The 54159-nt window shown below is 62.7% G+C and carries 62 protein-coding genes and 1 pseudogene; 30 read left to right on the plus strand and 33 right to left on the minus strand.

The window, feature by feature from the left end; translation table 11 throughout:
- Both NKI97_RS08045 and NKI97_RS08050 read left to right on the plus strand, forming a co-directional pair.
- On the plus strand, nt 1-555 hold a 555-nt coding region (locus NKI97_RS08045; protein WP_352833467.1), incomplete at its 5' end, for a transposase.
- Between the two features lie 66 nt (nt 556-621).
- On the plus strand, nt 622-915 hold the full coding sequence (locus tag NKI97_RS08050; RefSeq protein WP_352833470.1) for a hypothetical protein: 294 nt from the start codon (nt 622-624) through the stop codon (nt 913-915).
- Between the two features lie 75 nt (nt 916-990).
- On the opposite strand, the gene NKI97_RS08055 is transcribed toward NKI97_RS08050, so the two are convergent.
- From NKI97_RS08055 to NKI97_RS08080, 6 genes are read right to left on the minus strand one after another with little or no spacing between them, the layout of a single operon-like run.
- The gene (locus NKI97_RS08055; protein WP_352452388.1) at nt 991-2250 is read right to left on the minus strand and encodes an ABC transporter substrate-binding protein; all 1260 of its coding nucleotides are present in this window, start codon (nt 2248-2250) and stop codon (nt 991-993) included.
- Nucleotides 2251-2298: 48 nt separating this feature from the next.
- Nucleotides 2299-2727, minus strand: coding sequence for a DUF4440 domain-containing protein (locus NKI97_RS08060; protein ID WP_352452387.1), 429 nt, complete (start codon nt 2725-2727; stop codon nt 2299-2301).
- An 8-nt stretch (nt 2728-2735) separates the two neighbouring features.
- Nucleotides 2736-3791 carry an aldo/keto reductase gene (locus tag NKI97_RS08065; RefSeq protein ID WP_352452386.1) on the minus strand — a complete coding sequence of 352 codons (1056 nt, stop codon included), beginning with the start codon at nt 3789-3791 and terminating at the stop codon, nt 2736-2738.
- Nucleotides 3788-4147 carry a TIGR04076 family protein gene (locus tag NKI97_RS08070; protein ID WP_352452385.1) on the minus strand — a complete coding sequence of 120 codons (360 nt, stop codon included), beginning with the start codon at nt 4145-4147 and terminating at the stop codon, nt 3788-3790. The genes NKI97_RS08065 and NKI97_RS08070 overlap by 4 nt, the downstream gene beginning before the upstream one ends.
- The gene (locus tag NKI97_RS08075) at nt 4148-4636 is read right to left on the minus strand and encodes a DUF3830 family protein (protein WP_031211593.1); all 489 of its coding nucleotides are present in this window, start codon (nt 4634-4636) and stop codon (nt 4148-4150) included.
- Nucleotides 4633-5370, minus strand: a complete 738-nt coding sequence (locus NKI97_RS08080; protein WP_352833473.1) for a GntR family transcriptional regulator — start codon at nt 5368-5370, stop codon at nt 4633-4635. The genes NKI97_RS08075 and NKI97_RS08080 overlap by 4 nt, the downstream gene beginning before the upstream one ends.
- A gap of 125 nt (nt 5371-5495) precedes the next feature.
- On the opposite strand from NKI97_RS08080, the gene NKI97_RS08085 reads away from it, so the two are divergent.
- From NKI97_RS08085 to NKI97_RS08110, 6 genes are all read left to right on the plus strand, one after another.
- Nucleotides 5496-6293, plus strand: a complete 798-nt coding sequence (locus tag NKI97_RS08085; protein WP_352452382.1) for an ABC transporter ATP-binding protein — start codon at nt 5496-5498, stop codon at nt 6291-6293.
- Nucleotides 6290-7039, plus strand: coding sequence for an ABC transporter ATP-binding protein (locus NKI97_RS08090; RefSeq protein WP_352452381.1), 750 nt, complete (start codon nt 6290-6292; stop codon nt 7037-7039). The genes NKI97_RS08085 and NKI97_RS08090 overlap by 4 nt, the downstream gene beginning before the upstream one ends.
- A complete protein-coding gene (locus NKI97_RS08095; RefSeq protein ID WP_023676066.1) occupies nt 7036-7944 on the plus strand; it encodes a branched-chain amino acid ABC transporter permease in 909 nt (302 codons plus the stop codon). The genes NKI97_RS08090 and NKI97_RS08095 overlap by 4 nt, the downstream gene beginning before the upstream one ends.
- Entirely contained in the window at nt 7941-8918 is a 978-nt protein-coding gene (locus NKI97_RS08100; RefSeq protein ID WP_023676067.1) for a branched-chain amino acid ABC transporter permease, read from the plus strand. The genes NKI97_RS08095 and NKI97_RS08100 overlap by 4 nt, the downstream gene beginning before the upstream one ends.
- Nucleotides 8915-10207, plus strand: a complete 1293-nt coding sequence (locus NKI97_RS08105) for an NAD(P)/FAD-dependent oxidoreductase (RefSeq protein ID WP_352743899.1) — start codon at nt 8915-8917, stop codon at nt 10205-10207. Before NKI97_RS08100 ends, NKI97_RS08105 begins: the two co-directional genes overlap by 4 nt.
- A 76-nt stretch (nt 10208-10283) precedes the next feature.
- Complete coding sequence (locus NKI97_RS08110; RefSeq protein ID WP_352452379.1) at nt 10284-10430, plus strand: hypothetical protein; 147 nt, start codon at nt 10284-10286, stop codon at nt 10428-10430.
- 51 nt (nt 10431-10481) lie between these two features.
- Here NKI97_RS08110 and NKI97_RS08115 read toward each other — a convergent pair whose 3' ends face one another.
- The 6 genes from NKI97_RS08115 to NKI97_RS08140 form a co-directional block, all read right to left on the minus strand.
- On the minus strand, nt 10482-11318 hold the full coding sequence (locus tag NKI97_RS08115; protein ID WP_352451585.1) for a GNAT family N-acetyltransferase: 837 nt from the start codon (nt 11316-11318) through the stop codon (nt 10482-10484).
- Nucleotides 11319-11323: 5 nt separating this feature from the next.
- On the minus strand, nt 11324-12064 hold the full coding sequence (locus tag NKI97_RS08120; RefSeq protein ID WP_352688645.1) for an aspartate/glutamate racemase family protein: 741 nt from the start codon (nt 12062-12064) through the stop codon (nt 11324-11326).
- A 2-nt stretch (nt 12065-12066) separates the two neighbouring features.
- Nucleotides 12067-12885, minus strand: a complete 819-nt coding sequence (locus NKI97_RS08125) for an ABC transporter permease (RefSeq protein ID WP_352451583.1) — start codon at nt 12883-12885, stop codon at nt 12067-12069.
- 4 nt (nt 12886-12889) lie between these two features.
- Nucleotides 12890-13798, minus strand: a complete 909-nt coding sequence (locus NKI97_RS08130; protein ID WP_352688642.1) for an ABC transporter permease — start codon at nt 13796-13798, stop codon at nt 12890-12892.
- Nucleotides 13799-14038: 240 nt separating this feature from the next.
- Nucleotides 14039-15328: an ABC transporter substrate-binding protein gene (locus NKI97_RS08135; protein WP_352451581.1), complete on the minus strand. Its 1290-nt coding sequence runs from the start codon at nt 15326-15328 to the stop codon at nt 14039-14041.
- A gap of 36 nt (nt 15329-15364) precedes the next feature.
- Entirely contained in the window at nt 15365-16453 is a 1089-nt protein-coding gene (locus tag NKI97_RS08140) for an ABC transporter ATP-binding protein (RefSeq protein ID WP_352451580.1), read from the minus strand.
- A gap of 258 nt (nt 16454-16711) precedes the next feature.
- On the opposite strand from NKI97_RS08140, the gene NKI97_RS08145 reads away from it, so the two are divergent.
- The gene (locus tag NKI97_RS08145; RefSeq protein ID WP_023676076.1) at nt 16712-17425 is read left to right on the plus strand and encodes a GntR family transcriptional regulator; all 714 of its coding nucleotides are present in this window, start codon (nt 16712-16714) and stop codon (nt 17423-17425) included.
- A 7-nt stretch (nt 17426-17432) separates the two neighbouring features.
- Here NKI97_RS08145 and NKI97_RS08150 read toward each other — a convergent pair whose 3' ends face one another.
- Nucleotides 17433-18530 carry a lactonase family protein gene (locus NKI97_RS08150; RefSeq protein ID WP_352750169.1) on the minus strand — a complete coding sequence of 366 codons (1098 nt, stop codon included), beginning with the start codon at nt 18528-18530 and terminating at the stop codon, nt 17433-17435.
- A 189-nt stretch (nt 18531-18719) separates the two neighbouring features.
- On the opposite strand from NKI97_RS08150, the gene NKI97_RS08155 reads away from it, so the two are divergent.
- From NKI97_RS08155 to NKI97_RS08190, 8 genes are read left to right on the plus strand one after another with little or no spacing between them, the layout of a single operon-like run.
- The gene (locus NKI97_RS08155; protein WP_352455282.1) at nt 18720-19271 is read left to right on the plus strand and encodes a MaoC family dehydratase; all 552 of its coding nucleotides are present in this window, start codon (nt 18720-18722) and stop codon (nt 19269-19271) included.
- 3 nt (nt 19272-19274) lie between these two features.
- Nucleotides 19275-20435 (plus strand): CaiB/BaiF CoA transferase family protein, encoded by a 1161-nt coding sequence (locus tag NKI97_RS08160; protein ID WP_352680380.1) that lies wholly within the window; start codon nt 19275-19277, stop codon nt 20433-20435.
- A gap of 20 nt (nt 20436-20455) precedes the next feature.
- Nucleotides 20456-21598: an extracellular solute-binding protein gene (locus NKI97_RS08165; protein WP_352680448.1), complete on the plus strand. Its 1143-nt coding sequence runs from the start codon at nt 20456-20458 to the stop codon at nt 21596-21598.
- A 21-nt stretch (nt 21599-21619) separates the two neighbouring features.
- Nucleotides 21620-22807 carry an ABC transporter substrate-binding protein gene (locus NKI97_RS08170; protein WP_352833477.1) on the plus strand — a complete coding sequence of 396 codons (1188 nt, stop codon included), beginning with the start codon at nt 21620-21622 and terminating at the stop codon, nt 22805-22807.
- Nucleotides 22808-22864: 57 nt separating this feature from the next.
- Nucleotides 22865-23602: an ATP-binding cassette domain-containing protein gene (locus NKI97_RS08175; RefSeq protein WP_352680378.1), complete on the plus strand. Its 738-nt coding sequence runs from the start codon at nt 22865-22867 to the stop codon at nt 23600-23602.
- A complete protein-coding gene (locus tag NKI97_RS08180; RefSeq protein ID WP_352750168.1) occupies nt 23595-24338 on the plus strand; it encodes an ATP-binding cassette domain-containing protein in 744 nt (247 codons plus the stop codon). Before NKI97_RS08175 ends, NKI97_RS08180 begins: the two co-directional genes overlap by 8 nt.
- Nucleotides 24335-25285 (plus strand): ABC transporter permease, encoded by a 951-nt coding sequence (locus tag NKI97_RS08185; RefSeq protein WP_352750167.1) that lies wholly within the window; start codon nt 24335-24337, stop codon nt 25283-25285. The genes NKI97_RS08180 and NKI97_RS08185 overlap by 4 nt, the downstream gene beginning before the upstream one ends.
- A 5-nt stretch (nt 25286-25290) precedes the next feature.
- Nucleotides 25291-26256: an ABC transporter permease gene (locus tag NKI97_RS08190; RefSeq protein WP_352833481.1), complete on the plus strand. Its 966-nt coding sequence runs from the start codon at nt 25291-25293 to the stop codon at nt 26254-26256.
- A 63-nt stretch (nt 26257-26319) separates the two neighbouring features.
- Here NKI97_RS08190 and NKI97_RS08195 read toward each other — a convergent pair whose 3' ends face one another.
- Together NKI97_RS08195 and NKI97_RS08200 are read right to left on the minus strand one after the other, a co-directional pair.
- On the minus strand, nt 26320-27156 hold the full coding sequence (locus NKI97_RS08195; protein ID WP_352833484.1) for an amidohydrolase family protein: 837 nt from the start codon (nt 27154-27156) through the stop codon (nt 26320-26322).
- A gap of 65 nt (nt 27157-27221) precedes the next feature.
- Entirely contained in the window at nt 27222-28010 is a 789-nt protein-coding gene (locus NKI97_RS08200; protein ID WP_352488516.1) for an IclR family transcriptional regulator, read from the minus strand.
- A 157-nt stretch (nt 28011-28167) separates the two neighbouring features.
- On the opposite strand from NKI97_RS08200, the gene NKI97_RS08205 reads away from it, so the two are divergent.
- The 8 genes from NKI97_RS08205 (at nt 28168) to NKI97_RS08240 (ending at nt 35473) form a co-directional block, all read left to right on the plus strand.
- The gene (locus NKI97_RS08205) at nt 28168-29487 is read left to right on the plus strand and encodes a type 2 periplasmic-binding domain-containing protein (protein WP_352833486.1); all 1320 of its coding nucleotides are present in this window, start codon (nt 28168-28170) and stop codon (nt 29485-29487) included.
- Between the two features lie 142 nt (nt 29488-29629).
- Entirely contained in the window at nt 29630-30526 is an 897-nt protein-coding gene (locus NKI97_RS08210; RefSeq protein ID WP_352743915.1) for a carbohydrate ABC transporter permease, read from the plus strand.
- A gap of 2 nt (nt 30527-30528) precedes the next feature.
- Nucleotides 30529-31395 carry a carbohydrate ABC transporter permease gene (locus tag NKI97_RS08215; protein ID WP_352451567.1) on the plus strand — a complete coding sequence of 289 codons (867 nt, stop codon included), beginning with the start codon at nt 30529-30531 and terminating at the stop codon, nt 31393-31395.
- 1 nt (nt 31396) lies between these two features.
- On the plus strand, nt 31397-32494 hold the full coding sequence (locus NKI97_RS08220) for an ABC transporter ATP-binding protein (RefSeq protein ID WP_352680370.1): 1098 nt from the start codon (nt 31397-31399) through the stop codon (nt 32492-32494).
- Between the two features lie 4 nt (nt 32495-32498).
- On the plus strand, nt 32499-33611 hold the full coding sequence (locus NKI97_RS08225; RefSeq protein ID WP_352833489.1) for a mandelate racemase/muconate lactonizing enzyme family protein: 1113 nt from the start codon (nt 32499-32501) through the stop codon (nt 33609-33611).
- A 9-nt stretch (nt 33612-33620) separates the two neighbouring features.
- Nucleotides 33621-33950 (plus strand): L-rhamnose mutarotase, encoded by a 330-nt coding sequence (locus NKI97_RS08230; RefSeq protein WP_023676093.1) that lies wholly within the window; start codon nt 33621-33623, stop codon nt 33948-33950.
- Nucleotides 33943-35019 (plus strand): Gfo/Idh/MocA family protein, encoded by a 1077-nt coding sequence (locus tag NKI97_RS08235; RefSeq protein ID WP_352833492.1) that lies wholly within the window; start codon nt 33943-33945, stop codon nt 35017-35019. Before NKI97_RS08230 ends, NKI97_RS08235 begins: the two co-directional genes overlap by 8 nt.
- Nucleotide 35020: 1 nt before the next feature.
- Entirely contained in the window at nt 35021-35473 is a 453-nt protein-coding gene (locus tag NKI97_RS08240) for a MaoC/PaaZ C-terminal domain-containing protein (protein WP_352833495.1), read from the plus strand.
- 240 nt (nt 35474-35713) lie between these two features.
- Here the strand turns inward: NKI97_RS08240 and NKI97_RS08245 are convergent, their stop codons facing one another.
- From NKI97_RS08245 to NKI97_RS08285, 9 genes are all read right to left on the minus strand, one after another.
- The gene (locus NKI97_RS08245) at nt 35714-36670 is read right to left on the minus strand and encodes a C-terminal binding protein (RefSeq protein WP_352833498.1); all 957 of its coding nucleotides are present in this window, start codon (nt 36668-36670) and stop codon (nt 35714-35716) included.
- Nucleotides 36671-36682: 12 nt separating this feature from the next.
- Nucleotides 36683-37441: an HpcH/HpaI aldolase family protein gene (locus NKI97_RS08250; RefSeq protein WP_352680365.1), complete on the minus strand. Its 759-nt coding sequence runs from the start codon at nt 37439-37441 to the stop codon at nt 36683-36685.
- A 42-nt stretch (nt 37442-37483) separates the two neighbouring features.
- Entirely contained in the window at nt 37484-38197 is a 714-nt protein-coding gene (locus tag NKI97_RS08255) for a hypothetical protein (protein ID WP_352833501.1), read from the minus strand.
- Between the two features lie 26 nt (nt 38198-38223).
- Complete coding sequence (locus NKI97_RS08260) at nt 38224-39534, minus strand: TRAP transporter large permease (RefSeq protein WP_023676099.1); 1311 nt, start codon at nt 39532-39534, stop codon at nt 38224-38226.
- Between the two features lie 3 nt (nt 39535-39537).
- Entirely contained in the window at nt 39538-40050 is a 513-nt protein-coding gene (locus NKI97_RS08265; RefSeq protein WP_352833503.1) for a TRAP transporter small permease, read from the minus strand.
- A gap of 77 nt (nt 40051-40127) precedes the next feature.
- A complete protein-coding gene (gene dctP, locus NKI97_RS08270) occupies nt 40128-41105 on the minus strand; it encodes a TRAP transporter substrate-binding protein DctP (RefSeq protein ID WP_352833504.1) in 978 nt (325 codons plus the stop codon).
- A 91-nt stretch (nt 41106-41196) separates the two neighbouring features.
- Nucleotides 41197-41742, minus strand: a complete 546-nt coding sequence (locus tag NKI97_RS08275; RefSeq protein WP_352833507.1) for a flavin reductase family protein — start codon at nt 41740-41742, stop codon at nt 41197-41199.
- Nucleotides 41742-42836, minus strand: coding sequence for an LLM class flavin-dependent oxidoreductase (locus NKI97_RS08280; RefSeq protein WP_352744048.1), 1095 nt, complete (start codon nt 42834-42836; stop codon nt 41742-41744). Before NKI97_RS08280 ends, NKI97_RS08275 begins: the two co-directional genes overlap by 1 nt.
- Nucleotides 42836-43552, minus strand: coding sequence for a GntR family transcriptional regulator (locus NKI97_RS08285; protein WP_352472897.1), 717 nt, complete (start codon nt 43550-43552; stop codon nt 42836-42838). The genes NKI97_RS08280 and NKI97_RS08285 overlap by 1 nt, the downstream gene beginning before the upstream one ends.
- 447 nt (nt 43553-43999) lie before the next feature.
- On the opposite strand from NKI97_RS08285, the gene NKI97_RS08290 reads away from it, so the two are divergent.
- Entirely contained in the window at nt 44000-44260 is a 261-nt protein-coding gene (locus NKI97_RS08290; RefSeq protein WP_352451554.1) for a hypothetical protein, read from the plus strand.
- Between the two features lie 43 nt (nt 44261-44303).
- On the opposite strand, the gene NKI97_RS08295 is transcribed toward NKI97_RS08290, so the two are convergent.
- From NKI97_RS08295 to NKI97_RS08315, 5 genes are all read right to left on the minus strand, one after another.
- Complete coding sequence (locus NKI97_RS08295; protein WP_023676106.1) at nt 44304-44522, minus strand: hypothetical protein; 219 nt, start codon at nt 44520-44522, stop codon at nt 44304-44306.
- A 3-nt stretch (nt 44523-44525) separates the two neighbouring features.
- The gene (locus NKI97_RS08300) at nt 44526-44705 is read right to left on the minus strand and encodes a hypothetical protein (protein ID WP_292657139.1); all 180 of its coding nucleotides are present in this window, start codon (nt 44703-44705) and stop codon (nt 44526-44528) included.
- A 127-nt stretch (nt 44706-44832) separates the two neighbouring features.
- Complete coding sequence (locus NKI97_RS08305; RefSeq protein ID WP_352451552.1) at nt 44833-45093, minus strand: hypothetical protein; 261 nt, start codon at nt 45091-45093, stop codon at nt 44833-44835.
- A 47-nt stretch (nt 45094-45140) separates the two neighbouring features.
- A complete protein-coding gene (locus NKI97_RS08310) occupies nt 45141-45599 on the minus strand; it encodes a GFA family protein (protein WP_352750153.1) in 459 nt (152 codons plus the stop codon).
- Nucleotides 45600-45612: 13 nt separating this feature from the next.
- Nucleotides 45613-45831, minus strand: a complete 219-nt coding sequence (locus NKI97_RS08315) for a hypothetical protein (RefSeq protein WP_352833511.1) — start codon at nt 45829-45831, stop codon at nt 45613-45615.
- Between the two features lie 147 nt (nt 45832-45978).
- Between NKI97_RS08315 and NKI97_RS08320 the strand changes: the two genes are divergently transcribed.
- Nucleotides 45979-48279, plus strand: coding sequence for an FdhF/YdeP family oxidoreductase (locus NKI97_RS08320; protein ID WP_352833514.1), 2301 nt, complete (start codon nt 45979-45981; stop codon nt 48277-48279).
- Between the two features lie 67 nt (nt 48280-48346).
- Here the strand turns inward: NKI97_RS08320 and NKI97_RS08325 are convergent, their stop codons facing one another.
- Nucleotides 48347-48694 (minus strand): response regulator, encoded by a 348-nt coding sequence (locus NKI97_RS08325; protein WP_352833518.1) that lies wholly within the window; start codon nt 48692-48694, stop codon nt 48347-48349.
- Between the two features lie 8 nt (nt 48695-48702).
- A complete protein-coding gene (locus NKI97_RS08330; RefSeq protein WP_023676113.1) occupies nt 48703-50484 on the minus strand; it encodes a chemotaxis protein CheB in 1782 nt (593 codons plus the stop codon).
- A gap of 251 nt (nt 50485-50735) precedes the next feature.
- Between NKI97_RS08330 and NKI97_RS08335 the strand changes: the two genes are divergently transcribed.
- The 3 genes and pseudogenes from NKI97_RS08335 to tnpC all read left to right on the plus strand — a co-directional run.
- Nucleotides 50736-50933, plus strand: a complete 198-nt coding sequence (locus NKI97_RS08335; protein ID WP_156937318.1) for a hypothetical protein — start codon at nt 50736-50738, stop codon at nt 50931-50933.
- 1 nt (nt 50934) lies between these two features.
- The gene (locus NKI97_RS08340; protein ID WP_352833521.1) at nt 50935-51531 is read left to right on the plus strand and encodes a response regulator; all 597 of its coding nucleotides are present in this window, start codon (nt 50935-50937) and stop codon (nt 51529-51531) included.
- Nucleotides 51532-51646: 115 nt separating this feature from the next.
- Nucleotides 51647-52354, plus strand: a pseudogene (gene tnpC, locus NKI97_RS08345) (IS66 family transposase); the annotation flags it as partial.
- Nucleotides 52355-52471: 117 nt separating this feature from the next.
- On the opposite strand, the gene NKI97_RS08350 reads toward tnpC, so the two are convergent.
- Nucleotides 52472-53305: an SDR family NAD(P)-dependent oxidoreductase gene (locus NKI97_RS08350; protein WP_352569259.1), complete on the minus strand. Its 834-nt coding sequence runs from the start codon at nt 53303-53305 to the stop codon at nt 52472-52474.
- Nucleotides 53306-53373: 68 nt separating this feature from the next.
- Nucleotides 53374-54096: an SDR family oxidoreductase gene (locus NKI97_RS08355; RefSeq protein ID WP_023676116.1), complete on the minus strand. Its 723-nt coding sequence runs from the start codon at nt 54094-54096 to the stop codon at nt 53374-53376.
- Nucleotides 54097-54159: the final 63 nt, after the last annotated feature.

A 54159-nucleotide genomic window follows, 5' to 3' on the forward strand; every position in this document is an offset into this window, starting at 1 on the left:
ATGGCGCGCGAGGCGCTGGTGAAGAACCGGACGGCGGCGAGGAACAGGGCCAAGGCGCTAACCCTTCCCATCCTCAAGCGCCACAATGCCCAGCAGCTCAGGCAGATCGAACGTCAAATGGCTGCTGTCGAAAAGGAGATCACGGCGCTCATCCAGTCCGATCCCGATCTCTCCCGTCGCTTCGCTATCCTCGTCTCGATCCCGGGCGTCTCGGCAATCACCGCCTTCGCGCTTCTCATCGAAATGCCCGAACTCGGCACGCTCGGTCAGGGTCAGGCTGCTTCCCTCGCAGGCCTCGCTCCCGTCGCACGACAGTCCGGCAACTGGATCGGCCGCGCCTTCATCCGCGGCGGGCGAGCCAATGTCCGACAGGCACTCTACATGCCCGCCCTCGTCGCCATGCGCTTCAATCCCGATCTAAAGGCAAAATACCACCAGCTCACGGCCGACGGCAAAGCCTCAAAACTCGCCATCACAGCCATCATGCGAAAGCTCATCATCCTCGCAAACGCACTACTCAGGGACAATCGGACCTGGACACCATCTCTCCCTTGACCAACACGGATACTCTGGCGCTATGTCGAACTGTTCAACCGCCGCGACTGGGATGGGGTTCGGGCGTTGACCAGCGCCGACGCACAATTGCGGGTCGCGGATTGCTTCAAGGGCAGGCTGTCGGAATCACCTTACTTCGTCGAATATGAAAGAGCCTCGACGGCCTGGAAAATGGCGATTGCCGAGATCGATGGCCAGGCGGTGCTGCTCGTGCTCCACCATGGCGAAAACGGTTGGAAGCCGGCCCATCCGGTTCGGATCGAAGCCGCCGGCGGGACCATAAATCGCATCGCCGACTACTATGCCTGCCTTTGGATCATGCCGGCGGCAGGTGCGGTGGTCGTTTCCAGGCCGGCCTGACCAGCAACAGGACATGCAAGTGTCCGGCATCAAGCTCAATGGAATGGGATCGATGCCGGACAAGACATAGGCGGCTTACTGAAGCTTCGCCTGCAGGGCGTTGACGTCATCCGTCGTCATTTCGCCGTCGGTCGTCACCTTGCCGTCGACGATCTTCCAGAGGCGGAACGGGCCGGTGATGTCGCCGTATTTGTCAAAGGCGACCGGGCCGATGACGCCTTCGTAGCGGATCGGCTTGCCATCCTTGATCAGGCCGAGCGCCTTGGCGAACTCGTCCTTGCCGGCATAGATCGGCGTGCCGGCCGGGTCGACCGCCTTGTACATCGCCTCCTTGATCTTGGCCGGATCCTCGGAGCCCGCAATGGCGATGGCCAGGCCGACGATGGCGCCGGCATCATACGACCGGTCGGCCGCCGGGTTCGACGGTTCGATGCCCGAAAATTCCTTGTAGTTCTTGGTGAAATACTCGGTCGATGCGGTCGGGCTGGTGCCGGAGGAAGTGCCGTACGCATCCTTCAGGTAATCCGCGCCAACGGATTCGATGAAGTCCGGGCTGTTCATGCCGTCATTGAGCAGGAATTTCTGGACACCGCCCTGCGAAATCCAGGTGCGGGCGATGGTTGCGCCGTCGACAGGCGTGCTGACGAGATAAAGCCCGTCGGGCTCGCCGGCCATCGCCACCGTCACTTCCGAGGCATAGCTCGACTGCTTTTCATTGTAGGGCGTGTCGGAGACGATGGTGCCGCCGAGTGCCTTATAGGCGCGCGAAAATTCCGCCACCATGTTGACGCCGAAATCGTTGTTGACGTGGATGACCGACAGCTTCTTGAAGCCTTTGTCGATGGCATATTTGGCGGCAGCGACGCCCTGCAGCGCATCAGATGTGATGGTGCGGAAGAAGATGCCGTTGGTCTTGCCGTCGCGCCCGAGCGCCGTCAGCGTCGGCGACGAGGAAGCAGGCGACACCTGGACTATCTTGGCCGGAGCGGTGACCGAGGTCAGGATCGGGATCGACACCGAGGAGATAATGCCGCCGATGATCACCGGCACCTTCTTGACCTGCACGAGCTGCGTCGCGGCGTCGACCGCAATGTTGCCCTGGCTTTGGCTGTCGCGCGTGTCGGTCGCGAGATCGCAGCCGCGGACGCCGCCCGCATCGTTGATGTCGCGGAAGGCCATCTCGACCGATTTGGCGCCGGCCTGGCCGTACTCGCCGGCCGGGCCTGTCAGTTCCATGACGAGGCCGACGGTGATCTTGCAATCGGCGGCTCGCGCTGCGCCGGCCGCTGTCAGCAGTGCGAGCGCGGTGGTGATCTGAAGTATGGTCTTTTTCATTGTTGTTCCCCTTTCGTTGCACGACTCTCATTGATGTCTTGAGCCTGTTCAGCCTTCCGGCATCTGCAGCCAGGTTTCATGCAGATGTCGCCATTCGACGCCGTTGGGCGCCGATGAACTTGTGGTGAAAACGGCACTCGAGCGGCGGCGGCTATGTTTGCCGGCGCGCTGCTGCGCTTCGATGTAGCTGACGACGATCGTGTCGCCTTGTTGCCAGCCGGCCCGGATTTCCTCGATCGAGATGGTGAAATCGCCGTCACAAGTGGCGCGGCTTGCCCTGACATGGTCGAGCACCGCGTCACGATCGAGGACCTGGCCATCCGGCACAACCATGCAGAAGCCTTCGCCAATGACGCGTTCGAAGCGCCTGAAATCTGCATTGTCCGCACTCGCCGCATTGAACCAGTCGACGAAGAAGCGGTGGAGATCGACCACCTCGGCGCTGGCGCGGGAAAGCAAGGAGGGCTTTTCGTCCATGGCCGCGTTCATTTCCTGCCTGCATTCAAATTGTAATGCATGATCGAGCCGTGGCGGCCGTGACGGTCGCGTTCCAATGTGTAGACGTCGCCCAGCGGTCCACGGCTTTGCGCGATCACGGCAGCGATCCTCGCCCGGTCGTCGGCATCGAGCGCGACGTCCATGATTCTGGCATTGGCAAGGGCGTGCGCCTGGTTGCGGGCGCCGACGATGACGGCCGCCACTTGCGGCTGCTCCAGCACCCAGGCGCTGGCGATGGTGGCGATATCGACGCCGTGGCGGTCGGCGACGGCCTTCAGTGTGCGAAGCAACTCCTGGAAAAGCTCCCAGCCACCAAAGTCGTCAATGATCAGCTTGTATTTGACCAGCGATCGGTTTTCGAGCGGCGTCTGCGGCTCGGCAGCGCCAAGCCATTTTTCGCTGAGGAAGCCGCCTGCCACCGAACCATAGCAGAGGAAACTGACGCCGTGCCGGCTGGCGAGCGCTGCAAGGCTGTTGGCTGGCCGCTGGTCGAGCACCGAGTATTGCAATTGCTGGCTGACCAGCGGCACACCGGCGGCCAGGATCTCGGCCAACCGCGGCGTGTCGAAGTTCGTGGTGCCGATGTTGCGCACCTTGCCTTCCCTGCGGATTTCGTTGAGCCAGCCCATCGCTTCGACGTAGCCGGGCAGCGCATAGTCCCACCAGTGGAACTGCACGAGATCGAGCCGCTCGGTCTTCAGCCGCCGCAGCGACTGCTCGACGATGCCTCTGATGTAGTCGCGGCTGATATTGGAAAGCCTTTCCAGGTCAGGCACCAGCTTGGTGTGCACCTTCATTTTGGTGGCAGCGTCGAGGCCACGCTCATTGGCAAGGCGCAGGCGCGCCGCGCCGATCAGCTCTTCGACACCGGTATAGATATCGGCGCAATCATAGGTCCTGATGCCGGCGTCGAAGGTGGCGATCAGGTCAGTTACCGCCTGTTGGCGGTCGATCGCGCCGTGCCCACCGGCAAGCTGCCAGCCGCCGCGGATAACGCGCGAGATCGTATAGCCGGGGCTGAGCTCGAAAGCCTTGGCGGTCATCTCCGGTCATTCTCCTTCGGCAGCGGCACCGCCGTCGTTTCGGCATGGCTGAACCGCCGCTTGCCGGTCCTGACGATCCGGAGCCGGCTGGCACAATTGGGATCCGGACAAGCGATCTCGGCGTCCGACGTCATCCAGTCGTTCCTGTGGGTCGGGCGCTGCTTTGCGGCCAGAAGCGGCAACACTGCCGCAATGGAATAGATCGAGAAACCTTGCCCCGCCGGCATCGACAGCATCTCGCCCTTCAATTCGAAATAGTCGCCGGGCTTGGCGCCGCAATAGATCGGCTTGCCCTCGGGGACAACCGCCTCGACGCGAAGGTCGAAGAGTTCGAAAGTGTCGTCGGTCTCAGCCATTCAGATCTCCACCCGGGTGAAGGTGATGTCGCAGGCACCGTTGCGGCGGATCACGCCACAAGCGGCTGCGAATTTATCGCGATCCTCAGGCACCACCTGCGCGACGACGCTTCCGGCAAGCCAGCCGATCGGGAACAGCAGGCGTGCACCCGCTCCGTAGAACAGGCCGACGTCAAAGATGGCATTCGGGTTGCCGCCCCACATGCGCGGCGGCACGTAGGACAACACGATGTCGCCCGGCTGCGGCGTCAGCGTTGCGTTTTCCGCCGGCAAGGGCCTGGCATAGGTTTGGCCCTCAAGTTCGGCTGATGGAACCGGGCAGGAGATTTCCGGCCCCGTCCACATCGCATGGATGCCGGCAACGACGCGCGGCTGCTCGAGATACGCCAGCAGGAAGGCAGCGTTGTCGGGCGCCTTTTCAGGCAACAGCAGCGCGGTCACGGAAAGCATCGAGTGTGGCTCGGTGATGTTGATGCCAGGCACCGTCATGCCCTCAATCCTTCCTTGCTTGTGGATTGGAGCTTGTCGCGCAGAAAGGCGAAGGGCCGGCTGATGTCGGCCACCAGCGCCTCGCGCGCCGCTTGCGCATCCTGCCTGGAAAGCGCTGCGACGATGCTGCGGTGGTAGTGGGCCGTATCGACCTCGCCGGCGTCGGAGAAGGCGTAAATGGCAACGCGGATGCAAGGCCCGGATTGCAACCACAGGCTCTCGATCATCGGGATCAGCACGGCGGAACCGCAGCAACGGTAGATCTCGAAGTGGAAGCTCTGGTTGAGCGTGGCCTCGCGGTCGATATCCTTCTTATGCTTCAGCGCCCGCATCTCGTCCCATTCGCCGAGCATGGCCTCGACCGAAGCAATCTGGCGCGGGTTCATGCGCGGGGCGGCCAGCGCGATCGCTTCGCCCTCGATCAGAGAGCGGGCGCGCAAGAGGTCGTCGATGCGCTCCAGCGTGATCGGCGGCACGCGCACCGAACGGTTGGGAAGCGCCTCCAGTGCCTTCTCGGTGATCAGCCGTCCGAGCGCCTCGCGCACCGGCATGGTGCTGGTGACCAGCGCGTCGGCGAGGCCGCGGATGGTCAGAACCTGGCTCGGCTCGAAAAGGCCGCCGATCAAGGCGCGGCGCAGCTCCGAATAGACGCGATCCTGCACGGTCTCGCGGCCGACCGGCGTAAGCTGGGCTGCGATCACCTCATTGTTCTTTTCGATGGCGGCCTTCTGCATGGGCAATCCCGGTATTGGCCGTTTTCGTCTTGCGGAAGAAATTAAAGCCGAATAGCGTGATCAAAGCAAGTGTGATCACAAATCAAATCATAGGCGGTGAAGATCGCTTTCGGCCTGAGGGATTCATGGGCGACACGACGGGACGGCAGGAGGAGATCCGCACGCCGGTTCTGACGGCCAGGAACGTCGTCAAGCGCTTCGGCGGCCTGCTCGCGGTCAACAATGTCTCGTTTGACGTCCGGCCGGGTGAAATACTCGGCCTCATCGGCCCGAACGGCGCCGGCAAGACCACGATGTTCGACCTGCTCGCCGGCAGCATTCTGCCGACCAGCGGCGAAATCCTCCTCAATGGCGTATCGGTGTCGGGGGAAGCAGCCCATCGCCGCATCGGCCGCGGCCTTGGCCGCACGTTCCAGATCCCCCGGCCCTTGCCTAACCTGACGCTGATCGAAAACGTCATGCTGGCCGCGCAAGGACAGACTGGAGAAAAACTGCTCGCCAATTTCCTGACGCCCCGGCGGGTCGCTGCCGAAGAAAGGGCTGCCGAGACAAGAGCCGTCGAACTGCTCGAGCTCGTCACGATCGCTCACCTCGCGCACGAACCTGCGCGCGTGCTTTCAGGCGGCCAGCGCAAGCTGCTCGAGTTGGCCCGCGTGATGATGGCCGACCCGGCGATCATCCTGCTCGACGAGCCGGCGGCCGGGGTCAACGCAACCCTGCTCGAGATCATTATCGATCGCATCCGCGACATCAATGCGCGCGGCATCACCTTCCTGCTGATCGAGCACAATATCGACATGGTGACGCGGCTTTGCCACCGCGTCCTGGTCATGGCGAGCGGCCAGCTTCTGTGCGAAGGCACTCCGGAGGAGGTGGCGCGCGACCCGCGCGTCATCGAGGCCTACCTCGGAGGCACGGCATGAGCCAAAAGGTACTCGATGTCCGCGATCTCGAAGCCGGCTACGAGCCTGGCGTTCCGATCGTGCGCGGCGCTTCGATCACCGTCGACCAGGGCGAGATCGTCGTCGTTCTCGGTCCCAACGGCGCCGGCAAGTCGAGCCTTATCAAGGCCATCGCCGGCCTTGTCCCGATCACCGGCGGCACGGTGCTGCTGGACGGCAAGGATATCACGGCGTCGCCCGCTCACATCATGGTCCGCCTTGGCCTTGCCTTCGTGCCACAGACAGAGAACATCTTCCCGCTGATGTCGGTCGAGGACAATCTCAGGGTCGCCTGCGGCATCCTGAGGCCGCGCGAGGTCCCAGCCCGCATCGAGGAAATGTATGCGGCCTTTCCCGATCTCGCCCGTCAGCGCAGAACGGCCGCGGGCAATCTGTCGGGTGGACAGCGGCAGATGCTGGCCGTCGCCCGGGCGTTGATCGTCCATCCCAAGGTGCTGGTGCTCGACGAGCCGTCGGCCGGCCTGTCGCCGAAATTCGTGGCGATGGTGTTCGAGATGCTGGCCGGCATCCGAAAGTCCGGCGTTACCATTCTGCTGGTCGAACAGAACGCCAAGGCAGCGCTTGCCATTGGAGACCGCGCCTATGTGCTGGTCGAGGGCAAGGAGCGGCACCAGGGCGTCGCCTCCGAGCTCTGGAACGACCCGGTCGTGGCTGAACTCTATCTTGGCCAGCGCCGCCTCGATCTTGGGCAAGGAAGCGCGGCATGAACCTGCAATTCGTCGTCGACGGACTGCTGGCAGGGTCGATGATCGGCCTCGGCGCCATCGGCGTGACACTCACCTATTCGATCCTGCGCTTCTCGAACTTCGCCCATGGCGACTTCATGGCCTGGGGCGCCTATGCGACGCTCGCCGTGGTTGGCGCCATTGGCGCGATTTTCGGCAAGATCGCGCCGATCGCGCCCCTCTCCTTCGGTTGGCCGCTGATCGTCGCGCTCATCATCGGCATGGCGGCCACCGGCCTGCTGGCGCTGGCGCTCGACATGGTGCTGTTCGCGCGGCTGCGGGCCAAGGGCCAGGCGATCATCGTGGTGATGGCCAGCTTCGGCGCCTCGATGGCGCTGAGAAGCCTGCTCGAATTCATCTTCACCTCGCGTCCGACCTATTTCAGCCGGGCGATCCAGATCGCCATGCCGATAGGTTTCGGCATCCGCATCACCCCGGACCAGATCGCGCTGCTGCTGCTGACCGCCGTGCTGGTGCTCGGCGTGCATCTCCTGATGACGCGGACCCAGACCGGCCGCTCGATGCAGGCATTGAGCCAGAACGCGGCACTTGCCCGCATCGTCGGCATCGACGTCGCCAGGGTGGTGCGCGTCACCTGGATCATCGGCGGCGCGCTGGCCTGCGTCGCCGGCGTCATGATCGGCATTCTCATCCAGATCCGCCCGTTCATGGGTTTCGAGATGCTGCTGCCGATGTTCGCGGCCGCCATCCTCGGCGGCATCGGCAGCGTGCCCGGCGCCGTTCTCGGCGGCCTGATCATCGGCATGGCCGAAGCGGCTGCCGTGCAATTGATCGGCGCCGAATGGCGGGCAGCCGTCTCGTTCATCATCCTGATGGCGGTGCTGTTCGTGCGGCCCATCGGCCTTTTCGGAGTTAGGGAACGCTGATGGATCTGCTCGGCTACGGCGCCTTCTTCCTGACCACCGCGCTGATCTTTTCGCTCATCACGCTCGGGCTCAATCTGCAATGGGGGCTGACCGGGCTTTTCAATGTCGGGGTCGCCGGCTTCGTTGCCATCGGCGCCTACACCTCGGCGCTGCTGACCACGCCCGACGATGCCGCGCGCCTGGGCGGCTTCGACCTGCCGATCCTTATCGGCTGGCTTGGCGCCATGCTGTTGGGCGGCGTCGCCGCCGCCATCACCGGCATTGCCACGCTACGTCTGAGATCGGACTATCTGGCGATCACTACTTTCGGCGTCGCCGTCGTCGTGCAACTGGTAGCGCTCAATGCCCAGAAGCTGACCGGCGGGCCGTTCGGCATCGGCTTCATTCCGCGTCCGTTCGGCGGTCTTGCCGAAACGCCGTTGCTGTTCAACCTTTCGAACCTTGCGATCGTCTCGGTAGTGACGCTGATCGTCTATCTCGCGCTGGAGCATCTGTCGCGCAGCCCGTGGGGGCGCGTGTTGAAGGCGCTTCGCGAGGATGAGCGGGCCGCGATATCCCTAGGCAAAAGCGCACGGTTCTACCGCGTCCAGGCCTTTGCCGTCGGTGGCGCCATCATGGCGCTTGCCGGTGCGCTGCAGGCGCATTTCACCGGCTTCATCGCCCCGGACAATTATTTGCCGGCGCTGACTTTCCAGGTCTGGGTGATGCTGATCGTCGGTGGCTCGGGCAGCAACATCGGCGCCGTCATCGGCAGCATCCTGGTCTGGGCGATATGGGCCGGATCGGGAGCCTTGACCAGTATGTTGTTCTCGCCGGAACAGCAGGCCCGCGCCGCTTCGCTGCAGATCGTCGCCATCGGCGTGATGCTGTGCGTCATCCTTCTGGTCAGGCCGAACGGCCTGTTTGGCGACAGGCCGCGGCGTCCAAGGTTCGGCAAGCGTGCACGCGTGGCCCCCAGCGAGAGCGGCTCATGAACGCTGTGACCCGGCCGCACGGCGTTTCCCTTTGGCATGCCGTCAGCCGCGGTCGCCGCGACCGGCCCACCCTCGAAGGCGCACTCGATGTCGATCTGGCAATTGTCGGCGGCGGGTTTTCAGGCCTTTCCACCGCGCTGCACAGTGTCGAGAAAGGCATCTCGGTTGCCGTCCTCGAGGCGGAAATCATCGCCTGGGGGGCAACCGGCAGGAATGCCGGCTTCGTCGTGCCGAATTTCGCGAAAAGAGACCCCGACGATATCATTGCCCAGCTCGGGCCCGAACGCGGCGAACGCCTTGTCGATTTCGCCGCCGGCAGCGCCGACCTCGTCTTCGACCTGATCAGGCGGCATGCCATCGAATGCGATGCCGTCCAGAGCGGCTGGATACAACCAGCCCATTCACCGGCCGCTTTGCAAAAGACCAGATCGCGCGCCGAACAATGGGCACCACGCGGAAGGCCGGCTGTTGCGCTGGATAGACAGGCGGTCGAAGGGCTGACCGGCGTTCGCGGTTATCTCGGCGGCTGGATCGACAGATCGGGTGGCGTCCTCAATCCGGTCGAATATGCGCGCGGATTGGCCGACGCGGCGGAAAAGGCCGGAGCGCGCATCTTCGAGCATTCGCGTGTCGCGTCGATCGATCACATAGGCGATGGTTGGGCTTTGAAGACGGCCTCCGGTTCGGTGCGTGCCGAAAAAGTGCTGGTCGCCACCAATGCCTATGGCGGGTCGCTGAACCGCACGCTTGAGCGAACCTACATCCCGCTGAAAATCTTCCAGATCGCGACGGCGCCGCTGCCGCGTGAAATACGCACTCGCCTGCTTCCTGGCGGGCAAGGCGTCGGCGACACAAGACGCAATCTCTTCACCTTCCGCTTCGATGGCGAAAACAGGCTGATCACCGGCGGCATGCATGTTTTTGGCCCCGGTGCCGACACGCGGGTGCCGCGGGCGATCTGGCGGCGGCTTGCCGGGCATCTCGATCTCCCGGACATCCCGCCGCTTGAATACAGCTGGTCGGGGATGGCTGCCGTCGAGCCCGACTTCCTGCCGCACCTCGTCGATCTCGGCCCCGGGCTGATCGCCGGCTTGGCGTGCAACGGACGCGGCATCGCCATGACCACTGCGATGGGCAAGGTGCTTGCGGATTGGGCTGATGGAACAAAGCCTCAGGATTTGCCGCTGCCGTTTGCGCCGCCGTCGCCGATCCCGTTCCATAGCCTGATGCGGCATGCACCAAACATGGTGCTCCCCTGGAGCATGCTGCGCGACCGGCTGGATGGCTGATCGACGTGCGTCTCCGGCCGCCGTCCTGATACCCGAACTGCTAGACTCGCCCACATCATATTGTTAACGACAGCGGATGAAGCAGAACTATCTTTATCTCATCATCGGCGCTTTGGCCGTCGCCGTTATTGCGTTGGGGATTTACGTTTATCGCGAGGAGACTAGGCCGAAAGGCGTGGAACTTCGCATCGACGATTCCGGCATTTCAGTTCAGGAAAAATAGACCGCGTAGTCCTGTTGCCCGGCTTTGCACTGGAAGTCGGCTTGTACCGCCTCACCCCAACTCCAACGTCGTTATCGCAAAAACTCCGGACTGCTTGAGCTGCGGCGCCTTTCCCTTGTACATCCGAGCCGTCTCGAAGCCCGGTTGAAGGCCTGCGGACGACAGCAAGTCTGCAAATTGCCGGCTGGTTTCGGGAACGTCGAGATGGACGTTTCCGGGACCGGACATGTGCGCGAGCGCGGCGAAGAGATGGCTTGCCGCGTCCAGGCTGTCGGCAAAGAGCGGGCCGATCTTGCAGCCGTCCCGGCATTGGCGCGCGACGCCGTATCCCGCAATGGCGCCGTGCTTGAGGATCGCAAGCGCCATATGCGGCGGGCGCAGCCAGTGTTCCAGGAAGGATCGCCTCGGGCCGGGAAAGAAGCGGCGATCATAGTCCAGTATGTCCGGCACGAGTTCCGGCCCTATGGCGCGAATGTCGTTGCCGACTGCTGCCGGGACATTCGGTGACCCCATGAACCGGATCGTCCGGTAGGCCGGTGCAAAACCCATGCTGCGGTAGTTGGCCTGCTGTTCGACGACACCGTCGAGGCCGATCGTGCGCTTGCCGAGCCGCGCCGTGCCGGCATCCCAAACGACCTTGCCATGGCCTTGGCCACGCTTGTCCGGCCGGCAGATGTAGAGGCCGATGAAGCCGAAACCGTCGCCATAGGCAACGGCCGAAATGCCGGCCGCCATCTCGCCATCGATAAAGGCGCCGATGAAGCCCTGCGGGTCGGCTGCCTGAAACAGCGCGGCATCGTTAAGGCCGGGATTCCAGCCTTCCGCCGCCGCCCAATCGACTAGGGTTTGCACTTCCTCACGTGCGAGCGTTCGGATCGTTCGGGGCATTGCGATCACTCGGCGGCGCCAGGCGCGAAGGATTTCAACGCGCCATGATAAGACTTTGCCAACGGGCTTGCATAGGCGCCGCGCTTGGATGTCGTCAGGCCAAGGGCGATCAATGCCTCGGCCTGTTTCACGGCAGCGCCCACGCCGTCGATGACCGGAAGCCCGAATTCCCGCTGCAGCGCCGCCGCCAGATCGGCCATGCCGGCGCAGCCGAGCACGATCGCCTCGGCGCGATCCTCGTCGATGGCGCGCGCAATCTCGTTGCGCAGCCTGAGCAGTGCGTCGGACGCCGGATCTTCGAGGGCAAGAACCGGGATGTCGGCGGCGCGCACACGCGCGCGCCCTGCCATGCCATAGCGCTGCACCAACCCTTCGACCGGCACGCGCGAACGTCCGGTGGTGGTGACGACGGTGAAGCGCTGGGCGATGAACGAGGCCGTGCTGAGCGATGCCTCGCAAATGCCGATGACCGGAATGTTGGCCATGGCGCGCGCGGCATCGAGGCCGGTGTCGTCGAAACAGGCAATGATCGCGGCTTGCGCGCCCGAGCGTTCGCCGGCGGCGATCTCGACCAGCAGGCCGGGCACGGCAAGTGCTTCATCGTAATAGCCTTCGATCGATACAGGTCCCATCGACGAGGTGACGGCAACGATCTTCGTCGATTGGGCAGCGACCGATCGGGCTGCCGCCGCGATAGTGTCGGTCATGCTGGCGGTGGTGTTTGGATTGACGACGAGGATCTGCACTGTCAGGCACGCTCGCGGCGGCGGCCGACATAGACGATTGCGCCGAGCGTCAGCAGGATCACTAGGAAGGAAAACACGGTCGTCACGGTGCCCAGCGCATAGAGCACCGGCGTCGTGACATTGGTCGTCATGCCGTAGATTTCGAGCGGCAAGGTGTTGAACGTGCCCGAGGTCATCAGCGTGCGGGCGAACTCGTCATATGACAGAGTGAAGCCGAACAGGCCGACGCCGATCAGGCTGGGCGCGATCATCGGCAGCACGACATGTGCGAAGGTCTGCCACGACGATGCTCCGAGATCGCGCGCGGCTTCCTCATAGGCTGGCGAGAACCGGTTGAAGACAGCAAACATAATCAGCACGCCGAAAGGCAAGGTCCAGGTCAGATGGGCGCCGAAAGCGGAGGTGTACCAGGCGGGGCGGAAGCCGATCTGCTGGAAGACGACGCCGATGCCGAGACTGATGATGATCGACGGCACGACCAGGCTGGCGACGGCCAGATAGAACAGTGCGGTTGCGCCGCGAAATTTCTGCCGGAAGGCCAGGCCGGCGAGCAGCGACACGGCGACAGTGACGACCATCACCATCAGGCCAAGGACGAGCGAGCGTTTGAAGCTGCCGCCGAAGTCGCCGACCGCCTGGCGCTCGAACAAATTGGCGAACCAGTGCAGCGACACGCCGTTCAGCGGAAATGTCAGACCGCCGTTCTCGCCCTGGAAAGAGAGGATCAGGATCGCCGAAAGCGGGCCGTAGAGGAACAACACGAAAAGACCGAAGAACGCCGCCAACACATAGAATTCGAGGGTGCGCTTGTCCTGGCTCATCGCCTCACAGCTCCTTGCGGATGTCGACGATGCGCAGGATGCCCGCGACCATCAGCAGCACCAGCACCAAGAGCACGACGGCGTTGGCGGCGGCTGCCGGATATTGCAGCAGCGACATCTGGTTCTTCATCATCAGCGCGACGGAGGCGCTCTGCCCGCCGGACATCACCTGCACCGTCGAGAAATCGGCCATCACCAGGGTGACGACGAAAATGGTGCCGATCGCCATGCCGGGCTTGGCGAGCGGAATGACGACGTTCCACAGAACCTGCCAGCCGGAAGCGCCGGCGTCGCGCGCGGCTTCTATCAACGACTTGTCGATGCGCATCAGCGTGTTGAAGATCGGCGTCACCATGAACAGCGTATAGAGATGCACCATGGCCAGCACCACGGCGAATTCGGAATAGAGCAGCCATTCGATCGGCTTCGGGATCAGCCCCATTTGCACCAGCGTCGAGTTGACCAGGCCATTGCGGCCAAGCACCGGAATCCACGAGATCATGCGGATGATGTTGGAGGTCAGGAACGGCACCGTGCAGACAAGGAACAGCACCATCTGCATGGCCGTGGTCCTGATATGGAAGGCAAGGAAATAGGCGACCCAGAAACCGATGAACAGCGTCAGCGCCCAGACGATGGCGGCGTATTTCAGCGTATTCAGGTAGGTTTTCCAGGTGACCCAGGAGCCGAGCGTGTCGGAATAATTGGTGGTCAGGAAATCCGGATACATCGCCGCGAAATCGTAATCCCAGAATGAGACCACGGCGATCATCAGGATCGGCAGCAGGAGGAACGCGCCGAGGATCAGGGCAAGTGGTGTTGCCTGGAGATAGGGTGCGATGGCGGCAAAGGAGCGCCTACGTCTGGCAGGCTTTGTGGCAATGGTTGCGGGCTGATCGAGTGCCACTGTCATCTGGAACAGCCTCGGTGGTATTTTGCCGGGCTGTGATCCTTCGCGCCCCCCTCTGTCCTGCCGGACATCTCCCCCACAAGGGGGGAGATTGGCTTGCATGCCGACCCACGCCAATGATCGCCGTATGACGAAGAGCGCTGAAGAGAGCCACAGCCGATCTCCCCCCTTGTGGGGGAGATGTCCGGCAGGACAGAGGGGGGCGCGAAGGAATGCAACATCTCAGTTATCGCCTGCCTTGCATCAAGCAGCGATGAACTCGTTCCAGCGCTTCACCATGTAGCGGTCCTCGTCCATGACCGAGTTCCAGCAGGCGACCTTGCCCATGCGCTCTTCGAACGAGCCGCCGTCACGCACGGCGCCAGCCTTTTCCATGACCTTGCCGTCCGGCGACAGGATATCGCCCTTTGCCGGCTTGCCTTCGATCCAGTAGCCCCACTCGTCCTCGGACATGAACTTCTTGGCCGACACCATGTTGGCCGAGTAATAGCCCTGGCGGTTGAGATAGCCGCCAACCCAGCCGGACGTGTACCAGTTGATGTATTCATAGGCGGCATCGAGTTCGGCGCCGGAGAGATGGGCTGCCAGGCCAAGCCCGCCACCCCAGGACCGGTAGCCTTCCTTGAGCGGCTGGAACCGGCACGCGATGCCCTTGGAGCGGACCGCGGCCACGGCCGGCGACCACATCGACTGGATTACGACTTCGCCTGAAGCCATCAGGTTGACGCTCTCGTCGAAGGATTTCCAGAAGGCGCGGAACTGGCCGGCTTGCTTGGCCTTGATCAGGAAGTCGATCGTCTTGTCGATCTCCTCCTTGGTCATGTTGCCCTTGTCGGCGTATTTGATGTTGCCCGTTGCCTCCATGATCATCGCCGCATCCATGATGCCGATTGACGGGATGTTGAGGATGGCGGTCTTGCCCTTGAAGGCCGGATCCATGATGTCGGCCCAGGTGGTGATATCGCGGCCGACGAGGTCGGGGCGGATGCCAAGCGTATCGGCATTGTAGATCGTCGGCACCATGGTGAACCAGTTGGTCGGCGCCTTGGCGAAGACCTTGCTGTCCTGCGCCTCGACGTAACCGACGGTATGCGGCGCGGTGCCCTGGGCAATGACGCTGTCCGGCGTCAGCTTGCCGGTTTTGAACAGCGGCACCAGCTCGTCGTAATATTTCAGCTTGGTGACATCCATCGGCTGCAGGACGCCTGTCGGGAACACCTTCTTGCAGATCCAGTATTCGATGTCGGCGATGTCGTAGCTGTCGGGCTGCGTCACGGCGCGCTGCGCGGCGGCGTCGGAATCGGTTGCTGTCATCTCCAGCGTGATGCCGAGGTCGGCCTTGCACTTGTCGGCGATGGCATTGAGGTTGGATACGCCGGTGCCGAACTGGCGCAGCGTGATGTTCGATTGCGCCCAGATGGTCGGAAAGCCTGATATGGCGCCGGAACCGGCGGCGAAACCGACGGCGGCGGCACCTGTCTTGAGCAGCGAACGTCGCGATATTCCAGTCTTCTTGTCGGTGGTGTTGGTCATGTTCAGTTCCCCTGTTTTGGTTGGTTATGCTGGATTTCAGGAATCGAGACGGCCAAGGACGATCGCGTCCTCGGCGTCCCAGGCGATCGGCACTGCGTCGCCGACGGCAACCGGCCTGGCGAAGAAGCTGGTGTCGTCGACGATTACCGTGAAATCCTCGATGCCGGCGCCATTGACCGAGAGCTTCACGGTCGAACCGCGGTACTCGACGTTTGAAACGATGCCGGTGAAGCCGAGCCCGGCTGCCGGCGGCTCGCCGATGCGCACGTGGTCGGTGCGAATGGCGATGTCGATGGGCTCCCCAGTCTCCCTGCCCTGCCCGCTGGCGGCGAGCGTGACGCCGCCGGGCACATCGAAAACGACCATGCCGTCGCGACTACCGGTGACACGGCCGGAGATGACATTGTGGTCGCCCATGAAACGAGCGACGAAGGCCGTGGCCGGCCGCTCGAACACCGTGCGAGGGTGCGCCGCCTGCTCGATACGGCCGTCGTTCATCACCACGATCAGGTCGGCCAGCGCCATCGCCTCTTCCTGGCTGTGGGTGACGTGGACGAAAGTGATGCCGAGCGACGTCTGCAGCTTCTTCAGTTCGGCTCGCATGCGGATCTTCAGGAAAGGATCGAGCGCCGAAAGCGGTTCGTCGAGCAACAGCGCCTCGGGGTCGGTGATCAATGCGCGCGCAAGAGCAACGCGCTGCTGCTGCCCGCCGGAAAGCTGCGCCGGGCGGCGGCTGGCATAGGCCTCCATCTGCATCAGCTTCAGCATGTCGAGTGCCTTGGCGCGGCGCTCCTCCTTGCCGACGCCTTTCATCTTCAGGCTGAAGGCGACATTGTCGATCAGGTCGAGATGCGGAAACAGTGCGTAGGACTGGAACATCATGGCAGTGCCGCGCCTGGCCGGCGGCAGGTCGGTGACCACTGTGTTGCCGAGACGCACGTCGCCACTCGATATGCTCTCGTGCCCGGCGATCATGCGCAACGTCGAGGTCTTGCCACAGCCCGACGGACCGAGCAGGCAGCAATAGGTTCCCGCAGGGATTTTCAGGCTGATGCCTTCGACGGCAGTCGTCGCGCCATAGACTTTCGAAACGGACACAATGTCGATTTCGGCGGCTTTGGACATCCAGCTTCCCCTTTGGTCGGATTAGCCAAAGCATCATGCGTGCCAGTTGCGCGCCGCCGCACCAACCGACTGAATCCTCGAAGAAATCAGGGCCGCCTCTATATAGCTGCCGATACGTCGCCCTTGTGCAATGCACAAATTATAGGCGATTGCCGCCGATCTTCGCAAAGATCGTATGCAATCTTTTTCATCTCTGTATTCACTTTGTCTCTCGTCCAAGCGATGCGATTCAGGGTAGAAGAACGCAGGACCACTGCCATGAACATTGCCGACCAGACCTTCCCTGCTATCGAGGCCGCCAACGAGGATCGCGCGCAGGCGATCCGCGACCAGTTGCGCGACGCGATCGTCGATCGCCGGCTGGCGCCGGGAACAAAGCTTTCCGAAGGCGAAGTCGGCACGCTGTTCGATGTCAGCCGCACCGTGGCGCGTGCGGCACTGCAGATGCTTTCCTTCGAGGGATTGGTGCGCACCGAGCGCAATCGCGGCGCCTTCGTCGCCAACCCGTCGCCGGAGGAAGCGCGGCAGGTTTTTGCTTCGCGCCGGCTCATCGAACCAGGCATCGCGATTGCCGCCGCCGGACGGATGACGCCGGCGCATGTCGCCGCGTTCAAGGCCCAGCTCGACGAAGAAGGCCGTTTCATCGCCGAACGCGGACCGAACGCAAGGCGATCGGAGATCAAGGCGTCGGGGGATTTTCACCTGCTTCTGGCGTCGGTCGCGGGAAACGTCATCCTGCAGCGCTTCATGGAGGAATTGGTCGCTCGTTCATCGCTGGTGATCGCACTCTATGGCCGCTCGGGCATCTCGAGCTGCGGCCACAACGAACACACGCAGATCCTCGAGGCGCTGGAAAATGGCAATGCCGAACGCGCCAGCGCGCTGATGCTGCACCACATCGACCATATCGAGGCCGACCTCGATTTGCGCGTCAGGAGCGGCCCGGCACTCAGGCAGGCGCTCGAGTTCTGAGATCGCGTCAACGCACGATCCTCACGCACATCGGCGTGCCAATTTCGATGGATCGGCCGGTGTCGGTCAGCCGGCCGGTTGCGGCATCACGGGCGAAAATCGAGATGCGGTCGGCATTCTGGTTGGCCGAGAACAGATGGCCGCCCGAGGGCGTCAGTGCCAGATTGCGCGGCGTGGCACCGCCGCAAGGCGTATAGTCGACAAGGGCAATCCTGCCGGTTTGCTGGTCGATCGAAAACACCACGATGCTGTCATGACCGCGGTTGGAGCCGTAGAGAAAGCGGCCGTCAGGCGAGATCTGGATGTCGGCGCAGTGATTGCCGTCGCGCGCCTCGGGCGGCACGGCCGGCTTGCTGTCGATCACCGTAAGCTTGCCTGATGCTTCGTCCAGCGCCAGCGAGACAACCGTCGAATCCAGCTCGTTCATGACGAACACGAAGCGACCGCCCGGATGCAGTGCGAGATGGCGCGGACCCGCGCCTGGCGCAAGCGCCGACTCGGCGAGCTTCGTCAGGCTGCCGTCTGAGCCGATGCGATAGGACACCAGCCGGTCGATGCCGAGGTCAGCGACGATCGCCATGCCGCCGGCAACCGTCTCGGTTACGCTATGGGCATGCGGCCGCTCCTGGCGGGCAGGATCTGGTCCGGTCCCGCTATGGGCAACGCTCGACAACGGCGCTGTCAGGCCGCCATTCTCACCCAACCCATAGACCACGACCGAGCGATCGGGGCCGCCCTCGCCCATGCCGTAATTGGCGACCAGCAGCTTGGTCCGGTCGCGCGTGATGGTGTTGTGCGCCGTGATGCTGCCCAGCGTCGGCTGCTTGTTGATGTAGGACAGCGTGGCGGTCTGCCTGTCGAAACGGTAGGCCGAGACCACCCCTTCGCGCCAGGTGAACACTTCTGAGTTGGCATAGACGTGGGAGCCGGCCGGCGTCACCGACAGGAAGGTGGGATTGTCGATGTCTCCCGTCTCGGCCAGTTTCTTCGTCTGCAGCGTCCCTTCGTCGAAACTGTAGACACCCAGCCCGATGCCGCGCGCGCCCTGAAAATACGGGGCGTCGCGATTGAGGCTGCCGACGAAAACCAGACAGGCATTCTGCATCACTTCCTCCCTTGTTCCGCCGGCATTGGCTCCGACGGAGCGGCAAAATTTCGCCTGTTCACGCTTGCAACACAACCCCATATGTGAAAATACTATTCACAAAAGAAGATTGACGGGAGGATCGATCATGCATTTCGCTGGTCTGCGGCGCGCCCTGATGGACGATTCCCGCTCCCAGAGGAAGTCGTCATGAGCGGTTTCGCGCCAACCGTGGGCGTGGCATCGACACACCCCGCCAACATGCCTAGGGATCACGCCGACCTTCCCGTCTGGAACGCGGAGAACTGGTTCTACGAAGACTGGCCGGTCGGCCAGAAGATCCGCTCGCTGCGCCGGACCATTGCCGAGGGCGACAGCCATCTCTTCAACACGCTGGTGCTCGACATCCATCCATACGTGCAGGACCAGATGTTCGCCGAAACGCAAGGCATTTTCGGCAAGCGGCTGGTGGCAGGGGCCTTCGTGTTCTCTGCCGGGCTCGGTCTCGTCGCCACCAATTGCATTAACGCCTTTTCGTATGGCTACGACAAATTGCGCTTCATCAAGCCGGTGTTCATAGGCGACACGATCTATTCGATCCGCTCCAACCTCGACAAGAAGCCAAAATACAAGGAAATGGGGCTGATCCGCGCCAGCTATGAAGTCTTCAAGGGTGAAGGCGAGCTCGTGCTTTATTGCGAGCACCTGCAGACGGTGAAGTACCGCAATCCGGCCGATTTCGCCGGCAAGACGGAGAAATAGGCAATGGCTGCCATTGCCGAACTGCCGCTGACCGGGCTCATCGTTGTCGATATGAGCCAATTCTTGTCCGGGCCCTACTGCTCGCTCAGACTGCTCGACCTCGGCGCTCGCGTCATCAAGATCGAACGGCCGGACGGCGGCGACCTGTCGCGCCGGCTCTATCTCAGCGACACCGAGATCGGCGGCGATTCCACCATTTTCCATGCGATCAACCGCGCCAAGGAAAGCCTTGCCATCGACTTGAAGGACGAGGCCGACCTTGCGGCGCTGCGCGGCCTGCTGGCCAAGGCCGACGTGCTGATCCAGAATTTCAGGCCCGGCGTCATCGAACGCCTGGGCTTCGATTACGAGGCGGTGCGCAAGATCAATCCGCGCCTGGTCTATGCCTCGATCAGCGGCTATGGCGAGGAAGGCCCGTGGGTCAAGCGGCCCGGGCAGGATCTGCTGGCGCAGGCCCGCTCCGGCGTGATGTGGCTGAACGGCGACGAGGACCAAGGGCCGGTGCCCTTCGGCCTGGCGATCGCCGACATGCTGGCGGGTTCCGCCGCCGCGCAAGGCATCCTCGCCGCACTGGTGCGGCGCGGCGTGACCGGCAACGGCAGCCATGTCGAGACCAGCCTGCTCGAAGCGCTGGTCGACTTCCAGTTCGAGGTGCTGACCACGCATCTCAATGACGGGCGCCGGCTGCCGCGGCGGTCGAGCTTCCGCAGCGCGCACGCCTATCTCTCGGCGCCCTACGGCGTCTATCCGGCCAAGGACGGCTATCTGGCGATCGCCATGACGCCGATCTCGAAACTCGCCGATCTCCTCGGGCTCGAGGAACTTGCGCCCTATCGCGACCAGCCGTCGACCTGGTTCACCGCCCGCGACGAGATCAAGGCGATCATCGCGCAAAAGATCGCAACGAAGACGGTCGACGAATGGCTTGCCATTCTCGAGCCTGCCGACATCTGGTGCGCCAAGGTTTTGAGCTGGCCGGAAATGATGGCCAGCGAAGGCTTCCAGGTCCTCGACATGCTGCAGACGGTGACGCGCGAGGATGACGTTTCGATCCTCACCACGCGCTCGCCGCTCAGGGTAGACGGCATCCGCGCGAAGGTCGAGCGGGCCGCGCCACGCATCGGCGAGCACAGCGCAAAAATCCGCGCGGAGTTCGGGCTGTGAGCGACGTCACGCTCAAAGGCATGACCTGGAGCCATCCGCGCGGCTATGACCCGATGGTCGCCTGTTCGAGACTGTGGAAGCAACAAACTGGCATCGCCGTTGAATGGGACAAGCGCTCGCTGCAGGATTTCGAATCCTTCCCGGTCGAGGAACTGGCCCGTGCCTACGACCTGATCGTCGTCGACCATCCGCATGTCGGCCAGATCACCGCCGAGAATTGCCTGGCGCCGCTCGATGTCGCCGGCCGGGAAGCCGAACGTGCAGCACTTGCGGCGGGCAGTGTCGGCCGGTCCTTTCCGAGCTACAACTGGCAAGGCCGGCAGTGGGCGTTTCCGATCGACGCGGCCAGCCAGGTGCAGGCATGGCGGCCCGACATGCTTTCGGCAGCGCCGGCGAGCTGGGCCGATGCTCTCGATCTGGCCCGGCAAGGCCACGTGCTGTTGCCGCTCAGGCCGCCGCATGCGCTGATGGTGTTCTACACGCTTGCCGGCAATCTCGGACGGCCCGCCGGTGAAGGCCCTGGCGACCATGTGGATCCGGCAGCGGGCAAGCAGGTCTTCGAGATGATGCGCGAGATCGCAGCTCTCGTCGACCCGGCCTGTCTTGGCATGGATCCGATCGCGGTTCTGGAGCAAATGGCCGGATCCGGCTCGCGGATCGCCTGCGCGCCGCTGATCTATGGCTATGTCTCCTATGCCATCGCCGGGTTTCGACCCAACCGCCTGGCTTTCGCGGATATCCCGGCCGCTGGCAATGCCGGCCCCAAAGGCTCGGCGCTCGGCGGGACCGGCATCGCCGTGTCGGCCTTCTCGAAGGCCGGACAGGAAGCAATCGACTTCGCCTACTGGATCGCCAGCGGTGGGGTGCAGCGCGGCCCTTACGCCTCGGCCGGCGGCCAGCCCGGCCATGCGGCAGCCTGGGCGGATACCGCCGTCAACGCCGCCGCCGGCAATTTCTACGAGGACACGCGGGCTACGCTCGAAGGTGCCTGGGTGAGGCCGCGGCACGACGGCTACATGGCGTTCCAGCAGGCGGCGTCCGATCGCATCAATGTCGGCCTGAGCGAAAGGCACAATGCCGCTCGCGTCGTTGCCGATCTCAATCGCCTGTTTCGGGAGAGCCTTTCGACGCAGGTGTCCGGCGTTGCCGGCGGAGGAGCCTGAAACAACCGAACGGAGGAGAACATGAACAGCCTGATCCGCGGCCTTATGGCCGCAACCGCACTTGCATCGGTCACGACCATAGCCTGCGCCCAAGACGTTTCGGGCGTGATTGCTGGATTGCCGACCGAACTGAAGGCGCAATATGACGGCGCGCCGCAAAAGGTGCTGCCGTCGGCCTGGGATAATTTCACGCCGCCGCCAAAGCCATGGAAATGGTGCCACTCCGAGTCCTACCAGGGCAATCCGTGGCGCGTCACCGTGACCAAGGAGTTGAAGCGGCTGGTCGACGGCCTGATCGCCGACGGCACCGTGGCGAGCTTCGAGGTGTCGGATTCCAACAACGACGCCAGTCAGCAGATCAACCAGATCCGCGCCTTCATCGACAAGAAATGCTCGATCATCAGCTCGATCCCCGGCTCGGCGACGGCGCTGGACGATGCCATCGATGCCGCAGCCAAAGCCGGCATCCCCTTCATCACGGCAGCGGGGTCGGTGACCAGCCCGAATGCGATCAATGTCGATTCCAACTATGCGCGCTGGGGCTACGACATGATGACGGCGATCGGCAAAGCAATGCCGGACGGTGGCAGCGTGCTTCTGGTCGAAGGCATCGCCGGTCATCCGATCGTCGTGCAGGAGCGCCAGGGCGGCGACAAGGCGCTGGCCGAAATTTCAAAGCTCAAGGTCTCGCGCAGCGTCAACGGCAACTGGACGGCCAACGTCACCAAGACGGCGGTGCTGCAGGCGATCGCCACCAATCCGGCGCCGATCGATGCGGTGTGGACGACGGGCAGCGAAAGCCGCGTCGTTGACGAGGCCTTTGCCGAGGCCGGCCGCCCTGCCCCGCTGATCACCGGCTCGATCACCGGCGATGCGCTCGGCTACTGGAAGGCCAATCCCGACAAATACCGCTTCGAAGGCCATGCGGTTCTGCCGCACTGGACGGCCGAGACGCTGTTTCGTGTCGGGGCGCGCATGCTGGATGGGCAGAAGCCCAAGCTCAACACGCTGCTGATCCCGATTCCGCCGGTGCACAATGCCGACCTCGGCGCCTGGTACAAGGACTGCATGACGCCGGACGCCGTCTCGATCTTCCCGGTCCCGCCGAAGGATCCGATGCCGGAGGAATGGCTCGACGCCTACTTCGCCAATCCGGCACCGACCAAGGGCTGGGACTATTCGAAGGTGCCGGACGCCTGCGCCAAGTAGCATTTATGAGCGCCGGCTCCGCACCAGCGGTGCCGGCTTTCTCCATCAGGATTGCTCATGCTGGAAGTCCAGGCCATCTCGAAACGCTACGGCGAAACGATTGCGCTGGCCAATGCCTCAATCGCATTCCGCGCCGGCACGATCCACACCATCCTGGGCGAGAATGGTTCGGGCAAGAGCACCCTGGTCAAGCTGCTGTCGGGAATCGTCCAGCCGGACAGCGGCGCGATCCTGCTCGACGGAGCGCCCTTTACCGGCCTCTCGCCGGCAGCGTTCCAGACCGCCGGATTGGCCACCGTGTTCCAGGAAGTGCTGATCGCGCCTGACCGTTCGGTGACGGACAATATCCTGCTCGGCCTCGACGGCCTGCTGACGCGCACCGTGCCGCGCGCCGAGCGGCGGCAGCGCGCACAAACGGTGCTGAACCGCTTTGCGGTGACCGAGATCCCGCTCGACCAGTTGGCCGGGCAATTGCCGCTTGCGGTTCAGCAATTGGTAGTGCTCGCCCGCGCCGTAGTGCGCAGCCCGCGCATTCTCATCCTTGACGAGGTTACGGCTGCGCTCGACTTTGCCGATCGCGAGGCGGTTTTCGCCATGATGCGCAAGCTTGCCTCCGAAGGCTGCCTGATCCTGTTCATCACCCATCGCATGGACGAGGTGATGTCGCTTTCGGACCGGATTTCCGTGCTGCGCGGCGGCAGCGTGGTGACGACTGAGGAACGCGGCACGTCCACCGCATCCGAACTTCTCAGAGCGATGGCGCCACGCACGGCGGCGGAGCTGGCGCATGGCTGATCGCGCCAGCCTTTCGGTGCGTGGCCTGGTGATCGCGCCGGGCGCAAGCCCCATGACGCAAACCATTGCGCCGGGCGAGATCGTCGGCCTTGCCGGCCTCGACGGCCACGGACAGGAGCGGTTCCTGAAAGTGCTGGCCGGCCTGGAACGCCCGGCCGGCGGCGAGGTGACCGTCGAGGCGCCAACCGGAGCGCGCGCGATCACCAATTTCCGCAAGGCGGTCGCCGGCGGCATCGCCTATTTGCCGCGCGACCGGCGCACCACCGGCATTTTTCCGACCCAATCGGTGCTCGACAATTTTGCCGTCTCGACGCTGTCGCGCGATATGCGTTTCGGCCTGCTCAGCTTCGCCGCGCGGCGGCAGCGCTATGAGAGCTACCGGGACAGACTGTCGATCATCGCGCCACGGCCGGACGCCCCGATCACCACGCTTTCCGGCGGCAATCAGCAGAAGGTGCTGCTGGCCCGCGCATTGGCGCTGGAACCGGCGATCCTGCTCCTCAACGACCCTACCCGCGGCGTCGACGTGGCAACGCGCCACGTCCTTTATGACGTGTTCCGCAGGCTTGCGGCGGACGGCATGGCGCTGGTCATCCTATCGAGCGAGATCGAGGAGATCCTGCTGCTTTGCCATCGCGTGCTGGTGTTCCGCGAACAGCAGGTGGCGGCTGAAATCACCGGAGACGAGATGAAAAGCGATACGGTGATCGCCGCCATGTTCGGGCGCGCGGCATGAGCGGGTTGCGGCGCATGGCGGCGCGATGGCGCGGCGCCGGCTTTGCGGCAGTGCTGTTAGTGATCCTGATCGCGGTCAATCTGCTGCTCAATCCGGCGCGCTTCCATCCTGCCGCCTGGGGCGCGCTGATCGGGCTCGCCGCGCCGCTGATCGGCGCAGCGCTCGCCTCGGCTCCAGTGATCCTGGCCGGGCGCGGTGGCATCGACATTTCCGTCGGGCCATTGATGGGCTTCGTCAATGCGATGGTGATCCAGGTGCTGTTCCTCAGGCTTGGCATATCTTCGCCGCTGGTCATCGTGCCGGCGGCGCTTCTGATCGGCGCGATCGTCGGCGCTGCCAACGGCTTTCTGGCGACCATCGTCCGCATCCAGCCGATCGTCGCAACGCTCGGCACCTATCTGATCCTCACCGGCATGACGCTGACCATCCTGCCGGCGCCGATCGGCCCGGCGCCGGGCTGGCTGAAGGCAATGGCCGGACCCTGGTCGGCGCTGCCGCTGGCGCTGATCTTCCTGTTCTGGTGGCTGGTGCGGCAGACGCCTTATTATGACCAGCTGATGGCGGTGGGCAGCGACGACCGCGCCGCCTACACGGCCGGCATTCCGGTGACGAAAGTACGTTTCATAGCCTATGTCATGACCGGCATACTTGCCGCCTGTGCCGGCCTCATGCTGACCGCCCTGATCGGTTCGGCCGACCCTAATATCGGGCCAACCTACACGCTGATCGCGATTGCCGCGGTGGCGCTCGGCGGCGTCAGCCTTGCCGGCGGGCGCGGCGGGCTCGCCGGCGCCGCCATCGGCGCTGTCGACATCTTCCTGCTGCAGAGCGTGCTGACCGCCTTCAACGTCTCCACCTATGTGCTGCAGATCGCCTATGGCGCGATCCTGGTTGTGGCCGTCATCATGACGGCGCTGCAGGAGCGGCTCTCGGGACGGAAAGGCTGAGAAGCATGAGCCGGAACTGGTTCCAGTCCACCAATGCCCGCGTCGCCGGTGCCTTTGCCGTCGCTGTCGCCTTGCATCTCCTTGGCACCTTGCTCATCCCGGGCTACTCCCAGCCGTTCGCCATCCGGGCGCTGCTGGTGATCGCCTCGCTGCTGGCGGTGGCATCGATCGGCCAGACCCTCGTCGTAATCCTGGGCGGTATCGATCTGTCGATCCCCTTCATCATCGGCTTTGCCAATGTCGTTGCCGCACAGCTCTACGGCGTCGGCTGGAATTTTGCTCTTGTCTGCGCGGTCGTCAGCGCGCTCGCCTTACTGATCGGGGCGCTGAACGGCCTGATCTCGCGCGGGCTCGACATCCACCCGCTGATCGTCACGCTCGGCATCGGCATGATTGTGCAAGGCGCCGTCCTGTTGTGGACCGGTGGTTTTCCATCCGGATCGGCGCCGCAAGCGGTTTCCGCCTTCGTTTCGATCGGCGGTTCGGTCGGACCGCTGCCGGTGCCGGGGCTGGTGCCATGCGTACTGGTGCTGACCTTGCTGGTGGCGCTGGTGCTGGCGCGCACGCCATACGGCCGCCGTCTCTACGCCCTCGGCAGCAATCCAGGTGCTGCCCCGCTGGCGCTGATCGATCCGGTCCGCATGTGGACCGTGACCTATGCGGCAAGTGCCTTCTTCGCCTCCGCAGCCGGCGTGCTACTGCTCGGCTTCACCGGCTCTGCCTATGGCGATGTCGGCCAGCCCTATCTGTTCCAGACGATCGCGGCCGTGGTGGTCGGCGGCGCCGCCCTTGTCGGCGGCCGTGGCAGCTATTTCGGCACCATTGCCGGCGTGCTGGTGCTGACGGAGATCAACACGCTGCTGATCGGCCTCGGCTTCCGGCCCTCGACGGTGCAGGCGGCACTTGGCCTGGTCATCGTGCTCCTGGTTTCGCTCTACGGTCGCGAGCGGCACGTGTCGGCGACGATCTGAGGCCACCTATTCGTTTTAGCCGCATTTGTGCGACGCCCGATTCCACTTGGCTGCAAAAATGCTCTACAAACTCCACAGCCGCTTGGCGTTGCCGGACAGCAGTTGCTGCCGTTCATCGGTGCTGGTGCCGGCAAGCAGCGCATGCGTTGCCGCAATCCAGGTCGCAAGCCCGCCGCCGAGCGTGCAGACCGGCCAGTCGCTGCCCCAGACGACGCGATCCCAGCCGAAGCATTCGATGGTGTGCTCGACATAGGAACGCAGCGTTTCGACAGTCCAGGATCCGGCATCCGCATAGGCGACCACACCGGAAATTTTGCCGACGACGTTCGGGCGCCGCGCGATCTCCGCCATGTGCTCGCGCCAGGGGTGCTCGGCACCACCCTTGATGTCGGGCACGCCACAATGGTCGAGCACGAACTGCACATCCGGCGCGAGGTCGGCGAGTGCAATCGCCTTGGGGATCTGGTGCGGCAGAACGACAAGGTCGAAGGTCAGGCCGCTGCCGGCAAGCCGCTTGAAGTTTTCGCGAAACAGCGCGCCCTCCGAAAGCTCGTCCGGCATGACGTGCAGCACGCGGCGAAAGCCTTTGACGAAAGGATCGGCGCGCTGGCGCTCGAGATAGGCGGCAAAGCCGGGCTCTTCCGGACGGCAGGAGGCAATTGCCCCCCGCAGCAAGCTGGCCTTTTCCCGCGACAGCGCTTTGACACGGCTGGTTTCAGCCTCGATGTCGGCAGGATCGACATCGACCTCCATATGCAATGCGCCCTCGATGCCGGCGCGGCGGGCCTGGACTGCATAGTCGTCGTAGGAGAAATCGCGGTTGAGTGCCGGCACGCCGGCCAGCCAGGGATAGCGCAGCGCGGACTGGTCGATCAGGTGCAGATGGGTGTCGAAGATCATGGCGGCGCTCCTCCTTGGCGACTTCGAGATCATCTCACGGAGAAATTCTTCATTCAAATAAGAATTCATCGCGATTGCTTGACGGTCGATCCCGCCAGTTGCGACAGCTTTTCGGTCGCTGCCAGCAGCAGCTCTATCGTCCTGGTGATGTCGGGCGCCTTGGGTGCGTTGACCAGGGTTATGTAGGGGATCGACAGTGCGGCGATGGCCTTGCCATCCGAGCCGAGAACGGGCGTCGACAGATTGAACACGCCGGCCGTCTGCATCGACGCCATCATCTCGTAGCCGCGTTCCCTGATCTGGTCGAGGCGGGCGAAGAATTCCGGCGACTGCGGCGGCTTGTCGGTACTGCGCAGATGTTCTGAGATCATCATCTGCCGCTCTTCCGGCGGGCGGAACGCCAGCAATACATGGCCGGACCCGGTGTCGAACAGGCTGATATGCGAGCCGACGCGGATGGAGATGCCCCAGTAATCCGGCGCCTCCTGCTGTGCGATCACCACCGCGGAACCGCGGTCGAAGACGACCAGCTGATTTGCCTGCTGTGTGGTTTCGGCCAGTTCGCGCATCAGCGGCGTCGCGTAGGAAGCCAGCCGGCGCACCGGCGCGTGCAGCTGCGCCAGGCCAAACAGCTTGAGCGTCAGCGAGTAACGGTCGCCATCCGGCCGCGTGACATAGCCGCGCCGCACCAGCCGATCCAGCATGCGATAGAACTCGTTCGGGCTGCGGTCGAGTTTCTTGGCGATTTCCGCCTGCGTCAGGCCGCCGTCGACGCCGGCCAGCAGCTCGAGAATGTCGAGCCCCTTGTCCAACGCCGGGGCTCGATAGCGCTCGTCTTCCTCGTCCTCTGCCATTGGGCTTCTCCAGTGAATTTTATATTTCATATACGCATAACGGTGGCTTCCGGAAGAACTTTCGGCTTGACGATCTTATAAATATTTTGTTTGTATATGAATGAACCTGCCGATCGACCTCACTACGCGATCGACGCAGACTCTTAGGAGGATACCAATGACGAAACTGTTTTGCGGCCTGTCGGCCGGCGTAACGCTGCTCGCACTTGGTGCGAGTGCTGCCCTTGCTGCCGACCTGCCCGGTAAATTCGACGGCGTCACCATCGACGCCAAGCTGATCGGCGGCCAGCAATATGAAGGGCTGTACGCGCGCATCGGCGAATGGGAAAAACTGACCGGCGCCAAGGTCAACGTGATCTCGAAGAAAAACCACTTCGAGCTCGACAAGGAGGTCAAGTCGGACATCGCCTCCGGCAGCATCAACTGGTGCGTCGGGTCGAACCACTCGTCCTTCGCGCCGCAATATCCTGATATCTACACCGATCTCAACAAGCTGCTGCCGAAGGAGGAGATCGACGCCTTCGTGCCGTCGACGATCAAGGCCTCCACGCTCGAGGGCAAGCTGGTCATGCTGCCGCGCGCGCAGTTCGACGTCTCGGCGCTCTATTACCAGAAGAGCCTCTACCAGGACGAAGCCAAGAAGGCCGCCTACAAGGCCAAATACGGCAAGGATCTGACACCGCCCGACACCTGGGACGAGGTCGCCCAGCAGGCGGAATTCTTCGCCAGCCCGCCCGATTTCTACGGCACCCAGTTCGCCGGCAAGGAAGAGGCGATCAACGGCCGCTTTTACGAGATGCTCATCGCCGACGGCGGCGAATACCTCGACAAGGATGGCAAGCCGGCCTTCAACTCGGAAGCCGGCGTGCACGCGCTCGACTGGTTCGTCAATCTCTACAAGGCCAAGGCGGTGCCGGCCGGCACCACCAACTATCTGTGGGACGATCTCGGCCAGGGCTTTGCCTCGGGCACCGTCGCCATCAACCTCGACTGGCCGGGCTGGGCAGGCTTCTTCAACGATCCGAAGTCGTCGAAGGTCGCCGGCAATGTCGGCGTGAAGGTGGCGCCGAAGGGATCGGCCGGCATTCGCACCGGCTGGTCGGGGCACCACGGATTTTCGGTCACCGAAAACTGCGCCAGCAAGGAAGCCGCGGCGTCGCTGGTCTGGTTCCTGACCAATGAGGACAGCCAGAAGCTCGAGGCGGCAAGCGGCCCACTGCCGACCCGCACGGCGGTGTGGGACTGGGACATCCAGCAGGCGGCCAATGATCCTTACAAGAAGGAAGTGCTGGCGGCTTTCCAGGAAGAGGCAAAGCACGCTTTTGCCGTGCCGCAGACACCTGAATGGATCGAAATCTCCAACGCCGTCTATCCCGAATTGCAGGCCGCCATCCTTGGCGACAAGACCTCCAAGCAGGCTCTGGACGACGCTGCCGCCAAGGCCACGCAAATCCTCGAGGACGCCGGCAAGCTTTGACCATTCTCCCAAGGGGGCGCCGCGCTCATCGAAGAGCGGCGTCCCCGAACTTTTTACGAACCATGCGCAACACGCTTTGTCTTGATCCCAGGCCGCCGATGGCGGCCTTCGGTGTCCGGGCACCAACCAGAACCGGATCGCCATGAAAGGCTGGAGACCTTCGCCGCCATTGCTGCTCCTGCTGCCGGCGGTGATCGTTCTGGCGGCGGTGGTGGTGGTGCCGTTGCTGCTTTCGCTCTATTCCAGCTTCACGCCGTTCCGGCTGACCAGGCCGGAGACGTTCTGGGTCTTCATCGGCGCGCGCAACTACGTCACCATCCTGACCAGCCGCGCCTTCTGGGTCGCCTTTGCCCGCACCGTGGTGCTGCTGACCGTCGCGCTCAACCTGGAAATGCTGATCGGGCTCGGGCTGGCCCTGCTGGTGGAGAAGGCATCGCGCGGCCAGCGGATCCTGCGCACCATCATGATGTTTCCGATGATGTTTTCGCCGATCCTCGTCGGCTTCCAGTTCAAATTCATGTTCAATGACAATATCGGCCTGGTGAACAACGCCCTGCAGGGGCTCGGCCTGACCGATCGCGCCATCCCGTGGCTGATCGACGGCAATCTCGCCTTCATCGCCATCCTGATCGCCGAGATCTGGTCGTCGACCTCGGTGTTCGCGATCCTGATCCTGGCCGGGCTGCTGGCGATGCCGCGCGAACCGGTCGAGGCGGCCCGCGTCGACGGCTGCACGCCGTGGCAGACATTCCGCTATGTCACCTGGCCGTTCATCATGCCGTTTGCCTTTATCGCCATGACCATCCGCTCACTCGACGTCGCGCGCGCCTATGACATCGTAAAGATCATGACCGACGGCGGCCCCGCCGGCCGCACCGAACTGGTCTGGACGCTGGTCGCCCGCATCGCCTACAGCGATGCCAGGATGGGAATGGCCAATGCCATGGCCTATTTCTCGATCCTGCTGTCGATCCTGTTCACCGTCTATTTCTACCGCAAGCTCGCCGCAGCGCGCACGCAGATCGCGGCGGAGTGGTGAGGATGGACCAGAACAGCCTGCATCGCGTCGGCAACAAAGCGCTCGGAATCGTTCACGGCATCGGACTGTTCCTGGCCATGCTGGTCATCTGCCTGCCCGGCATCTGGATCGTGCTGTCGTCGCTGCGGCCGACCGTCGAAATCATGGCCAAGCCGCCGGTGTGGATCCCGCAGCAACTCTCGCTCGACGCCTACATCGCCATGTTCAGCGGCGTCGGCCAGGGCGGCATTCCGGTGCTCGACTACTTCCGCAATTCGCTGATCATCTCGGTGACCTCGACGGTGATCGCCATCGTCATCGGCATGGCCGGCGGCTACGCCTTTGCGCGCTACCGCTTTCGCGCCAAGTCGGCGATGTTCCTCGGCCTGATGCTGACGCGCACGGTGCCCGGCATCGCGCTGTCGCTGCCGCTGTTCTTCGTCTTTGCGCGGCTCGGCATCATCGACACGCATTTCGGGCTGATCCTGGTCTATGTCGCGCTCAACGTGCCGTTCACCGTCTGGTTGATCGACGGCTTTTTCCGCCAGGTGCCGAAAGACCTCGCCGAAGCCGCGCAGATCGACGGCTGCACGCGCTGGCAGGCCTTCTGGCAGGTCGAGTTTCCGTTGGCCGGGCCCGGCATCGCCTCGGCCGGCATCTTTGCCTTCCTCACCTCCTGGAACGAGTTCGCGCTCGCCTCGCAGCTGACGCGCTCGATAAATTCCAAGACCCTGCCGGTCGGCCTGCTCGACTATACGGCCGAATTCACCATCGACTGGCGCGGCATGTGCGCGCTCGCCGTGGTCATGGTCATACCGGCGCTCACGCTTACCTTCATCGTCCAGAAACATCTCGTCGGCGGCCTCACTTCCGGCGCGGTGAAAGGCTGACATGGCAACTGTATCGCTCAAGAACCTCACCAAAAGCTACGGCCCGGTGGCGGTGGTGCACGGCATCGATCTCGAGGTCGCCGACCGCGAATTCATCGCGCTGGTCGGGCCGTCCGGCTGCGGCAAGTCGACAACCCTGCGCATGATCGCCGGCCTCGAGGCGATCAGCGACGGCGTCATCGAGATCGGCGGCCGCATGGTCAACGATCTGCCGCCGCGCTCGCGCAACATCTCGATGGTGTTCCAGTCTTACGCGCTCTACCCGCATATGACCGTGCGCGAAAACCTCGGCTTCTCGCTCAAGATAGCCGGCGCCGCGAAAGAAGAAATGGACCGTCGCGTCGCCGAAGCGTCCGGCATTCTCGGCCTCGACCAATTGCTCGACCGCCGGCCGTCGCAGCTGTCCGGCGGACAGCGCCAGCGCGTCGCCATGGGCCGCGCCATCGTGCGCGATCCCGACGTCTTCCTGTTCGACGAGCCGCTTTCCAATCTCGACGCCAAGCTTCGGACGCAGATGCGCACCGAGATCAAGAAGCTGCACGCCAAGGTCAAATCGACAGTGATCTACGTCACCCATGACCAGGTCGAAGCGATGACATTGGCGGACCGTATCGTCATCATGCGTGACGGTTTCATCGAGCAGGTCGGCACACCCGACGAGGTCTTCCGCCGGCCGCAGACACGCTTCGTCGCGGGCTTCATCGGCTCGCCGCCGATGAATCTGCATGAGGCGGTTGTCGACGACGGACAGTTGCTGTTCGCCAGCGGCGAGAGGCTGCCTTTGCCCAGCCAGTTCAAGGCCAATATCGAGGCCGGCGACAAAGTCGTGTTCGGCCTCAGGCCCGACGACATCTATCCGACCGGGCATGGCATCAGCTCCGGCGAAGACGTCGACGTCCACCAGGTGGAGTTGCCGGTGACCGTCACCGAGCCGCTCGGCAACGAGACGCTGGTGTTCGCCGAATTCAACGGCAGCGACTGGGTATCGCGGATGCTCAATCCAAAGCCGCTGAAAGCCGGCGACCGGGTCAAGATGAGCCTGGACCTGTCGCAGGCCCATCTGTTTTCCGCCGAAACAGGCAGGACATTGCGAGGTTAAAATCATGGCAAAGATCGAGAAAATCGAACTGCGGATGGTCGACCTGGTGCCGAAGGTCAAGCGCACCGATGCCATCCAGAGTTTTGTCAGCCAGGAAACACCGATCGTCACCATCACCGACGCCGACGGCGCGGTCGGCACCGGCTACAGCTATACGATCGGCACCGGCGGCTCCTCGGTGATGCGGCTGCTGGCCGACCACCTTGCGCCGCGGCTGATCGGCCGCGACGCCGACATGATCGAGGCGATCTGGCACGAGCTGGAGTTCGCCACCCATGCCACGACGATCGGCGCGATCACGGCAATCGCGCTCGCGGCCATCGACACTGCGCTTTGGGACCTGCGGGCCAAGAAACAGAAGCTGCCGCTGTGGAAGCTGGCCGGCGGCGCCAAGGACCGCTGCCCGCTCTACACGACCGAAGGCGGCTGGCTGCATATCGAAACCGAGGCGCTGGTCGAGGATGCGCTGGCCGCCAAGGGCAAGGGCTTTCGCGGCTCGAAGGTCAAGATCGGCAAGCCGCACGGCTCCGAGGATCTTGTCCGGCTGACGGCGGTGCGCCGGGCGGTTGGAGACTCCTATGAAATCATGACCGACTGCAACCAGGGCTTTTCGGTCGACGAGGCGATCCGCCGGGCCGAGCGCTTGCGTGAACTCGATCTCGCCTGGATCGAGGAACCGTTGCCGGCCGACGACATAGACGGCCATATCCGCCTGTCGAATGCGACGTCTACGCCGATCGCCGTCGGCGAGTCGCTCTACTCGATCCGGCATTTCCGCGAATATATGCAAAAGGGCGCGTGTTCGATCGTGCAGGTCGATGTCGGTCGCATTGGCGGCATCACGCCGTGGCTGAAGGTGGCGCATGCAGCCGAGGCGTTCGACATACCGGTCTGCCCGCATTTCCTGATGGAACTGCATGTCAGCCTGACATGCGCCGTTCAGAACGGCAGATATGTCGAGTATATTCCCCAGCTCGACGAGCTGACCGGCAAGAAAATGCGTATCGAGAACGGGCACGCATTGGCGCCGGACGAACCCGGCATCGGCATCGACTGGGACTGGGATGCGATCAAGGCGAAGAGCATCGCGGAATTCACCATGGCGATAGAAAAATAGGAGGCGGACATGCAGCGAATGGGAATGGTGCTCGGCCTCAAGCCGGAGAAAGTCGCCGAGTATGTGCGGCTTCACGCTGCTGTGTGGCCGGACGTCCTCAAGATGATTTCCGCCTGCAACATCAAGAATTATTCGATTTATCTGAGGGAGCCGGAGCACCTTTTGTTCAGCACCTTCGAGTACCACGGCACCGACTATGCCGCCGACATGGCGAAGATGGCCGCCGATCCCACGACGCAGGAATGGTGGGCGCTCTGCATGCCATGCCAGGAGCCGCTGCCAACCCGCAAGGAGGGCGAGTGGTGGGCGTCGATGGACGAAGTCTTCCATTATGACTGATGACATTTTCGATCCTGCCTCGCTCTCCCAGGCCTGGGCACAGCCGTCAAAGCCCAGGCCGATCGTGATTTTCGGCGCCGGCTCGATCGTCGGCGATGCGCATTTCCCGGCCTATGGGAAAGCCGGTTTCCCGGTTGCCGGGCTTTTCGACCCCGACCTGGCCAAGGCAGAAAAACTGGCGCAGAAATGGGGCGTCGCCGCTTACCGGTCGGTCGAGGAAGCTGCGTCAATCAAGGACGCCGTCTTCGATCTGGCGACGCCGCCGGCTCATCATGCCGGCGTGCTCAGGGCGTTGCCCGATGGTGCGGTAGCGCTGATCCAGAAGCCGATGGGCAGCAATCTCATCGAAGCCACCGAGATCCTCGAAATCTGCCGCTCCAAAAACCTCAAGGCCGCTGTGAATTTCCAACTCCGTTTTGCGCCGATGATGCTGGCGCTCAGGGATGCGATCGCCAAGGGCTGGCTGGGCGAAGTGGTCGATTTCGACGCATGGCTTGCGCTGGCGACACCCTGGCAGCTCTGGGAATTCCTGTTGCAGGCGCCGCGCGTCGAGATCGCCATGCATTCGATCCATTATCTCGACCTGATCCGACAATTGCTCGGCGACCCCAAGGGGGTTCACGCCAAGACGCTCGGCCATCCCGGCCACAAGGTTGCGCAAACGCGCACCAGCGCGATTCTCGACTATGGCGACACGGTGCGCTGTGCACTGTCGATCAACCACGATCACAAATTCGGTCGAAAACACCAGGCCTGCGAATTCCGCATCTGCGGCACCCAAGGCGCCGCTTACCTCAAACTGGGCGTCAACCTCGACTATCCGCGCGGCGAGCCGGACATTCTCGAAATCTACCCCAAAGGCGGCACGGACTGGATTGCGGTTCCACTCCTCGGCGCATGGTTTCCGGACGCCTTTGCCGGCCGCATGGCCAATGTCCAGCGCTACGCGTCGGGCGAGGATGCCGAGCTTGTCAGTTCCGTCGAGGACGGCTGGAACACCATGGCGCTGGTCGAAGCCGCCTACCGATCGAGCGCGGCGCCGGCAACACCGATAGCGGCGAGGCCCTGACATGGAGCAGACAGTCTATTTCGAGGACTACCGGATCGGCTCGTCGCGCATGACCAGCGGGCGCACGATCACCGAGACCGACTTCGTCGTCCATGCCGGCCATACCGGTGATTTCTTTCCCCACCACCTGGACGCCGAGTTCATGAAGACGACGCCGTTCGGGCAGCGCATCGCCCACGGCACGCTGGTGTTTTCGGTCGGCGTCGGGCTGACGGCCAGCGTCGTCAACCCGGTTGCCTTCTCCTATGGCTACGACCGGCTGCGCTTCATCAAGCCGGTGTTCATCGGCGATACGATCAGGACCCGCACCACCATCTCGGCCAAGGAAGACGACCCGAAGCGACCCGATTCAGGCCGGGTCGTCGAGCGCTGTGAGGTGATCAACCAGCATGGCGACGTGGTGCTGGTCGCCGATCACATCTACATCGTCGAGCGTCGCGACAAGCCGAGTTGAGTCTCGACGGATGGCGCTGAAACCTAAAGACAAAAAAACCGCCTTGCGGCGGTCCTCGGTCCGAATCAGCACCATACTTAAATTAGTAGCATAGCTGCCGGCACAAAGCAAGAACAAAATGTGGCAAACCGGACAACCGCGACAGGTTGCGCTGCCCCTTATCGCCCTGCGAACCCCGACTTGCAGGACTTGGGTTCCGCGGAGCAGGCGGATAGAGATGGTGCCGACATCGGGAATTGGTCATATCCGGTTGACCGGATATACAGGCTTGCCGCCGCGCAGGACTGATGCGACATCGGCAAACACCTTGTTGCGAACCTCCGCGTAAGACTGGGTCGAGTAGTGCGCCGCGTGTGGACTGACCAGGACGGTGTCCAGCGCCAGCAGCGGATTGTCGGGCGAAGGCGGCTCCCGCTCGAACGTGTCGATGCCGGCGCCTGCCAGATGGCCGCGCCGGATCGCGTCCGCCAATGCGACCTCGTCGACCAGGCCGCCGCGGGCCACGTTGATGAGTATCGCCCCTTCCTTCATCCGCGACAGGGCTTGCGCCGACATGATGTTTCTGGTCTCCGGTGTCGCTGGAACGTGCAGCGAGACGATGTCGGCCCTGGCAAGCAACTCGTCGAAGCCGACCGGTTCGGCATCACCGGCCGCGATGCGCTCGGCCGGCATATGCGGGTCGTAGGCGATGATGTGGTAGCCGAAGACCCGCGCCCGCTCGGCAGTCAGCCGCCCGATCTGGCCGAAGCCGATCAGGCCGAGGATCTGCCTGTCGGGCCGTGTGATGCCGGCGCCGTCGGTCATTGCAGCCCAGCGGCCGGCGCGCACCGCGCTGTCGAACTGCTTCAGCCTGCGCGTCAAGGCCAGGATCAGGGCCATGGCGTGGGTGCTGACTTCAACCAGATTGGCGTCCGGCACGTAGGTTACCTGAACACCGGCACGGCTGGCGGCCTCGACGTCGATCGAATCGAGCCCTACGCCGAACCGCCCGATGACCTTGAGCCTCGTCAGTTCCGCCAAAACGCGAGCCGTGATCGGCTCCCGCAATACCATCAATGCGTCGGCATCGCGGCAGTGTTCGATCAGGGCATCTTCCGTGAGTAGCGTCTTTTCGACAAATTCGACGTTCAAGCCGTCGAGGTAGCGCAGCTGCTCCTCCTCGACTGACAGCACACCGTCGGTCTTGATGATCTTCATGGCAAACTCTTGCTATGAGGCGCTGCGCGCCGAGACGACGCCGGCGGCAAGGCCGGCCCCGAGAAACATCGTGTCGCTTGCCAGCATGTAGAAGCTGATGCCGTGCCGCGACCATTTGCCGACATCATCCGCCGAAGGGCGAAAGATGCCGACGGCCTTGCGGGCCGTGCGCGCCGCGGCCGCGATCCTCATAATCGCTGCATTGAGCTTGTCCTGGCCGGCCGGCCCCATGGCGTCGATCGAGACCGACAGGTCGCCGGGGCCAATGAAGACCACGTCGACGCCGTCGACCTGGACGATGTCGTCGATGTTGGCGAGGCCTTCGGCCGTCTCGACCTGGATGGCGACCGTCAGGACCTCGTTGGCCGATTTGAGGTAGTCCGGAATCCTGTAGCCATAACCGGCGGCGCGGCCCGGGCCGACACCGCGGGCGCCGACCGGCGGGTACCGGCAGGCCATGACCGCCATGCGCGCTTGCTCGGCCGTGGAGACGCGGGGTACCAGGACACCCGACGCGCCGGCGTCGAGCGCGGCCGCCATCCACTCCGGCGTGTGGCCGGGAACGCGCACCATCGCGGGAACCTTGTGGACATCGGCGGCGCGGATCAGATCCTCGAGCCGTTCGCGGCCGATCTGCGAATGCTCCCAGTCGATGCACAGGAAATCGACCCCGCTGGCGGCGGCCACTTCGACCGCCACAGGGTGCGGGATGGCACAGAAGGTACCGATGAGGCGATTGAGAGAGACACATTTCTTGCGAAAGTCGTACATGAAATCTCCAGAAATTTTCGGCGTCGGCAAAAACCTGTTCGCCTATGTGGCCTTTGACGAAGGATGCACGGCTTCCGTCGACATCGGAAAATGCCGGCTGCCGCCTGAAAACGGCGGGAAGGTCTTGTAGTCGGCGCGCATCTCCAGCCGCGCCGGCGATTGCAGCGCGTGCGTCAATGCAGCGGGACTGTCGAACATGACGCGATTGCGCTGCATATGGTCGATCCGCGGCCAGGGCAGCGAACCGCACCAATCCAGTCGCGACAGAACCTCGATGTGGCGAATGCCGGGGAAGCCCCGCATCAATTGCGGATGATGCGTCACATAGTGGTAGAGCCAGGCATTCATGTCTTCGGCCGGCCCGGGATAGTGGACAAGATAGCTGCAGGGCAGCCCGGACGTCTTGACGCCAGCGTCGTCGACGGGAAACGGACGCACGCACATTGCCTGTTGCGTCGGCCTCGAACCGGCGATGCTCGACAGCATACCAGGTGCGGCAAGCGCCTGCAGATGGCCGGACGGCGCCAGCGCCGCCTCCATGTCCGCCAGTTCGTCGAAATAGAGCTGGAAGCCAAAGACCGGCGGTGGACCATCGTTGTTGAACATGTCCGTCGCCACTTCGGGCAGATAGATGTTTGCAAGCGCAAGGCCCGGCGTTGAAGCAATCACACGCCGCACGGCGTCAACATCTTCGCCGGCGATGGCCAAATTTGCCTCGCGGTCATCATGGAAGAAAGCAAGATAGGCAAAGCGCATGTGGACACCTGCTGGATCGAGTTCGACTAGATCAAATTCGGAAGAAAGAGAGCGATCTGCGGAAAGAGGACAATCAGCAGGATCAGCAGAAGCGTCAGCGCGATGTAAGGCGCCGCAGCCATGGCAACCGTCTTGAGCGATGTGCCTTTCGGCGCAACGCCGATCATGATGAACAGCAGCAGACCAAACGGCGGCGTGGTGAAGCCGACCTCGTAGGCGAGCAGCAGGATCAGCCCGAACCATACCGGCTCGTAGCCGAATTGCTGGGCGATCGGCAGGAAGATCGGCAGCGTGATCAGCATCATCGAGACCTGATCCATGAACATGCCGAGCAGCAGGATGACGAGCACCATCATGAGCAGCATGGGATACGGTCCAAGATCGTAGCCGACGATGAACTGGATAAAGCCGTTGGAGGCGCCGGAGAAGGCGAATATCTGCGAGAACGTCGTCGAAGCCGAGATGATCAGGAAGGTCATGCCGGTGACCTTCATCGCATCGTCCAGCGACTTCCAGACAACCGACCAGCTGAACCGTCGGTAGACAAACAACAAGGCGAAGACGGCGGCACAGCCGAGTCCGGCCGACTCGGTCGGGGTCGCTATTCCAAGGATGATCGTGCCGACCACCATGAACACGATGACGCTCATCGGAATGATGTTGACGGCGACCGCCCTCACCTTCTCGGCCGCGGGGACGGCGGGCACCGGATAGTGCGGAGCGGCGTCCGGGTCGATCTTCGTCTGTGCGAAGATCAGCGCCGCGTACATGACAACGAGAAGCAGTCCGGGCAAAGCCCCCGCTATGAGCAGCGCGCCGACGTCGATCTGGGCCAGCGAGCCGAGCAAGACGGCCAGCGAGGATGGCGGGATGATGACGGCAAGGCTTCCGGCGCCAAGCACCGGGCCGTAGGCCATATGCGGCTTGTAGCCTCGCTTCAGCATCTCGGGCACCATCAGCGAGCCCATCATGCCGGTATTGGCAAGGCTGGAACCTGACAGCGCGGAAAAGATCGTGCCGGCGGCCAGCACGACATAGGCGAGGCGTCCGCGCAGATTGCCGATGCACAGGTCGAGCGCGTAGATGACCTTCTCGCCGAGGCCGGAGCGGAAGAACAGGCTGCCCATGACGAGAAACATCGGCAGCGGGGCAAGCGCATAGGTCGAGACAGCGTCGGAGAAGTTGGCGACCATCTGCGTCACGCCGATCGAACCGCCGAAGAACAGGTACAGCCCGATCACATTGGTGACGAAGAACGCGAAGGCGACCGGCAGCCCAAGCCCCATCAACACCAGGATGGTGCCAACGAGCACGGCGAATGGAAACAGCCAGGCCACCGGTCAGAGCCCTTCCATTTCCAGCGGATCGAGCGTGTACAGCGTGTCACGGCCGAGCAGGTATCTGAGCCATTCCAGCGCCGAGAGGTAGAAGGCGAGCATGATGGGCAGAAAGACCAGCCATTTCGGCATGTCGAAGCTGCGCGTTTCGTATTCGCCGCCCGACACGGCGCTTATCAGGGACGACAGTGCGACGCTGCCAAGGTAGAGGCTGACGCCGATGCAGGCGAGATAGACCAGCTTTTCAAGCACCGCCCTTGCCCGCACCGGCAGCGCCTGGCGCAGGAACTCGACGAAGACATGGCCCTTGCTGTGGACCAGCCATGGCATCGGCAGGAATGCCGCGTAAAGCAGGCCGTATTCCGTCGCCGATACTGCCCAGGCAAGCGGCCTCAGGCCGAGATTGCGGGCGCATACATCAGCAACCACCGCGACAATGATGAGGCCAAGCACCACTTTTGCCGCCGCGGCCAACGCAAGGCTTAGCTTCCCAATCGCTGCAAACAATCTGTCCATTCCCGACGACCCTCATGTCCACCTTGGCCCCCTTGGTCCAGCTTTGATGGAGGGCGCACCAGCGCCCTCGGCTCGGGCTACTGGAAGAATTTCTTCAACTGATCGATGTTGGTGGGATCGCGTTTGGTCATTCTCGCCCAGCTCGCCTGCGTGGCAGCCGCCAGGAATTTGTCGCGGCCGGCGCCGGTCAAGCTGATCACCTTCTGCCCGCCGCCGATCATTGCCTGTGCCTGCTTTTCGGACTCGGCGAGATTGGCGTCATAGCTCACGCGCTCGTATTCGACGGCCGTGTCGGCAAGCAGCTTCTGCGCCTCGGGCGACAGCGTGTCCCATTTGGCCTTGTTGATCGAGATCAGCACGTCGGTTTTGAAGAACTGCGGGTCGACACGGTATTTGGTGAATTTGTCCCAGCCGAAGGACGCATAGCCAAATACGGTATAGGCGTTGGCATTGACGACGCCGCGCTCGAGCGAAGTATAGACGTCTCCCGGCGCTTGCACGATGACCGTCGCGCCCAGGGATTCGAGGAAATCGCGATAGAGCGGCGACGAGCGGATTTTCAGGCCGCCCCAGTCGATGCTGCCTTCATCGTTGAGCTTAGGTTCGTCGACGGTGAAGACGTTGAAGCCCGAACCCGCGTCGACATGCGCCAGCAGATGGGCATTGGCCTTCTTCTCGAAAATTCCGTTGATGAAATCCCAGCCGCCATTGTCGCGGACCTCCCACGGCGTCTTCGACGATGCGGAGAAAACCTCGCCTTCGGGCACGAGCTCCAGGAACTGCCCTGCCGGTGTGTCGATCACGTCGATCAGGCCGCTCCTGAGCGCCGCGCCCTGCTGGATCGGCGGAATGACCTCCGGCCCGCCACGCACGTTGATCTGGACCACGCCCTTGCCCTTTTCGTTCACCTTCTGAACGAACTTCAGGAAGCTCTGGGCGTAGCCGTTCTGCGCCGGCGTAAAATGCACGGCGTTGAGGACGACCTCCTCGGCCGTGGCGATACCCGCTACACCCGACATGAGTGCAGCCAAAACAAGGGATTTCCAAATGCGCATTGCCGTACTCCCTCTGATAGTTCGCTCATGATCCGGCCCATGATCGGGCCGATCTGAAATTGCGATCGCTGCGCCGCCGCGTGAACGGCGGTTAGTTGGCATCATCTCCTACTGTCAGGAACCGCCCATGCGCGTAGAAGACCGGCGATCGGTCAGCGCGATCCAGCGCAACGCCTGAAACGATGCCGATGACGATCATGTGCGACGCCCGCACAATGATTTCGGCCACTCGGCATTCGAACATTGCCCGCGCGCCGACAAGCAAAGGCGCGCCGCTTTCGCCGCGCACCCATGATCCGGACGAGAACCGCGCGGCGCCCTTGGCTTTGGTCATGCCGCCAAAGGCGCGCACAACGTTCTCCTGGTCGCCGGCGGGAAGATTGACCGAAAAAGGCAAACCTTCGCGAATGGCCGAGGCAAAGGTGCTGCCGCGGTTGACACAGGCCAGCAGGGAAGGCGGCTCGGCACTGAACGAGCAGAGGGCCGTCGCCGTGATGCCGCAAAAACCGATCTCGTCATGCTCCGACGCGAGGATGGCGACGGAGCCCGCCACGGCCCGCATAGCCTGTTTGAAGGCGCGCGGATTGATGGCGTCGTGCCCATCCACCCATGGCGTCGGAATGGCGGCCGCCGGCATCAATTTACTCGAAGCCCGGCCTGGCGCATCAGCGGCAGCACGCGGTCGCAGAAGAAGGGCAATTCGTAGGTGTAGTTGACGAATGTGAGGGCGGCGCCGGAATAGCCCTGGTCCATGATCTCAGTGAGATCGTCGACGATCTTTTCCGGCGTTCCGATGAGCGGGAACGTTCCGGCACCACCGGCGAACCTTTGCCGATATTCGGTGAAAGCCTTCGCATCGTGCGAGTTCGCGAATTCCTTCTTCTTGCGCATGTGCTCGTCGACCGCACCCTCGTCCGCGCATTCCAGCGCATAGTGCCGGTAGTAGTCCTCGGCTTCCTGCTGGGTCTCCCGGCAGACGACGTGACAGACCGTATAGACGCCGACTTCGCGTCCGACCTCAGCCGCTCGGTTTGTGATGTCGACCACATGCGCACGGCCGTCGGCGATTTCGGAAAAAGTCGAAAACAAATAGTCACAGTGGCGCGCTGCATAGTTGCGCCCCGGCGCGCCGAAGGCGGCGTTCATGGTCACCGGTCGCGGCGCCTGCAGGCTTGGCGGCCGGCTGACGACCCCCTTCAGATCATAGAACTCGCCGCCGAAGTCGAACGGCTCCCTCGATTGATAGGCGCGCACGATGATGTTGATCCATTCCTCGGCCTGATCGTAGGTCCGCTCGCCGACCGTCTGCCCGAACATGGCGAACTCGTCGGGGTTCCAGCCGCAGACAATGTTCAAGCCGGCCCGCCCGTTGGAGATGTGGTCGACCGTCGCCAGCGCTTTTGCAGCCTGCAGCGGATGAACCAGCGGCACATGCACCGTCATGAACAGGCCGATGTTTTCCGTGGCGACAGCAAGACCCGCCGCCCAGGTGAACGTCTCGAACGACCATTCCCGCACATGCGTCAATCCGCCGAAGCCGCGCCAGCGGGCGATCGGCAGCAGAAACTCGAGGCCGGCGCGGTCGGCGATGCAGGCGGAATTGAGGTTGTCCTCCCAGCGGGCACGCCAGCGCTCGGGGACGGTGGTCATTGCCAGGCCGCCATCGGCGTTCATTGAAAAGACGCCGAGCTTGAACCTGTTCGGCCCTTTCAGCGGGTGCTGCTTCCTGATCATGCTTTCCCCTGCCGCGACATGCCCTCACCTTCACCGTTGGAGTTTTGAAACGGTGGGCTAAGCTTCATGAAACGCTCCTCGGCGTTCTGAATGAAGTGGGTCATGCGGTCGTAAGCGGCGACGGCGTCGCGCTTGACGAAGGCCTCGTAGATTGCGCGCATGCCGGCAACGATAACGGCCTGCGTCGGCTGGTGCGACAGCGTCCTTAAGCGGACGACGAGCACATGGTCGGCGAACCTTGCAATCGTTTGGGAAAGGCGCTCGTTCTCGACGGCGCCGAGCCAACAATTCCTGAATGCCGAATTGGCCTGGAAAAAGCGGTCGGCATCGCCGGCGGCGGCCGCAGCCTCGGCCTCCCGAAGCGCGGCTGCCAGCGTCTTGAGGCCAGCGGCGTCAAGTGTCCGTGCCGCGTGCGCGGCGGCCCGCGGCTCAAGCAGGCGGCGGACCTCGAAGATGTCGGCGACATCCGTCGCGGTAAGCGTGGGCAGGGTGAAGCCGCGTGTGGTGCCGACGAGATAGCCCTCATGCACCAACTGCATCAAGGCGTCGCGGACAGGCATTCTGGAAATACCGAGCTGGGCGGCAATATCGACGTCGACGAGCTTCTGGCCAGGCGCCAATTCGCCATGCTGTATGGTCAGCCGGATTTGTTGATAGACCTGGGCACGCAGATTGCCATCGCCAACCCGTTTGAGCTCGATCGTTTCCGTCATCCACGCCTTCCCATGCGAAGATTTCGTATATCGTTTGAGGCTGTGTTCTCGCAGTCGTGCCGTTTGAAATGCAGCCACGTGTCGGCAGAAATTGACCTATCAGCCATGTTCCCGGCTCAAGTGGAGCATAGGCTGGATCACCTGGCAAGATGTTTTAAGTTTATAATGTATACTGTTTGAGTTCGCTGTCCGGAGGGCAATGGATCGCGCCATCCGTGCTGCCGCGCCGCGCGACGGCGGGGACAGCTAACGATCCGCGCGGTTCGGTAAAAAACGTACAGACGTTTTTCCGTGACACATCGAAGTTGACGGATTTAACTAAAATTACTTGCGATCTGCGCGCGCCGGCACGCCCACCCCGATCCCCTCGCCGGTACGCATTACTGGATCGCCCGCCGTATCGAAAGGTGCGGCGGGCTTTTCGTTTCGTTTAGCGGGGAGGCGCTTATGCGAGACTTGCCCAGGAATATCGACGCCGACGTTGTGATCGAAATCAGCAAGCTGCTCGACGACCGGGCGAAGTCCGTGCCAGTGCCGGTGCACAAGCTGGCGGCGATGATCCGGCTGGGCGTCGAGACCCGTCTGACCGATCACTCCATCGAGGAGCTGATCGTGGAAATGGCCGCGACGAGGGGGCTTCCGATGCTGTTCGACTTGCCGGTGGTCGACAACGTCGTGCCGTTTGCCTTGGCGCGCCGTCCCCGCTGACACTTCGCTCGAACCTCACCGATCGTCGCGTCGCCGCCCGACGTCACTTGTCCTGATGCGCGGGCCGAGTGTCGCCTTTCTTTTCGGGGTCGTGGGTATGGTGGCTGTCGCGTTCACCGCCGCCGCCGGAGACCTTGCTGTGGCTGCGACGGTCGGAGTCGGCCGGCGGCTTTTCGACGCTCAGCGGCTTCTTGGCGTTTTCGTGCGCGGCGCCGGGACCGCCCTGGCGGATGCTGGCAGGAGTCTTCTTCGACGTGGACATGACCTAGCGATCCTGGACGTTGCCTTGATGGGTGGTGTTGACCTTCGTATTGCCTTGCTGGCCCTGCTTGTCGGGATCCGGAACGGCAGATTGCGGCGCCTGGTCGGCTGCTACCGATTTTTTGTCACCGGCGCCCTTTGGGCTCAGATTCTTCGGCGGCACAGGCGGAGGTTTTGTGCTCATGGCGTTTCTCCTTCCGCCACCCAAACAAGCGGCTCGGGAGAAAGGTTCCCAAGGGTCCGACACTAACGGTGATTGCCGCAACGAGCCGGGTCCACAGGCCGCGGCTTGGGGCCGGCGGGATCCAGGATTATTTCTTGATGATGTTTCCGTTGTTCAGATCGAAGGCCTGGGCACCGAACGCCTGCCTGAAGAAATCCTCCTGCAGATCGCCCCATTCGCCGAGATAGGCGCCGCAATTGCTGCAATGGATCGGCGTCGAATCCTTCGGATTGTCGGGAATCTCCATCAGGATCGTCCCGCACGCCTTGCAATCGAGCTTGTCATCCAAACGGCGGCCCATTGGCACATGATCGCGCGTTTTCAGCCGTGCGCCAATTGTCGTTTTCATACCAAGTCGCGAAAGGCACGTTTCCCAACCACTGAAGGGATCGAAAGCTAGCGTTCCGCCGGATTTCCGAAGGCCGGATCGCGCCGCCTCGAATACGTCCCCACCCGCGGCAGCTCGTCTGGAAAGTCGACCCAGGGAAGCCTCATGTCCCAATATGCGTGGGCCTGCGGCGGAAACCGTTCGGGATGATCGAGGAAGCCGATCGCCAGATAGAGTTCGTCGGGCAGGCCCTGGTCGACATAGCCGATCGATGTTCCGCAATCCGCACAGAAGGACCGAAGCACGGCTGGGGTTTTCGAAAAGGTCTTCGGCGTGCCGGTGAGCAATGTGAATTCGGAAGGCCGATAACCGACCCACACCGACAGAGGGCTTCCTATCGCCTTGCGGCAGTCGTCATCGTGATCGGAGCAAATCCAGAAAGGCTCGCCGCGCATCTCCGCCGTTATGGCGCCGCAAAAACAGGACCCCGTTTCAGTTCGTGGTATTGCCTTGCTGCTGGATTTCATTGCTGGCCCTACGTCATTGCTGGCCTGGCATTTCGGTATTTTCCTTGGGGTTCTTTTTGATACCGGCGGCAGGCGAGGTGTCGGCTGGAGCATTGCCACCCTGGTTCTGCTCAGGGGCTCTTTTGAGCGGCGAGGTTTGCCAGCCCATATCGCCGTACAAAAAGCCTATGAGAAAGCCGACGACAATAATGGCCGAAATCACCATCGCAATTAACGCGTTACGTCGCTCCATTTCGCGCGGCTCCTTTCTTCGAGCCGAACAAACAGTGGCGGAAATGGTTCCGGTTAGACGGAACGGCGTGACGATACGGAGCCGGCCCGGGAACATCCAGCCTCACGGCGGGTTCGTATGAGTGCTCTTCCACAGGGAGTGGCTTGCATGAGACCCGCCGTAACCGATCGCATCGAAACCAAGAAATACGACCACCCGACAGGCGGCTGGGGATCGCTGAGATCCCTGGTCCGCAAGGCGCGGGGCGAAGGCCTGCTATTGTCCGGGATATGGAGCACGCTGCTCAAGCAGAACAAGGCCGACGGCTATATGTGCGTGTCTTGCTCATGGGCAAAGCCAGCCCAGCCGAGGCCTTTCGAATTCTGTGAAAACGGCGCCAAGGCGACGATGTGGGACCAGACCAAGCTGCGCTGCGAACCCGCTTTCTTCGCCGAGCATTCGGTGACGGAACTGCTCGATTGGCCGGACCACGATCTTGAGAAGCAGGGCAGGCCTACCGAGCCCATGCGCTACAATGCCGCCACCGACCGTTACGAGCCGGTTTCCTGGGACGATGCATTCCGCGACATCGCTGCCGAACTGCGGCGGCTCGATCCCAAATCGGTGGTGTTCTACACGTCCGGCCGGGCCTCGCTCGAGGCCTCGTTCATGTACCAGCTTTTTGCGCGGATCTATGGCTCTTCGAACCTGCCCGATTCGTCCAACATGTGTCATGAATCGACTTCGGTCGGCTTGCCGGAATCGATCGGCTCGCCGGTGGGGACCGTGCAGCTCGAAGACTTTGCGAAATGCGACATGATGTTCTTCTTCGGGCACAACACCGGGGTGACGGCGCCGCGCCTGCTGCATCCGCTGCAGGAGGCACGTCAACGCAACGTGCCCGTCTTCACCTTCAATCCCTTGCCCGAGCGGGGACTGAAACGCTTCAAGAACCCGCAAAACCCTGTCGACATGCTGTCGCCCGGGCCTGGCACCAAAATGTCCAGCGACTTCTTCCAGGTTCGTTCCGGCGGCGACATTGCCGCGATGACGGGCATCGCCAAGGCGTTGCTGGCGCTCGACGATGCCGCCCGCGAAAGCGGCAGGACGCGTGTCCTCGACACGGCTTTCATCGCCGAACACACGCATGGCTTCGCCGAATTCGAGGCCTTCCTGCGCAAAACCCAGTGGAGCGATATCGTCGCGCGATCCGGCATTGCGCAGACCGACCTGGAGCATGTCGCCGAGGTCTACAGCCATGCCAACGCGGTGATCGGCAATTACGGCATGGGCTTGACCCAGCATCGGCACGGCACCGAGAACGTCCAGATGCTGTGCAACCTTTTGATGCTGCGCGGCAATATCGGAAAACCCGGCGCCGGCATTTCGCCGCTGCGCGGCCATTCCAATGTCCAGGGGCAGCGCACCGTCGGCATATCGGAAAAGCCCGAGCTCGTCCCGCTCGACAAGTTCGCCGAATTCTACGCCTTTGAACCGCCGCGCGAAAAAGGCCTCGATACGGTCGAGACGTGCGAAGGCGTCATCGACGGATCGGTCAAGGGCTTCGTCGGGCTCGGCGGCAATTTCGTGCGGGCCGTTCCGGAAACCGGCCTGGTCGAGAAAGCCTGGCGTGGGCTCGACCTACATGTCGAGATCGCGACCAAGCTCAACCGCAGTCACCTGATCGCCGGGCGGACAACCTATTTGCTGCCTTGCCTGTCACGGCTGGAAAGAGATCATCAGGCAAGCGGCGACCAAAGGGTGTCGATCGAGGATTCCACCGCCTGTATCCACGGCTCGTTCGGATCGCGACCTCCGGCTTCGCCAAATCTGCTTTCCGAGCCCAGGATCGTTGCCGAGCTTGCCAAGGCGACAGTGCCGGGCAGGAGTTCGATCCCATGGGATGAGTGGGTTGGCGATTATTCCCGCATCCGCGATGAGATCGAGCGATGCTACCCCCAACATTTCCGCGACTTCAACATGCGTTTCCTGACGCCCGGCGGCTTCCATCGCGACATCAAGGCGAGCAAGCGGGTGTGGGAGACGCCGAACAAGAAGGCCAACTTCAAGCTGCCAAGTGGCCTTGAAACCGATCCCGACATCGATGTCGCCGGCCGCGATGTGCTGACACTGATCACGGTGCGCTCCAACGACCAGTTCAACACGACCGTCTACGGCTACAACGACCGGCTGCGCGGCATCAGCGGCACACGCATGGTGCTGTTGATGAACGAGAAGGATATCCAGCGCCTCGGTTTGAGCGCCGGACAGGAAGTCGATCTCAAAGCCAATGCGCAGGACGGTGTGGAGCGCCGCGTGCACGGGCTGCGCGTTACACCTTACTCGGTGCCGGAGGGAAATTGCGCCGGTTACTACCCCGAGCTCAACCCGCTGGTTCCTTTGTGGCACAGAGCGGAGAAGGCTCATGTTCCGGCGGTCAAATCGGTTCCGGTGCGGATATTGCCATAGGCGTTCGTCGTTCGCGGCAGGCACGCACCACGCCGATGTGACCTGGCGCGACTTTCAAATCGCGACCTCAGCCGGCTCGCGCGAGTTCATCCACGGCATTCAGGATCGCACTCTGGCTCGCCGGCTTCTGCACGATCCTGCAAGCGCGGAACCCGGCCGGAATTTCGCGTTCACCAAAGCCTGAGAGGAAGGCGAACGGAACACCACGCGTCCGCAACGCTTCCGCAATCGGATAGCTGGTTTCGTCGTTCAACTGGATATCCAGTAACGCCGCGTCGACGCCGCCTTCGCCAACGAGCCGGAGTGCCGCCGTCACCGACGAAACAGGTCCAACCACCTGATGGCCGGCTTTGCGCAGGTAAGCCGCCGCGTCGTCGGCGATCAGCCATTCGTCCTCGACGATCAGCACACGCATCTTTCCGGTCACGACGAGCCCTCACGGGTCAGAGGGAATGCGATTTCCGCCTCCAAACCATTTGAGCGGAAACTTGTTTCAACTTTTCCGCCCAGCCTATAGCCGATTTCTCCGCGTAGAAGGGTAAGGCCGAAGCCGCTGTCGGTTGGCTCCTTGATGCGGGGGCCGCCCTTCTCGCGCCAGACGAGCTTGAAGGTTCCGTCGGCCACCGACCATTTGACAACTATCCGCCCGGCAGGCCTCGACAGTGCGCCATACTTGGCGGCATTCGTCGCCAGTTCGTGGATGGCCATGCCGAAGGAAAGCCCTTGTGCCGGCTTGAGATTTACCCTCTTGCCATCGAGCTCAAACCGTTCGGGGCCGAAGGGATCGAGTTCCTGACGCAGCAGTTCCTCGACGGAGGCTTCCGTCCAGCTCTCGCGCGAGAGCAGACTATAGGCTCGTGACATGGCATGCAGGCGCCCGATCAAGGCTTCGGCGAACTCCTCTTTCGATGCCGAGTTTTCACGGGTCCGGTTGGTGATGCTGGCCACGACCGCCAGCATGTTCTTGACGCGATGGTTCAGCTCGGAGATGAGCACCTGCTGACGCTCTTCCGCCTGCGCCAGCGTCGTCACGTCGATCAGGGTCACGACGACGCCCTGGATGCTGCCGCTCTTGTCCCGGTACGGGTTGATGCGAACCAGGTAGAACCGGCCCTTGTCGTCGCGCGCAAGGTGATGGTTCAGGATCTCTCCCGTCTCGAGCACTGCCTCGATGTGAGGCCTCAGCTCGGGATAGTCGAGCTGGCTTGAAAGGTCGGTCAGCGGCCGTCCGACATCGGATGGGCGCAGATTGAAGAAGGCCGATGCAGCGGGGGTAAAGGTCCGCACCACAAGGTTGCGGTCGAGGAATATGGTTGCGATCTCTGTGCTTTCGAACAGGTTTCTGAGATCGCTGTTGGCGCGGTCGAGCTCCTCAATCTTGCTGGTCAGCTCTGCGTTGATGGTGCTGAGCTCTTCGTTGAGCGACTGCTTCTCCTCCTTCGAGGCCTCAAGCTCCTCATTAGTCGACTGCGCCTCTTCATTGGCGGAGAACGTCTTCGTCTTATAGCTGGAAAAGTCGTGACCGGAATGGCCGCGCAGAGTGGGGTCGATTTCATCGGCGGCCCGATCCACGTCAGCTTTGTGCTCGCCACCCCCCTCGGCCAGCCCGTTCAGCACATTGAAGCCGCGGCCAAACGCCTGAAGCTTTGCGCCGATCTCCTCGGCGGGCGCTGCGATATCGATCAGGCCGCTCGAAATCGCGCTTTGCGGCATGTCCGGGTTGCGCGCGCCGGAACCGTTGGAGGCTTGGGCAATCGTCAACCCGCCATGTTCCTTGATCGCCCGGGCGCCCAGCGTGCCGTCCGAATCGCCCCCCGACAGGATGATGCCTACGGCGTACTCCCCTTGGTCCTCGGCCAGTGCACGGAAGAAGATGTCGATCGGTTTGCGCTCGCGGTTAAGCGTGTTCGGCCGGCGTAGCGAAAGCGCGCCCTTACGGATGGTGAGGACGACGTTTTGCGGCATCACATAGACTTGGTCGGGTTGGACCGCCATGCCCTCCTCGGCGACGATGACCGGCATTCCGGTGTAACGTGCGATAACGTCATGCAGCAGGCTTTCGCGTTCTGGGCTCAGATTAGTGACGACGACGAACGCCATGCCGGTGCCGCCGGTCAGTCCTTTGAACAGGCCCTCCATCGCGGGAATGCCGCCGGCCGATGCGCCGACGCCGACAATGGGAAATCTTCCGTTCTGGAATACCATGCCACGCCTCGGTAACAGCCGCGGCTGCGAAACCGCCAAATCGGACCTCAGACTAATGCATGTCGCGCAAAAGTGTGCAGCGGTTTTGCGATAACGAGATGAATAAAAACAACAGCCTAAAGCGCGTCGCATGAGGCCGGCAAAACGCGACGTGCTTTAGGACCGGACCGAGCCTCAGGCCAGTAAATGGTCCTCGAACGGAACAAAGCACCGCCGGTGGGCATTAACATCCGGTTTTCGAGGCGGTTCCAATGGCAAAACGACCACCTGAGATAAAGCCGGCAAAACAAATCTCGTTACGTTCGCCGGATCTGGCCAAGGTCCCGGTATCCGAAGAAATCCCGCCTCGTCTGCTCGCGCGCGCGGAACGGTTGCAAGAGGCCTTGTCCCGTCATTTTGTACAAGTCCGCGCCGACAGCCGTGACTCCCGCAGAAAGAAGGAACAATGAGGTGCGCGACCTGCAAGGCTTGCATATCCTGATCGTCGAGGACGAATGGATGCTGGCGGGCGATCTTGCACGTTATTTCAGCAAGATGGGCGCCGTCGTGCTTGGCCCCGTGGCGACAGTCGAACAGGCGTCGAAGCATACCGATGAGGCGGAAGCCGCAATCCTGGACGTCAATCTCAACGGAAGACGGGTATTCCCGATCGCGGACGAACTGATGCGCCGCGGCGTGCCGTTCGTGTTTTTCAGCGGCGACGAAGACATCGTTATTCCTGAGCGCCTTCGGTATGCCAGCAGCCTCAGAAAATCCTCGGACGGCCAGGCTGTTTTCGATGCTCTCTTCCCCTCCGAGCCCAAAGCATCAAGCGGAAATCTGGCGACCGAGCCGTCAGACGACGTATTTTCCCTGCTGCCTAAGCTCAGGCTCGCAGCGCGTCTGCTGCTGGGAGACGTTGACGCTTCCGACCGGCTGGTCGAGCGGACGCTCGAGCAGGCGATCGGCGGGATCGACAGGAGACGATCCGGTTCCTCCACCGAGGACTGGCTTAACGGCATCATGCGAAACATCGTCAAGGCACGCGGAGCAAACCTGCTGCACTGACCATGCCGCCGGCAACTAGTACCTCTGCACAGGGATTATGACTCTTTGGCGGTTGGCTTTGGATAGGCCTTGGCCAATTTGAGGCGCGCCTGTTCGGTTGAGAACATCCAGTTGCGGCGGTGCTCCGCCTGGTGTGGCCTTCACCTACGCTCGGGGCATTCATGCCGAACGGATATTGCAGGGCTTCTCCGGCATCCTGCAGGTCGATGGCTATGCCGGATACAACAGACTGATCGCACCTGACCGTGTCGGCTCGGACATCCGGCTTGCCTATTGTTGGGCACACGCTCGCCGCAAGCTGGTGGAGATAACCCGCAACGGAGCAGCACCTATCGCCGAAGAGGGCGTCAAGCGGATCAGCGAACTGGGTCGGATCGAGGCCGAACTGCGTGGCCTTGATCCGGAGGCTCGCCTCGCCGGACGACAGGAACGATCAACGCCACTGGTCACCGACATGCAGACCTGGCTCGTCCATCACCGCGCCCGTGTCGCGACCAAGTCTCCACTCGGCGAGGCCTTGGCGTACATCGCCAAATATTGGGATGGTTTGAAGCTCTTCCTGACCGACGGCCGCATCGAGATCGACAACAACAGCGTCGAGCGAACCATCCGGCCGATAGCCCTCAATCGCAAGAATGCACTCTTTGCGGGGCACGACGCTGGAGCCGAGAACTGGGCCACCATCGCATCGCTCATCGAGACCTGCAAACTCAACGCCGTCGATCCGCAGGCCTACGTGATCAAGACGCTCACCGCCATCGTCAACGGTCACAAGCAGAGCCGGATCGATGAGCCGCTGCCTTGGGCTTACAAGGGGAAGTAATGTGGCCCCGAAGACTGCAGTCGGCCCAAAGCGGACTTCGGAAGGTACGCAGATAGAGGATCGGCGAATGCCCCAAAGCCCGCACGCAGGGTGTGGACTCAGGGCGTTCCAGCGTCCTCAGTCTATGGCGAGAGAACTCGACAGTTCTCGGTACGCTTCGATCTGCTGCTGCAAGAGAGCAATCTTCTGCTCCGCCACCTGGATAGCGTCAGAGCCAGCGAGGAAGCGCCGTGGCAGTTCGTCCTGCTCAGCGAGCGTGATTAGAGCGCGTGCCAGCTTAGCGGGGTCACCGCCCTGCTTGCCGTTCTGGGACTTCCAGAAGGCAATCTGTGCCGTGCGTCGCTCGTGATAATCTTCGATCGCGATTTCCGCGTAACTGGTGGACTCCTCCGTCAGAAGCTCCGTGCGGAAAAAGCCTGGGTTGACGATCATCGTCTCGATGCCGAACGGACCGACTTCAGTCTGCAGCGCTTCCATCCAGCCATCGAGGCCAAACTTCGAAGCAGAGTAGGCTGTGCAGAATTCAAAGCCCATCAGACCTGCCGTCGAGGAGATCGAGACGATCTGGCCGGAGCGCTGCTTGCGCATGACCGGAAGGAACGCCCGCGTCACGATCATCGGACCGTCAAGGCTCGTGCTTAGCTGCAACTGCATCTGCTTGGGAGACAGTTCCTCGAAATACCCGGCGTAGAAGCTGGCCGCGTTGTTGACCAGCACGTCGATCCGTCCGAACCGCTCAAGGGTCGCCTGCGCGGCGGCGTCGGCGTCAGCGGCCTTGGTGACATCGAGTTTCACGACAAGAAGGTCGTCGGAAGCACCTAGAGCGTTCGCCACCTTGTCTGGATTACGGCCAGTCGCGACCACCTTGTGGCCGGCTGCCAGGGCCGCCTTGGCAATGTCCAGGCCGAGGCCACGTCCTGCCCCGGTGATGAACCACACTTTGTTACTCATCTCATGTGTCCTTTCATGTTGTCAGCCCTTCACCGATCTTGCGGCGCATGGGGCTGTAAGACAGTTGTTCACATCGCCTGCACGGTCGGGCGGACCAGGATCTCGTTGAGGGACGTCCGCTTCGGCCGGCTGAGAGCAAAGGCTATGATTTCGGCGATGTCCTGAGCCGGAATTGCAACGTTGTCGCGGTAGTCCTGAGCAGACTTTTTGCTTTCCTCGTGTGTGATGTGGTCGGATAATTCTGTCGCCACCGCACCAGGCTCGATGACTATCACGCGGATGTCTGGCTGGAGTTCGACGCGAAGCGCCTCGGACCAGCCGTTGATCCCCCATTTGGTTGCCGAATAGGCAGCGAACCCGGCTGGAGCTACGCGACCTGCCACAGAAGAGATGTTCACCAGATCTCCCTTCTTGGCGCGGAGTTGGTCAAGGAAAACCTCAGTCACAGTCATGGCACCCAGGAGATTGGTTTCGACCATCTGCCGATGCTCGGATCGCTTGTCCGATCCAAACGGCGCTGTGAGCATCACGCCTGCGTTGTTGACTAGAACATCGGCGCCGCCGAACTCCTGGACGCGCGCGGCGGCTCCAGCGATGGAGTCCCGGTCGGTCACGTCAGCCTGGATCGCGATAGCGCCTTCGCCGAGTTCGTCTGCGAGTGCCGCGACACGCTCAAGGCGCCGCCCTAGAAGGGCTACGCGATATCCTTCTGAAAGAAGCTCACGTGCCAGCGCCTCACCGATTCCGGAGGATGCACCAGTGATTACAGCGACCCGATTGTTGTTATTCATGGTAGTCTCCTTCGTTGTGCTCTCTGGCTGGCCCTACCGATCCGGAAAGACCGGAGCGAGGAC

Origin of the sequence: Mesorhizobium sp. M0296, assembly GCF_040321675.1 — a bacterium.
Classification (GTDB): domain Bacteria; phylum Pseudomonadota; class Alphaproteobacteria; order Rhizobiales; family Rhizobiaceae; genus Mesorhizobium.

What these genes read in the sequence shown, in the direction of transcription:
- NKI97_RS08055 (WP_352452388.1), bottom strand. Translation starts at nt 2,250, where the DNA reads ATGAAAAAGACCATACTTCAGATCACCACCGCGCTCGCACTGCTGACA.
- NKI97_RS08060 (WP_352452387.1), bottom strand. Translation starts at nt 2,727, where the DNA reads ATGGACGAAAAGCCCTCCTTGCTTTCCCGCGCCAGCGCCGAGGTGGTC.
- NKI97_RS08065 (WP_352452386.1), bottom strand. Translation starts at nt 3,791, where the DNA reads ATGACCGCCAAGGCTTTCGAGCTCAGCCCCGGCTATACGATCTCGCGC.
- NKI97_RS08070 (WP_352452385.1), bottom strand. Translation starts at nt 4,147, where the DNA reads ATGGCTGAGACCGACGACACTTTCGAACTCTTCGACCTTCGCGTCGAG.
- NKI97_RS08075 (WP_031211593.1), bottom strand. Translation starts at nt 4,636, where the DNA reads ATGACGGTGCCTGGCATCAACATCACCGAGCCACACTCGATGCTTTCC.
- NKI97_RS08080 (WP_352833473.1), bottom strand. Translation starts at nt 5,370, where the DNA reads ATGCAGAAGGCCGCCATCGAAAAGAACAATGAGGTGATCGCAGCCCAG.
- NKI97_RS08085 (WP_352452382.1), top strand. Translation starts at nt 5,496, where the DNA reads ATGGGCGACACGACGGGACGGCAGGAGGAGATCCGCACGCCGGTTCTG.
- NKI97_RS08090 (WP_352452381.1), top strand. Translation starts at nt 6,290, where the DNA reads ATGAGCCAAAAGGTACTCGATGTCCGCGATCTCGAAGCCGGCTACGAG.
- NKI97_RS08095 (WP_023676066.1), top strand. Translation starts at nt 7,036, where the DNA reads ATGAACCTGCAATTCGTCGTCGACGGACTGCTGGCAGGGTCGATGATC.
- NKI97_RS08105 (WP_352743899.1), top strand. Translation starts at nt 8,915, where the DNA reads ATGAACGCTGTGACCCGGCCGCACGGCGTTTCCCTTTGGCATGCCGTC.
- NKI97_RS08110 (WP_352452379.1), top strand. Translation starts at nt 10,284, where the DNA reads ATGAAGCAGAACTATCTTTATCTCATCATCGGCGCTTTGGCCGTCGCC.
- NKI97_RS08115 (WP_352451585.1), bottom strand. Translation starts at nt 11,318, where the DNA reads ATGCCCCGAACGATCCGAACGCTCGCACGTGAGGAAGTGCAAACCCTA.
- NKI97_RS08125 (WP_352451583.1), bottom strand. Translation starts at nt 12,885, where the DNA reads ATGAGCCAGGACAAGCGCACCCTCGAATTCTATGTGTTGGCGGCGTTC.
- NKI97_RS08130 (WP_352688642.1), bottom strand. Translation starts at nt 13,798, where the DNA reads ATGACAGTGGCACTCGATCAGCCCGCAACCATTGCCACAAAGCCTGCC.
- NKI97_RS08135 (WP_352451581.1), bottom strand. Translation starts at nt 15,328, where the DNA reads ATGACCAACACCACCGACAAGAAGACTGGAATATCGCGACGTTCGCTG.
- NKI97_RS08140 (WP_352451580.1), bottom strand. Translation starts at nt 16,453, where the DNA reads ATGTCCAAAGCCGCCGAAATCGACATTGTGTCCGTTTCGAAAGTCTAT.
- NKI97_RS08145 (WP_023676076.1), top strand. Translation starts at nt 16,712, where the DNA reads ATGAACATTGCCGACCAGACCTTCCCTGCTATCGAGGCCGCCAACGAG.
- NKI97_RS08150 (WP_352750169.1), bottom strand. Translation starts at nt 18,530, where the DNA reads ATGCAGAATGCCTGTCTGGTTTTCGTCGGCAGCCTCAATCGCGACGCC.
- NKI97_RS08155 (WP_352455282.1), top strand. Translation starts at nt 18,720, where the DNA reads ATGAGCGGTTTCGCGCCAACCGTGGGCGTGGCATCGACACACCCCGCC.
- NKI97_RS08160 (WP_352680380.1), top strand. Translation starts at nt 19,275, where the DNA reads ATGGCTGCCATTGCCGAACTGCCGCTGACCGGGCTCATCGTTGTCGAT.
- NKI97_RS08165 (WP_352680448.1), top strand. Translation starts at nt 20,456, where the DNA reads ATGACCTGGAGCCATCCGCGCGGCTATGACCCGATGGTCGCCTGTTCG.
- NKI97_RS08170 (WP_352833477.1), top strand. Translation starts at nt 21,620, where the DNA reads ATGAACAGCCTGATCCGCGGCCTTATGGCCGCAACCGCACTTGCATCG.
- NKI97_RS08175 (WP_352680378.1), top strand. Translation starts at nt 22,865, where the DNA reads ATGCTGGAAGTCCAGGCCATCTCGAAACGCTACGGCGAAACGATTGCG.
- NKI97_RS08180 (WP_352750168.1), top strand. Translation starts at nt 23,595, where the DNA reads ATGGCTGATCGCGCCAGCCTTTCGGTGCGTGGCCTGGTGATCGCGCCG.
- NKI97_RS08185 (WP_352750167.1), top strand. Translation starts at nt 24,335, where the DNA reads ATGAGCGGGTTGCGGCGCATGGCGGCGCGATGGCGCGGCGCCGGCTTT.
- NKI97_RS08190 (WP_352833481.1), top strand. Translation starts at nt 25,291, where the DNA reads ATGAGCCGGAACTGGTTCCAGTCCACCAATGCCCGCGTCGCCGGTGCC.
- NKI97_RS08195 (WP_352833484.1), bottom strand. Translation starts at nt 27,156, where the DNA reads ATGATCTTCGACACCCATCTGCACCTGATCGACCAGTCCGCGCTGCGC.
- NKI97_RS08200 (WP_352488516.1), bottom strand. Translation starts at nt 28,010, where the DNA reads ATGGCAGAGGACGAGGAAGACGAGCGCTATCGAGCCCCGGCGTTGGAC.
- NKI97_RS08205 (WP_352833486.1), top strand. Translation starts at nt 28,168, where the DNA reads ATGACGAAACTGTTTTGCGGCCTGTCGGCCGGCGTAACGCTGCTCGCA.
- NKI97_RS08210 (WP_352743915.1), top strand. Translation starts at nt 29,630, where the DNA reads ATGAAAGGCTGGAGACCTTCGCCGCCATTGCTGCTCCTGCTGCCGGCG.
- NKI97_RS08215 (WP_352451567.1), top strand. Translation starts at nt 30,529, where the DNA reads ATGGACCAGAACAGCCTGCATCGCGTCGGCAACAAAGCGCTCGGAATC.
- NKI97_RS08220 (WP_352680370.1), top strand. Translation starts at nt 31,397, where the DNA reads ATGGCAACTGTATCGCTCAAGAACCTCACCAAAAGCTACGGCCCGGTG.
- NKI97_RS08225 (WP_352833489.1), top strand. Translation starts at nt 32,499, where the DNA reads ATGGCAAAGATCGAGAAAATCGAACTGCGGATGGTCGACCTGGTGCCG.
- NKI97_RS08230 (WP_023676093.1), top strand. Translation starts at nt 33,621, where the DNA reads ATGCAGCGAATGGGAATGGTGCTCGGCCTCAAGCCGGAGAAAGTCGCC.
- NKI97_RS08235 (WP_352833492.1), top strand. Translation starts at nt 33,943, where the DNA reads ATGACTGATGACATTTTCGATCCTGCCTCGCTCTCCCAGGCCTGGGCA.
- NKI97_RS08240 (WP_352833495.1), top strand. Translation starts at nt 35,021, where the DNA reads ATGGAGCAGACAGTCTATTTCGAGGACTACCGGATCGGCTCGTCGCGC.
- NKI97_RS08245 (WP_352833498.1), bottom strand. Translation starts at nt 36,670, where the DNA reads ATGAAGATCATCAAGACCGACGGTGTGCTGTCAGTCGAGGAGGAGCAG.
- NKI97_RS08250 (WP_352680365.1), bottom strand. Translation starts at nt 37,441, where the DNA reads ATGTACGACTTTCGCAAGAAATGTGTCTCTCTCAATCGCCTCATCGGT.
- NKI97_RS08255 (WP_352833501.1), bottom strand. Translation starts at nt 38,197, where the DNA reads ATGCGCTTTGCCTATCTTGCTTTCTTCCATGATGACCGCGAGGCAAAT.
- NKI97_RS08265 (WP_352833503.1), bottom strand. Translation starts at nt 40,050, where the DNA reads ATGGACAGATTGTTTGCAGCGATTGGGAAGCTAAGCCTTGCGTTGGCC.
- dctP (WP_352833504.1), bottom strand. Translation starts at nt 41,105, where the DNA reads ATGCGCATTTGGAAATCCCTTGTTTTGGCTGCACTCATGTCGGGTGTA.
- NKI97_RS08275 (WP_352833507.1), bottom strand. Translation starts at nt 41,742, where the DNA reads ATGCCGGCGGCCGCCATTCCGACGCCATGGGTGGATGGGCACGACGCC.
- NKI97_RS08285 (WP_352472897.1), bottom strand. Translation starts at nt 43,552, where the DNA reads ATGACGGAAACGATCGAGCTCAAACGGGTTGGCGATGGCAATCTGCGT.
- NKI97_RS08290 (WP_352451554.1), top strand. Translation starts at nt 44,000, where the DNA reads ATGCGAGACTTGCCCAGGAATATCGACGCCGACGTTGTGATCGAAATC.
- NKI97_RS08295 (WP_023676106.1), bottom strand. Translation starts at nt 44,522, where the DNA reads ATGTCCACGTCGAAGAAGACTCCTGCCAGCATCCGCCAGGGCGGTCCC.
- NKI97_RS08300 (WP_292657139.1), bottom strand. Translation starts at nt 44,705, where the DNA reads ATGAGCACAAAACCTCCGCCTGTGCCGCCGAAGAATCTGAGCCCAAAG.
- NKI97_RS08305 (WP_352451552.1), bottom strand. Translation starts at nt 45,093, where the DNA reads ATGAAAACGACAATTGGCGCACGGCTGAAAACGCGCGATCATGTGCCA.
- NKI97_RS08310 (WP_352750153.1), bottom strand. Translation starts at nt 45,599, where the DNA reads ATGAAATCCAGCAGCAAGGCAATACCACGAACTGAAACGGGGTCCTGT.
- NKI97_RS08315 (WP_352833511.1), bottom strand. Translation starts at nt 45,831, where the DNA reads ATGGAGCGACGTAACGCGTTAATTGCGATGGTGATTTCGGCCATTATT.
- NKI97_RS08320 (WP_352833514.1), top strand. Translation starts at nt 45,979, where the DNA reads ATGAGACCCGCCGTAACCGATCGCATCGAAACCAAGAAATACGACCAC.
- NKI97_RS08325 (WP_352833518.1), bottom strand. Translation starts at nt 48,694, where the DNA reads ATGCGTGTGCTGATCGTCGAGGACGAATGGCTGATCGCCGACGACGCG.
- NKI97_RS08330 (WP_023676113.1), bottom strand. Translation starts at nt 50,484, where the DNA reads ATGGTATTCCAGAACGGAAGATTTCCCATTGTCGGCGTCGGCGCATCG.
- NKI97_RS08335 (WP_156937318.1), top strand. Translation starts at nt 50,736, where the DNA reads ATGGCAAAACGACCACCTGAGATAAAGCCGGCAAAACAAATCTCGTTA.
- NKI97_RS08350 (WP_352569259.1), bottom strand. Translation starts at nt 53,305, where the DNA reads ATGAGTAACAAAGTGTGGTTCATCACCGGGGCAGGACGTGGCCTCGGC.
- NKI97_RS08355 (WP_023676116.1), bottom strand. Translation starts at nt 54,096, where the DNA reads ATGAATAACAACAATCGGGTCGCTGTAATCACTGGTGCATCCTCCGGA.